The organism is Nonomuraea muscovyensis (genome assembly GCF_014207745.1).
Classification (GTDB): Bacteria; Actinomycetota; Actinomycetes; order Streptosporangiales; family Streptosporangiaceae; genus Nonomuraea; species Nonomuraea muscovyensis.
Window position 1 is genome coordinate 3,383,978 of record NZ_JACHJB010000001.1, and the last position, 57,485, is coordinate 3,441,462.

At 69.8% G+C, this 57,485-nt stretch carries 51 protein-coding genes, 1 tRNA gene and 1 pseudogene (1 of these 53 cut by a window edge); 35 read left to right on the forward strand and 18 right to left on the reverse strand.

Annotation, left to right across the window (positions count from 1 at the left end; translation table 11 throughout):
* Positions 1–405: the beginning of a polysaccharide deacetylase family protein gene (locus FHU36_RS16125; protein ID WP_185084472.1), read on the reverse strand. 1,386 nt of this gene lie to the left of the window's left edge; the window shows 405 of its 1,791 coding nt (coding positions 1–405); the start codon lies at positions 403–405; the stop codon falls past the left edge of the window.
* Between the two features lie 85 nt (positions 406–490).
* On the opposite strand from FHU36_RS16125, the gene FHU36_RS16130 reads away from it, so the two are divergent.
* From FHU36_RS16130 to FHU36_RS16150, 5 genes are all read left to right on the forward strand, one after another.
* Positions 491–862 (forward strand): NADH-quinone oxidoreductase subunit A, encoded by a 372-nt coding sequence (locus FHU36_RS16130; RefSeq protein ID WP_185084473.1) that lies wholly within the window; start codon positions 491–493, stop codon positions 860–862.
* Between the two features lie 91 nt (positions 863–953).
* Positions 954–1,502, forward strand: coding sequence for an NADH-quinone oxidoreductase subunit B (locus tag FHU36_RS16135; protein WP_185084474.1), 549 nt, complete (start codon positions 954–956; stop codon positions 1,500–1,502).
* On the forward strand, positions 1,499–2,080 hold the full coding sequence (locus FHU36_RS16140) for an NADH-quinone oxidoreductase subunit C (RefSeq protein WP_312891616.1): 582 nt from the start codon (positions 1,499–1,501) through the stop codon (positions 2,078–2,080). The genes FHU36_RS16135 and FHU36_RS16140 overlap by 4 nt, the downstream gene beginning before the upstream one ends.
* Positions 2,073–3,014 (forward strand): NADH-quinone oxidoreductase subunit NuoH, encoded by a 942-nt coding sequence (nuoH, locus tag FHU36_RS16145; protein WP_185084475.1) that lies wholly within the window; start codon positions 2,073–2,075, stop codon positions 3,012–3,014. Before FHU36_RS16140 ends, nuoH begins: the two co-directional genes overlap by 8 nt.
* A gap of 82 nt (positions 3,015–3,096) precedes the next feature.
* Entirely contained in the window at positions 3,097–4,062 is a 966-nt protein-coding gene (locus tag FHU36_RS16150; protein ID WP_185084476.1) for a hypothetical protein, read from the forward strand.
* A gap of 176 nt (positions 4,063–4,238) precedes the next feature.
* Here FHU36_RS16150 and tnpA read toward each other — a convergent pair whose 3' ends face one another.
* The gene (tnpA, locus tag FHU36_RS16155) at positions 4,239–4,655 is read right to left on the reverse strand and encodes an IS200/IS605 family transposase (RefSeq protein ID WP_185084477.1); all 417 of its coding nucleotides are present in this window, start codon (positions 4,653–4,655) and stop codon (positions 4,239–4,241) included.
* A 22-nt stretch (positions 4,656–4,677) separates the two neighbouring features.
* On the opposite strand from tnpA, the gene FHU36_RS16160 reads away from it, so the two are divergent.
* On the forward strand, positions 4,678–5,913 hold the full coding sequence (locus tag FHU36_RS16160; protein WP_185084478.1) for an RNA-guided endonuclease InsQ/TnpB family protein: 1,236 nt from the start codon (positions 4,678–4,680) through the stop codon (positions 5,911–5,913).
* A 186-nt stretch (positions 5,914–6,099) separates the two neighbouring features.
* On the opposite strand, the gene FHU36_RS16165 is transcribed toward FHU36_RS16160, so the two are convergent.
* Entirely contained in the window at positions 6,100–7,401 is a 1,302-nt protein-coding gene (locus FHU36_RS16165) for a serine/threonine-protein kinase (protein WP_185084479.1), read from the reverse strand.
* Between the two features lie 209 nt (positions 7,402–7,610).
* Here FHU36_RS16165 and FHU36_RS44440 point away from each other — a divergent pair, with 209 nt between their 5' ends.
* From FHU36_RS44440 to FHU36_RS16240, 15 genes and pseudogenes are all read left to right on the forward strand, one after another.
* Positions 7,611–9,134, forward strand: coding sequence for a 4Fe-4S binding protein (locus FHU36_RS44440; RefSeq protein ID WP_246502060.1), 1,524 nt, complete (start codon positions 7,611–7,613; stop codon positions 9,132–9,134).
* Positions 9,131–9,766 carry an NADH-quinone oxidoreductase subunit J family protein gene (locus FHU36_RS16175; protein ID WP_185084480.1) on the forward strand — a complete coding sequence of 212 codons (636 nt, stop codon included), beginning with the start codon at positions 9,131–9,133 and terminating at the stop codon, positions 9,764–9,766. Before FHU36_RS44440 ends, FHU36_RS16175 begins: the two co-directional genes overlap by 4 nt.
* A pseudogene (nuoK, locus tag FHU36_RS16180) lies at positions 9,766–10,047 on the forward strand (NADH-quinone oxidoreductase subunit NuoK); the annotation flags it as partial. The gene FHU36_RS16175 and the pseudogene nuoK, both read left to right, overlap by 1 nt.
* 275 nt (positions 10,048–10,322) lie before the next feature.
* Complete coding sequence (locus FHU36_RS16185; protein WP_185084481.1) at positions 10,323–12,296, forward strand: NADH-quinone oxidoreductase subunit 5 family protein; 1,974 nt, start codon at positions 10,323–10,325, stop codon at positions 12,294–12,296.
* On the forward strand, positions 12,296–13,996 hold the full coding sequence (locus FHU36_RS16190) for a complex I subunit 4 family protein (protein ID WP_185084860.1): 1,701 nt from the start codon (positions 12,296–12,298) through the stop codon (positions 13,994–13,996). The genes FHU36_RS16185 and FHU36_RS16190 overlap by 1 nt, the downstream gene beginning before the upstream one ends.
* Entirely contained in the window at positions 13,993–15,750 is a 1,758-nt protein-coding gene (locus tag FHU36_RS16195; protein WP_185084482.1) for an NADH-quinone oxidoreductase subunit N, read from the forward strand. The genes FHU36_RS16190 and FHU36_RS16195 overlap by 4 nt, the downstream gene beginning before the upstream one ends.
* A 608-nt stretch (positions 15,751–16,358) precedes the next feature.
* Positions 16,359–17,702 (forward strand): non-hydrolyzing UDP-N-acetylglucosamine 2-epimerase, encoded by a 1,344-nt coding sequence (wecB, locus tag FHU36_RS16200; protein ID WP_185084483.1) that lies wholly within the window; start codon positions 16,359–16,361, stop codon positions 17,700–17,702.
* Positions 17,699–19,567, forward strand: a complete 1,869-nt coding sequence (locus tag FHU36_RS16205; RefSeq protein WP_185084484.1) for a polysaccharide deacetylase family protein — start codon at positions 17,699–17,701, stop codon at positions 19,565–19,567. Before wecB ends, FHU36_RS16205 begins: the two co-directional genes overlap by 4 nt.
* A gap of 36 nt (positions 19,568–19,603) precedes the next feature.
* Positions 19,604–19,765: a hypothetical protein gene (locus FHU36_RS16210; protein ID WP_185084485.1), complete on the forward strand. Its 162-nt coding sequence runs from the start codon at positions 19,604–19,606 to the stop codon at positions 19,763–19,765.
* The gene (locus FHU36_RS16215) at positions 19,762–21,006 is read left to right on the forward strand and encodes a glycosyltransferase family 2 protein (RefSeq protein WP_185084486.1); all 1,245 of its coding nucleotides are present in this window, start codon (positions 19,762–19,764) and stop codon (positions 21,004–21,006) included. The genes FHU36_RS16210 and FHU36_RS16215 overlap by 4 nt, the downstream gene beginning before the upstream one ends.
* Positions 21,003–21,680 (forward strand): calcium-binding protein, encoded by a 678-nt coding sequence (locus tag FHU36_RS16220; RefSeq protein WP_185084487.1) that lies wholly within the window; start codon positions 21,003–21,005, stop codon positions 21,678–21,680. Before FHU36_RS16215 ends, FHU36_RS16220 begins: the two co-directional genes overlap by 4 nt.
* A gap of 91 nt (positions 21,681–21,771) precedes the next feature.
* Positions 21,772–22,473, forward strand: a complete 702-nt coding sequence (locus tag FHU36_RS16225) for a response regulator transcription factor (protein ID WP_221495910.1) — start codon at positions 21,772–21,774, stop codon at positions 22,471–22,473.
* Positions 22,474–22,478: 5 nt separating this feature from the next.
* The gene (locus FHU36_RS16230; RefSeq protein ID WP_185084488.1) at positions 22,479–23,948 is read left to right on the forward strand and encodes a hybrid sensor histidine kinase/response regulator; all 1,470 of its coding nucleotides are present in this window, start codon (positions 22,479–22,481) and stop codon (positions 23,946–23,948) included.
* A 107-nt stretch (positions 23,949–24,055) separates the two neighbouring features.
* Entirely contained in the window at positions 24,056–24,907 is an 852-nt protein-coding gene (gene htpX, locus FHU36_RS16235) for a zinc metalloprotease HtpX (protein WP_185084489.1), read from the forward strand.
* Positions 24,908–25,034: 127 nt separating this feature from the next.
* Entirely contained in the window at positions 25,035–25,622 is a 588-nt protein-coding gene (locus FHU36_RS16240; RefSeq protein WP_185084490.1) for an FMN-binding negative transcriptional regulator, read from the forward strand.
* Between the two features lie 21 nt (positions 25,623–25,643).
* On the opposite strand, the gene FHU36_RS16245 is transcribed toward FHU36_RS16240, so the two are convergent.
* On the reverse strand, positions 25,644–26,993 hold the full coding sequence (locus FHU36_RS16245; protein WP_185084491.1) for a M14 family zinc carboxypeptidase: 1,350 nt from the start codon (positions 26,991–26,993) through the stop codon (positions 25,644–25,646).
* A gap of 127 nt (positions 26,994–27,120) precedes the next feature.
* Between FHU36_RS16245 and FHU36_RS16250 the strand changes: the two genes are divergently transcribed.
* The 9 genes from FHU36_RS16250 (at position 27,121) to FHU36_RS16290 (ending at position 38,605) form a co-directional block, all read left to right on the forward strand.
* Positions 27,121–28,746 carry a PucR family transcriptional regulator gene (locus FHU36_RS16250; RefSeq protein WP_185084492.1) on the forward strand — a complete coding sequence of 542 codons (1,626 nt, stop codon included), beginning with the start codon at positions 27,121–27,123 and terminating at the stop codon, positions 28,744–28,746.
* Between the two features lie 77 nt (positions 28,747–28,823).
* The gene (locus FHU36_RS16255; RefSeq protein WP_185084493.1) at positions 28,824–30,272 is read left to right on the forward strand and encodes an amidohydrolase; all 1,449 of its coding nucleotides are present in this window, start codon (positions 28,824–28,826) and stop codon (positions 30,270–30,272) included.
* Between the two features lie 198 nt (positions 30,273–30,470).
* Positions 30,471–32,066, forward strand: a complete 1,596-nt coding sequence (locus FHU36_RS16260; RefSeq protein ID WP_185084494.1) for a peptide ABC transporter substrate-binding protein — start codon at positions 30,471–30,473, stop codon at positions 32,064–32,066.
* 7 nt (positions 32,067–32,073) lie between these two features.
* Complete coding sequence (locus FHU36_RS46335) at positions 32,074–33,009, forward strand: ABC transporter permease (RefSeq protein WP_312891618.1); 936 nt, start codon at positions 32,074–32,076, stop codon at positions 33,007–33,009.
* Positions 32,969–33,880, forward strand: a complete 912-nt coding sequence (locus FHU36_RS16270; protein ID WP_185084495.1) for an ABC transporter permease — start codon at positions 32,969–32,971, stop codon at positions 33,878–33,880. The genes FHU36_RS46335 and FHU36_RS16270 overlap by 41 nt, the downstream gene beginning before the upstream one ends.
* Entirely contained in the window at positions 33,880–34,878 is a 999-nt protein-coding gene (locus tag FHU36_RS16275) for an ABC transporter ATP-binding protein (protein WP_185084496.1), read from the forward strand. Before FHU36_RS16270 ends, FHU36_RS16275 begins: the two co-directional genes overlap by 1 nt.
* Entirely contained in the window at positions 34,875–35,855 is a 981-nt protein-coding gene (locus FHU36_RS16280; protein ID WP_185084497.1) for an ABC transporter ATP-binding protein, read from the forward strand. The genes FHU36_RS16275 and FHU36_RS16280 overlap by 4 nt, the downstream gene beginning before the upstream one ends.
* A gap of 8 nt (positions 35,856–35,863) precedes the next feature.
* The gene (locus FHU36_RS16285) at positions 35,864–37,426 is read left to right on the forward strand and encodes a hypothetical protein (protein WP_185084498.1); all 1,563 of its coding nucleotides are present in this window, start codon (positions 35,864–35,866) and stop codon (positions 37,424–37,426) included.
* A 189-nt stretch (positions 37,427–37,615) separates the two neighbouring features.
* Positions 37,616–38,605 carry a hypothetical protein gene (locus tag FHU36_RS16290; RefSeq protein WP_185084499.1) on the forward strand — a complete coding sequence of 330 codons (990 nt, stop codon included), beginning with the start codon at positions 37,616–37,618 and terminating at the stop codon, positions 38,603–38,605.
* A 183-nt stretch (positions 38,606–38,788) separates the two neighbouring features.
* Here the strand turns inward: FHU36_RS16290 and FHU36_RS16295 are convergent, their stop codons facing one another.
* The gene (locus FHU36_RS16295; protein WP_185084500.1) at positions 38,789–39,280 is read right to left on the reverse strand and encodes a YajQ family cyclic di-GMP-binding protein; all 492 of its coding nucleotides are present in this window, start codon (positions 39,278–39,280) and stop codon (positions 38,789–38,791) included.
* Between the two features lie 246 nt (positions 39,281–39,526).
* On the opposite strand from FHU36_RS16295, the gene FHU36_RS16300 reads away from it, so the two are divergent.
* Positions 39,527–39,611, forward strand: a tRNA-Tyr gene (locus tag FHU36_RS16300).
* Between the two features lie 236 nt (positions 39,612–39,847).
* On the opposite strand, the gene FHU36_RS16305 is transcribed toward FHU36_RS16300, so the two are convergent.
* From FHU36_RS16305 to FHU36_RS16350, 10 genes are all read right to left on the reverse strand, one after another.
* Positions 39,848–41,239: a tyrosine-type recombinase/integrase gene (locus tag FHU36_RS16305; RefSeq protein WP_185084501.1), complete on the reverse strand. Its 1,392-nt coding sequence runs from the start codon at positions 41,237–41,239 to the stop codon at positions 39,848–39,850.
* Positions 41,236–41,427, reverse strand: coding sequence for a helix-turn-helix transcriptional regulator (locus tag FHU36_RS16310; RefSeq protein ID WP_185084502.1), 192 nt, complete (start codon positions 41,425–41,427; stop codon positions 41,236–41,238). Before FHU36_RS16310 ends, FHU36_RS16305 begins: the two co-directional genes overlap by 4 nt.
* Positions 41,424–43,025 (reverse strand): replication initiator, encoded by a 1,602-nt coding sequence (locus FHU36_RS16315; protein WP_246502061.1) that lies wholly within the window; start codon positions 43,023–43,025, stop codon positions 41,424–41,426. The genes FHU36_RS16310 and FHU36_RS16315 overlap by 4 nt, the downstream gene beginning before the upstream one ends.
* Positions 43,018–43,218: a hypothetical protein gene (locus FHU36_RS16320; protein WP_185084503.1), complete on the reverse strand. Its 201-nt coding sequence runs from the start codon at positions 43,216–43,218 to the stop codon at positions 43,018–43,020. Before FHU36_RS16320 ends, FHU36_RS16315 begins: the two co-directional genes overlap by 8 nt.
* Positions 43,218–44,645, reverse strand: a complete 1,428-nt coding sequence (locus FHU36_RS16325) for an FtsK/SpoIIIE domain-containing protein (RefSeq protein ID WP_185084504.1) — start codon at positions 44,643–44,645, stop codon at positions 43,218–43,220. The genes FHU36_RS16320 and FHU36_RS16325 overlap by 1 nt, the downstream gene beginning before the upstream one ends.
* 86 nt (positions 44,646–44,731) lie before the next feature.
* A complete protein-coding gene (locus FHU36_RS16330; RefSeq protein WP_185084505.1) occupies positions 44,732–45,034 on the reverse strand; it encodes a hypothetical protein in 303 nt (100 codons plus the stop codon).
* Positions 45,031–45,441 (reverse strand): plasmid replication, integration and excision activator, encoded by a 411-nt coding sequence (locus FHU36_RS16335; protein ID WP_185084506.1) that lies wholly within the window; start codon positions 45,439–45,441, stop codon positions 45,031–45,033. The genes FHU36_RS16330 and FHU36_RS16335 overlap by 4 nt, the downstream gene beginning before the upstream one ends.
* 122 nt (positions 45,442–45,563) lie before the next feature.
* The gene (locus FHU36_RS16340) at positions 45,564–46,280 is read right to left on the reverse strand and encodes a GntR family transcriptional regulator (protein WP_185084507.1); all 717 of its coding nucleotides are present in this window, start codon (positions 46,278–46,280) and stop codon (positions 45,564–45,566) included.
* Between the two features lie 303 nt (positions 46,281–46,583).
* The gene (locus tag FHU36_RS16345) at positions 46,584–46,919 is read right to left on the reverse strand and encodes a hypothetical protein (protein WP_185084508.1); all 336 of its coding nucleotides are present in this window, start codon (positions 46,917–46,919) and stop codon (positions 46,584–46,586) included.
* Complete coding sequence (locus tag FHU36_RS16350; protein WP_246502062.1) at positions 46,916–47,335, reverse strand: hypothetical protein; 420 nt, start codon at positions 47,333–47,335, stop codon at positions 46,916–46,918. Before FHU36_RS16350 ends, FHU36_RS16345 begins: the two co-directional genes overlap by 4 nt.
* A 118-nt stretch (positions 47,336–47,453) precedes the next feature.
* On the opposite strand from FHU36_RS16350, the gene FHU36_RS16355 reads away from it, so the two are divergent.
* Entirely contained in the window at positions 47,454–48,677 is a 1,224-nt protein-coding gene (locus tag FHU36_RS16355) for an NsdA family TPR-like regulatory protein (RefSeq protein WP_185084509.1), read from the forward strand.
* On the opposite strand, the gene FHU36_RS16360 is transcribed toward FHU36_RS16355, so the two are convergent.
* Positions 48,655–49,137 carry an NUDIX hydrolase gene (locus tag FHU36_RS16360; protein WP_246502466.1) on the reverse strand — a complete coding sequence of 161 codons (483 nt, stop codon included), beginning with the start codon at positions 49,135–49,137 and terminating at the stop codon, positions 48,655–48,657. The genes FHU36_RS16355 and FHU36_RS16360 overlap by 23 nt on opposite strands.
* A gap of 309 nt (positions 49,138–49,446) precedes the next feature.
* Complete coding sequence (locus FHU36_RS16365; protein ID WP_185084511.1) at positions 49,447–49,833, reverse strand: hypothetical protein; 387 nt, start codon at positions 49,831–49,833, stop codon at positions 49,447–49,449.
* A gap of 435 nt (positions 49,834–50,268) precedes the next feature.
* Here FHU36_RS16365 and FHU36_RS16370 point away from each other — a divergent pair, with 435 nt between their 5' ends.
* From FHU36_RS16370 to FHU36_RS16380, 3 genes are all read left to right on the forward strand, one after another.
* Positions 50,269–51,645 carry an IS1380 family transposase gene (locus FHU36_RS16370; protein WP_185081983.1) on the forward strand — a complete coding sequence of 459 codons (1,377 nt, stop codon included), beginning with the start codon at positions 50,269–50,271 and terminating at the stop codon, positions 51,643–51,645.
* Between the two features lie 651 nt (positions 51,646–52,296).
* A complete protein-coding gene (locus FHU36_RS16375) occupies positions 52,297–53,421 on the forward strand; it encodes a DUF262 domain-containing protein (RefSeq protein WP_185084512.1) in 1,125 nt (374 codons plus the stop codon).
* A complete protein-coding gene (locus tag FHU36_RS16380) occupies positions 53,422–54,138 on the forward strand; it encodes an MAE_28990/MAE_18760 family HEPN-like nuclease (protein WP_185084513.1) in 717 nt (238 codons plus the stop codon).
* A gap of 2,868 nt (positions 54,139–57,006) precedes the next feature.
* Here FHU36_RS16380 and FHU36_RS16385 read toward each other — a convergent pair.
* The coding region (locus FHU36_RS16385) for a transposase (protein WP_221495913.1) at positions 57,007–57,485 on the reverse strand (479 nt) is incomplete at its 5' end.

Here is a 57,485-nt window from a genome sequence, read left to right on the forward strand (position 1 = left end):
TCCGGCATCCTGCGCGCCTCCGTCCCCGTCCCCGCCGTCCTCCTGCGTGTCGTCGCCCTTGGGGGACCCGTCCGCCTGCGACCTGCTCGCGGCCGCCGGGCGGGCGGCCTCGGTCGCGGCGTGGAAACCGAGGAGCTGGCGCTCCGCCTCCGTGCGCAGCGCCTCGTTCATGACCGGTGCGTCCTTCAGCCTGGGGTAGCTGATGTGCACGCGCCTGGGAGACTCCTCGCCCTCGGTCATTGTCATGGTGACCAGGCCGTCGACCGCGGAAGGGTCCACGTACCTGATCATCGTGGGGTTCGCCGGGACCACGACATCGGGCTTGGAGGAGGCCGGGAAGAGGCCGCAACCCGCGGCTGCGAAAGCCGACAGGGCCATTCCTCCGACGAATCGGGCTTTAGGCATGCATGTCAGGTTATGTGGCGGATCTTGTGTTTTACCCCGTTTTGGGATGATAGGTCCAGAGCTTTGACTGGGTTACGATCGGAACATGGACGGCTACTTCGGGTCCTACGTGCTCGTCGCCGCACTCCTCGCGATCGGCGTGGCCATCGTCGCCGGAGCCCTCCTGGCCAACCGCCTCCTGCGGCCGGCGAGGCCGACCGCCGAGAAGCTGACCAGCTACGAATGCGGTGTCGACCCGGTCGGCGACGGCTGGGCCCAGTCGCAGATCCGCTACTACGTCTTCACGTACCTGTACGTGGTCTTCGCCGTGGACGCCGTCTTCCTGTTCCCGTGGGCGACGGTGTTCGACACGCCCGGCTACGGGCTGACGACGCTCGTGGAGATGTTCGTCTTCCTCGGCTTCATCGCGCTCGGCATCGTGTACGCCTGGCGCAAGCGCGTCCTCACCTGGACGTAGCCCCCGCATCCGCGCGCCGCTCGGGCTTCGGCGTGCAGCCTCGCCCGCGCGGCCCCTACTCCTGACGGCCGTCAGGCGGGACAATGGAGACATGGCAGCGACGGATCTCCCGATGCCCACGGTGGGGCCGGTCTCCCGGCTGGCGCCCAAGCCGATGCGCTTCGTGCTCAACTGGGGGCGGCGCTACTCCCTGTGGGTGTTCAACTTCGGGCTGGCGTGCTGCGCCATCGAGTTCATCGCGACGTCGATGAGCCGGCACGACTTCATCAGGTTCGGGGTGATCCCGTTCGCCAACGGGCCGCGGCAGGCCGACCTCATGATCGTCTCGGGGACCGTGACCGACAAGATGGCCCCGGCCGTCAAGCGCCTCTACGAACAGATGCCCGACCCGAAGTACGTCATCTCGTTCGGCGCCTGCTCCAACACCGGCGGGCCGTACTGGGACTCCTACTGCGTGACCAACGGCGTCGACCAGATCATCCCTGTGGACGTCTACGTGCCCGGCTGCCCGCCGCGTCCCGAGGCGTTGCTGTACGGGATCATGAAGCTGCAGGAGAAGATCGCCGCCGAACGGCTCGCCGACCGCTTCACCCCGGCTTCCGCCCAGGTCGAGCCCGGGCCCCGCGGGGAGGAGGCGTGAGCCCGTCCGAGAGCCTGCCAGTGAGCCCGTCCGAGAGCCTGCCGGAGAGTCTGTCCGCGCGGTTCGGCGAACGGGCGCAGGTCTCGGAGTCGTTCGGCGAGATCACGCTCGACGTGGCCGCCGGCGACTGGATCGCGGTCCTGACCGGGCTGCGCGACTCCGGCTACGCGTTCTTCGACTGGCTGACCGGGGTCGACGACCCGCCCGAGGGCTTCTTCGTCGTCGCGAACGTCTACGACCCGCACGCCCGTCACCGGCTGCTGGTGCGCACCCACGTGCCACGAGCCGCCCCCCGCCTGCCGTCCGCCGTCGGCGTCTACCGCGGCGCCGACTGGCACGAACGCGAGACGTTCGAGATGTTCGGCGTGATCTTCGAGGACCACCCCAACCTGGTGCCGCTGCTGCTGCCCGACGGGTTCGAGGGCCACCCGCTGCGCAAGGACTTCATCCTCGCCGCGCGGGTCGCCAAGCAGTGGCCGGGCGCCAAGGAGCCCGGCGAGTCGGGCCACGGCGCGCCGAGCCGCCGCAAGACGCTTCCACCCGGAGTCCCGGCCGACTGGGGGGCACCCGATGCTTGACGTGGTGATCAGCTTCGCCGTCATCCTCGCCGTCTTCCTGGTGCTCCCGCTGATCGTCGGGCAGACCGAGCACAAGGTCATGGCCCACATGCAGTCGCGCCTCGGGCCGATGTACGCGGGCGGCTTCCACGGGTGGGCGCAACTGATCGCCGACGGGGTGAAGTTCGCGCAGAAGGAGGACGTCATCCCCGCCGCCGCCGACCGGCGCATCTTCATGATCGCTCCCGGGGTGGCGCTGGTGCCGTACCTCGTCGTCATGATCGTCATCCCGCTCGACCGGGACCTCGTCGCCGTGCACCTCGACGCGGGGTTGTTCTTCGTGCTCGCGGTGATGGGCGTCGGCGTGCTCGGCTCGATCATGGCCGGCTGGGCGTCGGCCAACAAGTACTCACTGCTCGGCGGCATGCGCTCGGCCGCCCAGCTCATGGCGTACGAGCTGCCGCTCGTGCTGGCCGCCTCCTCGGTGGCGATGGCCGCCGGCACGCTGTCGCTGCCCGGCATCGTCGAGGCGTGGCAGTGGTGGTGGCTGCCGTGGCAGGCGATCGGCGGGGTGGTGTTCTTCCTGGCCGGCCTCGCCGAGCTGCGCCGCCCGCCGTTCGACATGCCGATCGCCGAATCCGAGATCATCATGGGGCCGATGACCGAGTACACCGGGATGCGGTTCGCCCTGTTCATGCTGTCGGAGTACGTCGGCATCGTGGTGTTGTCGTTCCTCACCACCGTGCTGTTCCTCGGCGGCTGGCACGGCCCGCTGCTGCCGGGCTGGCTGTGGACGCTGGTCAAGGTGTTCGCGCTGGCGTTCGTGGTGATCTGGCTTCGGGTCAGCCTCCCGCGGCTGCGCGAGGACCAGTTGCAGAAGCTCGCCTGGGCCGGCCTCGTCCCCCTCGCCCTCGTCCAGCTCGCCCTCACCGGCGTGGTCAAGGTCCTCTTCTGACCGCTCCGGCGCCCTCCCGCCCACCTGTCCCGGAGGTGAGTGCATGACCGCCGGTGTCCAGCGGCCACGAGACGGTGAGTCCATGGCCGCTCGATTGGTCCCGTACGGGGGAGCGACGTGGCAGACGCGCTGCCCCGGAACCTCCCTGTCGTGGCACGAGGGGACGCTCACGGCCGCGGACGCGGTGACGGGCCAGTCGGTGTCGCTGACCCCGGCTGCGCTGTACCACTACTGCTACGGGCAGGAGGTCGTGGGAGTCGACGGCAAGCCGGAGCCGCGTCCGGTCACCGGCCTCGCCGCGCTGGACGCCGACGGCCTGGTGCTGCTCGACCTGCCAGGCGCCTGGCACGCCCCCTTCGTGCACCACTTCACCGTGGCGGCGGGGCTCCCGGTCGTGGACGCCCGTAGGGCGCCGTCCGGGCAGGTCCGGGCGGTTCTCGCCGGACGGGCACCGGGCTGGCGCCGCCTGTCGGGCCTGCCCCGGCCCTGGCTGTGGAGGTGGCGCCTGCCCATCGCCGTCGGCGCCGGTGTCGCAGGGCTCGCCCTGATGACCTATCTCGCCATGTCCGGGGCGTGGCTGGCCTGGCGCGGCATCGCGTCCCTGGGCCGGCTGGTCCTGGACCTGGTCGACGCCAAATGGCTGGCCATGGCCTTCAGCCCCCTGCTCCTGGTCGTCCGCCCGGTGGCGGCCCGCATGCACAGGTTGCGGACTCGGCGCGGCACGGTCCTCGGCCCGCCCGGCGGGCCGCATCTCCAGGTGCGACAAGGCTGGCTGCACGTCACCCGAGGCAAGCACACCATCGAGAAGTTCTTGCTGGCCAGGGCCGGTGGCTTGGCCGCCGGTCTCCTGGTCTACCGCTGTGAGGGGGGCGCCGGCCTGGTCGTCACGGACCGGTTCGGGCACCCGCTCCACCACCTGCCGGGTCCCTGGCCGCACGACGACGTCCACCGCTTCGCGACGCGCAACAAGCTGGAGCTGCGGGTGCGCTCGTTCTCGCGGGCGGAGTACGTCGCCCTGATCAGATCCTGCCGGGACGCCTCCCCGTGACGTGATCGCGCCGGAGGCCAGGAGCGGGAGCCGAGGAGGGTGGCCGGCCACGCGGCGTCCCGCTACCGGAATCGTCGGTAGTGCTCCGGCCTTCAGACCGGGGGTGAAGCCGACCGTCCCGCGTAGCGGGGCAGGGATAGCCGATTCGCCGCCAGGCGGACCGGCGTCCACCTGACTCACAGGGGCCGGTTCTGCTGCTCGATGTACTGGCGCAGGACACTGATCGGCGCTCCACCCACTGAACCGGCGAAGTAGGAGCCAGACCACAACGTGTTCGCCCGGTAGGAGTGGGCGGCCAGTTCGGGGAACTCTTGCCGCATCCGCCTGGAGGAGACGCCCTTGAGGCTGTTGACCAGCTTGGACAAGGCGATCTTGGGCGGGAAGTTGACCAGCAGGTGGACGTGGTTGTTCTCGCCGTTGAACTCGGCCAGGCCGGTTTCGAAGTCGGCGCTGACCGCTCTCATGATCTCTTCCAGGCGGGTCAGGTGGGTGTCGGTGAACACCCGATGCCGGAACTTCGTCATGAAAACCAAATGAGCGTGCAGGACGAAAACACAGTGTCTGCCGGTTCTGATATCGCCGTACTCGGCCATAAACCAACTGTAGGGTGATCGGGTGCAGTTGCGGTACTCCTACCGGATCGACCCGACCCCCGGCCAGCGGATCGACCTGGCCAAGGCATTCGGGTGCGCCCGCGTGGTGTTCAACGACGCGCTCGCGCTGCGCAATCACGCTCATGAGCAAGGACTGCCGTTCCTCACCGACGCCGACCTGTCCCGCGCTGTGATCACCGAGGCGAAGAAGACCCCGCGGCGGGCCTGGCTGGGCGAGGTGTCCGCCGTGGTACTCCAGCAGGCCCTGGCGGACTGCACCACCGCGTTCCGCAACTTCTTCGCCTCTGTCTCCGGCAGGCGCAAGGGGCCGAAACTCGCGCCGCCCCGCTTCCGGTCCCGCAAGGACAACCGGCAGGCGATCCAGTTCACCAAGAACGCCCGCTTCTCGATCACCGCGCAGGGCAGGCTGCGCTTGCCGAAGATCGGGGATGTGGCGGTGCGCTGGTCACGGGAACTGCCCGCCGAGCCGTCGTCGGTCACGGTCTTCAAGGACGCGGCCGGGCGATACTTCGCCTCGTTCGTGCTCCAGGTGACCCAGACGGCGTTGCCCGAGACCGGCGCCGAGACGGGCACTGAGACCAGCACTGAGACCGGCGCTGAGACGGGGATCGACCTGGGGCTGGGGCACTTCGCCGTCCTGGCCGACGGCACCAAGGTGTCCTCGCCGAGATTCCTGCGCCGTGCGGAGAAGAAGCTCAGGAAACTCCAGCGGGCGCTGTCGCGCAAGCAGAAAGGATCGAGCAACCGGGCCAGGGCCCGCCTGCGGGTTGCCCGCCAGCACGCCAGGGTCGCCGACGCGCGCCGCGAGTTCCACCACCAGACCTCCACGCGGATTATCCGCGACAACCAAGCGGTGTATGTGGAGGACCTGGCGGTCAAGGGACTGGCCCGCACCCGGTTGGCCAAGAGCGTCCACGATGCCGGGTGGTCGGCGTTCGTGGGCATGCTGGAGTACAAGGCGAAGCTGTATGGCAGGTACTTCGCCAAGGTCGGCCGGTTCTTCCCCTCCTCCAAGCTGTGTTCGGCGTGCGGTGTCGTCGCCGAGGCGATGCCGCTGTCGGTGCGGGAGTGGACCTGCCCGTGCGGGTTCACCCACGACCGGGATGTGAACGCCGCGATCAACATTCTCGCCGCCGGACGGGCGGAGAGACAAAACGCCTGTGGAGATCAGGTAAGACCCGGATCCGTCCGGGCACAGATCAGCGAAACAGGACGCCGGGGAAGTGCCGCCGCGTGAACGGGACGGCACAGGCCAGAATCTCCGGGCTTCAGCCCGGAGAGCGCGTCAAATGACGGCCCCGTCAGCGGACGCCCGCCAGTGCCACGGTCGTCAGTGGACGCCCGCCAGTGCCACGGTCGTCAGTGGACGCCTGCCGGTGTCATGGTCGTGGTCAGTGGACGCCCGCCGGCGCCACGGTCGTCTTCAGTGGACGATCGCCAGCATCACGTCCGAGGCCGAGGGGCGGTCCTCGGGCTGCTTGTGCAGGCAGGCCCCCACGACGCCCCGGAGGGCCGGCGGCAGGGGCGATAAGTCCGGGTGGACCGTCAGCACCCGGTTGAACACAGCCGGCACCGTGTCCTCACCGAACGCCGGGCGCCCCGTGGCCGCGAACACCATCGTCACCGCCCAGCTGAACACGTCGGACGGCGGTCCCACCGGAGCGCCCGACAACTGCTCGGGCGACATGTAGGGCGGGGTGCCCACCATCTTGCCCGAGGTCATCGTCATCTGGTCGAGGGCCCGTGCGATGCCGAAGTCGATCACCCTGGGCCCGTCGTTGCCGATCAGGACGTTGCTCGGCTTGAAGTCGCGATGGACGATCCCCGCCTTGTGGATGGCCGCCAGCGCGCCGGAGGTGGACAGCGCCAGCCGCGTCAGGCCGTCCTCGTCGCGCGGACCGTGCCGGCGGACGAGCTGCTCCAGCGAGGGGCCGTCGACGTACTCGCTCACGATGTAGGCGTGCTGGCCCGTGATGTTGACGTCGAGCAGTCGCGCGGTGGAGAACGTGGCAACCCTGCGCGCGGCGTCCACCTCCCTCGCGAACCGGGCGCGCGCCGTCTCGTCCACCAGGTCGTGCAGGACCTTGACCGCGACCTGCGCCCCGCTGGGAGCCGCCGCGAGGTAGACGGCTCCCTGGCCGCCGCGCCCGAGGGAGCGGAGCACCCGGTAGGGACCGATCCATTCGGGTTCGCCAGGGCGAGGCCGCGACTGCGACGTCGGGTGGGTCGGCCGCTGGTGCGGGTCGGGATGGCGGTAGGACGGGTTGGTGTGCCGGCCGTGGAGGAGGCTCGCGTGGGGGTGCGGCCCCTGAGGCCCGGCCTGAATTCCGGTCCGGGCTCCGGCGTGCGGCCCGGCGGGGAAAGTGCCACCGGCGACCGCGTGGCCGAGCCTGCTGAGACGGGCCCTGGCCATCGCGGGGACGAGGATGCCCGAGTGGATCACGCCACCCAGCCAGCCGACCACCAGCGCCAGCGAGATCAGCGTCGACATCGGCTCCGGGATGTCCTCGAACTGGTCGTAGCTGACGGCCACGATGACGAACGAGCCGATGCACACCGTGTAGACGGCCGCACCGACCACCTGCCACACGCTGCGCAGCCAGTAGGCCGCGAACCCGATCGTGAACGGCGTCGCCAGCCCGCACGTAAACAGCGGCAGGACCGCCCACCCCACGGCGGCGGCCCACGCGAGCCCGCTGGGGCGGCCTGGACGGCTGTTCGACATGCCGGAAGGCTATCGCCCTGTAGCGGCGCATATCGGGCTGTGGACCAATGTTGTGGATAACCCCCCTCCAGCCTGTGGATAGCTGTGGAAAAACTGGGGATAACGGGTCTGGCTCATTCACCTGTGCCGCCAAGTGCGCAATGATGATGACCATGGCGCGGATACCGGGAGTGGGGTTGGCGAAGGGGCTCTCCGTCACCCTCCGCCACATGCTGCGCAAATCCGTGACGCAGCAGTATCCCGAGGTCAAGCCTGACCTCCCGCCCCGCAGCCGCGGCGTGATCGCCCTGGTCGAGGAAAACTGCACCTCCTGCATGCTGTGCGCCCGGGAGTGCCCCGACTGGTGCATCTACATCGATTCCCACAAGGAGACGCTGCCCGCTCCCGAAGGCGGCCGTCCCCGCCAGCGCAACGTCCTCGACCGGTTCGCCATCGACTTCGCCCTGTGCATGTACTGCGGCATCTGCATCGAGGTGTGCCCGTTCGACGCGCTGTTCTGGTCGCCGGAGTTCGAGTACGCCGAGGGTGACATCCGCGACCTCCTGCACGAGAAGGACCGGCTGACCGCCTGGAGCGCCACGGTCCCGCCGCCGCCGGCCCACGACCCCGGCGCCGAACCCCCCAAGGAGCTCGCGGCCGCTCCCCGCCGCCCGGCCCGTCCCGACACGGGCGAGCCCGCCGCCCGCACCTCCTCCACCGGCACGTCGCCGGACCGCCCTTCCGGTACGACCGCCGAGCGTCCCCGCCCCGCCGCCTCGACCACCACGGCAGGCGAGCCGTCGTCACCGGGGGCCACCGAGGCGCGGCGACCCGCCGGCCCCGCGGGAGACCGGCCGCCGGCCGGCGAGCAGCAGCCGCCGGGCACGACGCCCCAGCCGACCAGCGGCGACGCGGCCTCCGGGCCGTCGTCGGCCTCGGACGCCTCCGTCTCCGGAGCCCCGGCCGCACCGGGCGACTTGGGCGACTCAGGCGACTCGGGTGCTGGAGGGCGGACCTCCCCCCGTCCGGGCGCTCAGGACCAGGGGCGCGCGCCCGGCGCGCGGGCCCCGCGCGAGGGGCGCATGGCCAACGTACGCGGCATCCGTCCGCCCGGCGCCCTCCCGACGCCCCCGTCGGCGAACGAGGCGACCACGCCGTCCAAGCGCCTTTCGGAGGGAGAGCCCACGACTGAGGATGCGGGCAGGTCGGCGGAGGCGGCCGGCGGCTCCGAGCCGGACAGGCCGGCGGGAGATCCCGCGATCCCGGACTCCGGCGACCCCGCGAAGAAGCACCCGATTTCGGAGACCGGCGACGCCGGGCGGCGCCTGATCCCGGAGACCGGCGAGTCGGCGGGAACGTCCGTGGTTTCGGACCGGGCGCCTGCTGGGAGGACGTCAACGTCCACGGAGACCGGGGAGACGTCCTCGTCCGGCGAACCTGCCAGGGGCGCTGGCGAGTCCTCGGCAGGACACAGGGCTTCCACAGGAGAAGCACCGTCAGACGAGCCGATCGAAGCGGCCGAGCCGGCCGAGGCGGCCCCCGGGTCGCCCGCGGCTGACGAGGGTTCATCCACAGGCCGCGCGTCCTCCGAAGAGTTTTCCACAGCCCAGGGCGAGCCGCGCCCGGCTCCCGACCCGGAGGGGCAGACTGCTGCCCCGAGCCCGCGCAGGCGGCGGATGCCCGATCCCCGATCCATCCGCCCGCCCGGGCGGCTCACCCCTGACGAGACGAGGGAGTCCGAGGAGGAGTCGTGACCGAGGTGGTGCCCTCCTACCTGTCACCCACCGGCCAGGAGATCGTCTTCTTGCTGCTGGGCGCGGTGGCGGTCGGATCGGCGCTGCTCGTCGTCACGACCCGGCAGCTCGTCCACGCGGCCCTGTGGCTGGTGCTCTGCTTCGGCGCGCTGGCCGGGTGCTACCTGGTGCTGACCGCGGAGTTCGTCGCCTGGGTGCAGGTGCTCATCTACGTGGGCGCGGTGGTCGTCCTGCTGCTGTTCGGCATCATGCTCACGCGGGCGCCGATCGGCCGCACCGCCGACCTCGACAGCGGCAACCGCGTCGTCGCGGCGCTGGTGGCCGTGGCGACGGCCGCCCTCCTGGTCACGGTCGTGGTCGACGCGTTCCGCACGGCCTACATGCCGCTCGTCCCGGGCCAGGGGGCGGCGAAGGAGTTGGGAGCCAGCGTGTTCAGCACGTGGGTGCTGCCGTTCGAGGCGCTGTCCGTGCTCCTGCTGGCCGCCCTGATCGGCGCCATCGTCCTGTCCCGTACGGACATCCCCGGAGGCCCGGCGAGCGAGGGCAGGGCCGGACCCCCCGAGGACGGCTCGCCGTCCGCCGGCACCGCGCGCCGGGACGGGGAGTCGTCTGACCAGGACGGGGGGCATTAGTGCACGTCGTCTATCCGGCGGTCGTCTCCGCTCTTCTCTTCTCCATCGGGGTGTACGGTGTGCTCGCGCGCCGCAACACGATCCTCGTGCTCATGTCGGTCGAGTTGATGCTCAACGCCGTCAACCTCAACCTGGTGGCGTTCGACGTGTGGTTGCGCGACCGGCTGCACAGCGGCCAGGTGCTGACGCTGTTCGTCATCGTGATCGCGGCGGCCGAGGTGGGCGTGGGGCTCGCCATCGTGCTCGCCCTCTACCGCAACCGCCGGACCGTCGACCTCGACCACCTCCGCGACCTGGCCGAACCACCCAAGCCGTCCTCCGCCGCAGACCCTCACACCTCCGCCACCACCACCGGCACGCCCCTCGGGTGGTCGGCGTCCCCTGCCGGATCAGTGGCGGGCACGCCTCCCGCCGGGTCCGGTGAGGCCGCGTCGTCCGTCGGGTCCGGCGATGCCCCGCCTTCCGTCGGGTCTGGTGAGGCCGCCCCTGCCGCTGGGCCCGGCGATGCCGCACCTCCTGCCGGCACCGAGCAGGCAGCCAAGAGAGGGGGCGAAGGGTGACGACCTTCCCGCTGCTGGCCGTGCTCCTGCCCTTCCTCGCCGCCTTCGCGGGCCTGCTCCTGTCTCGCCGGCCGCGCCTGGCGCCGGGCGGGCGGCCCGGTGGGTCGCGTCCACCAGGTGCCGAAGCGGTGGAGAGCCGTGGGAGCACCGAAGTCGACGGGGCCGGGGAGAGGCGGCGGGCGCATGGGCGGGCCGCGTGGATCGCGGTTGTTCCGACGGCTGTCTCCGCTGTGCTGGCCCTGTGGCTGGCCTGGGGGCCCGGGTTCGCGTACCTCGAAGGGGCCGAGCCGGGTGGGCCGGTCGGCCGCGACTACGGGGCGATCGTCACCGGGGGCATCCCCATCTCGTTGACGCTCCAGGCCGACGACCTGTCCGCCGTCCTGGGCGTACTGGTGACGCTCGTGGCGCTGGCCGTCCAGGTCTACTCCGTCGGCTATCTCCACGACGACCCGCGCTACCCGTCCTACAGCGCCTTCGTCAGCCTGTTCACCAGCGCGATGCTGCTCGTCGTCTACTCCGGCGACCTCCTCGTCCTCTACGTGGGCTGGGAGATCATGGGGCTGTGCTCCTACCTGCTCATCGGGCACTGGTGGGAGGACCGGGGCAACTCCCGGGCCGCGGTCAAGGCGTTCCTGGTCACGCGGCTGGGCGACGTGGGGTTCCTGTTCGGGATCTTCGTGCTGGGGTTCGCCGCGGGGAGCTTCCGGATCGCCGACGTGCTCGCCGCGGTGCCCCAGATGTCCACGGGCGCCCTGGTGGCCGCCACGATGCTGCTGCTGGCCGGAGTCGCGGGCAAGAGCGCCCAGGTGCCGCTGCACACCTGGCTGCCCGACGCCATGGCCGGTCCGACGCCGATCAGCGCGCTCATCCACGCCGCCACCATGGTCGCCGCCGGGATCTTCATCGTGGCCAGGCTCTTCCCGGCGTTCCAGGCGTCGGGGCCGACGCTGGACGTGCTCGCCGTGGCCGCGGCGCTCGGCATGCTCGGCGCCGCTCTGGCGGCCCTGGCCCAGGACGACCTGAAACGGGTGCTCGCCTACTCCACCATCAGCCAGCTCGCGTACATGGCCGGAGGGCTGGCGGCCGGGTCCGACCGGGCCGCGATCTTCCACCTGGTCACGCACGGTGCGTTCAAGGCGCTGCTGTTCCTGTGCGCGGGCGTGGTGATCCACCATGTGGGCACCAACTTCATGAGCCGGATGGGTGGTCTGCGGCGGCAACTGCCGGTGACGTTCGTCGCGATGACCGTGGGGTTCGCGGCGCTGATGGGCATCCCGCCGGCCGGCGGTTTCTTCAGCAAGGACGCGGTGCTGCTCGCCATGGAGCAGGCGTGGGCGGGCGGCGGCCTGACGGACGCGGCCGCGCTGCTGCTGTACGGTTGCGCGCTCGCCACCGTCGCCGTCACCGGGGCGTACTCCGCTCGCGCCTGGCTGCGTACCTTCTTCGGCCCGGCCCGAGCCGTCGCCGCCCTGCCCGAGCCGCAGCCCGGCACGGCGCACGTCGTGGACGTGCGCGAGGCGCCGCGCAGCATGCTGGTGCCCGTCGCGCTGCTGACGGTTCCCGCGCTGCTGCTCGGCTTCGCCGGCGGAGTGCACCTCGACGTGGCGGTGGCCGCCGTCAGCGTCGCGCTCGCGCTGCTCGGGGCCGCCGTCGTCTACGCGTTCTGGCGCGGCGACCCGGCTGCCGACCCGGCGCGGCTGCTCGGGCCGCTGCGGATGCCGTGCGAGCGGGCGTTCTACGTAGACGACCTCTACGCGGCCGTGTTCGCGCGGCCGGTGATGGCGCTGGCCCGGCTCGTCGTCCGGACCGATGACGTGGTGGTGGACGGGGCCGTGCGAGGCTCGGGTGGCGCGGCCCGCGGCCTGTCCGGGATACTGCGGCTCGCGCAGAACGGCAACGTTCAGCTCTACGTGAGCGGGGCGCTCGCCGGAATCCTGCTGATCGCGGTGGGGGCGGTGGTGTTCACATGATGGGCTGGCTGCCCGCCGCGCTGCTCGCGGTGCCGCTGCTCGGCGCCCTGGCACTCGTCGCCGCGCCCGGTGCGTCGCGACCTGTCCTGTGCTGGTACGGCACGGCCGTGTCCGGGGTCGTGCTGCTGCTGGCCGCCGTCCTGGTGGCGGCGTTCGACTACGGGCAGGCGGCGCGCCCGCAGTTCACCGTCGACCAGCCGTGGATCCCCGGCCTGGGACTCCGGTTCCACCTCGGCGTGGACGGGATCTCCCTGCCCCTGATCGCGTTGACCGCGCTGCTGACGTTCCTGTGCTTCGCCTACCTGGGCTGGGGCGACGGGCGCGGTCCCGGCCAGTTGCTCGGGGCGCGGGAGGGGGGCGCCCGGCCGAGGGCGCTGGTGTTCACGCTGCTGGTGCTCGAAATCGGCATGATCGGCACCTTCCTCGCACTCGACCTGCTGCTGTTCTTCGTGTTCTTCGAGATCGTGCTGATCCCGATGTACTTCCTGATCGCCGTCTGGGGAGGCAAGGGTCGGCGGGGCGCGGCGATCAAGTTCATCCTCTACACGCTGCTCGGCTCCGTCGTCATGCTGCTCGGCCTGCTGCTCATCTGGGCGCACACCGGGACACTCGACATCGTCGCCCTCGGCCGGGCCCACGGCGCCGGCATGTCGCGGGCCGTTCAGATCGTCGCGTTCGCGGCGGTCGGTCTCGGGCTGGCGGTCAAGACCCCCATGTGGCCGTTGCACACGTGGCTCCCCGACGCGCACACCGAGGCGCCGACCGTCGGCTCCGTCCTGCTCGCCGGCGTCCTGCTGAAGATGGGCACGTACGGCTTCGCCAGGATCGCCATCCCCATCCTGCCCGAGGGGGCGGTGGCGGCGGCGCCCTGGCTGGGGGCGCTGGCCGTGGTCGGGATCGTCTACGGCGCCCTGGCGTGCCTGGCCCAGCGCGACCTGAAGCGCATGATCGCCTACTCGTCGGTCGGGCACATGGGGTTCGTGCTGCTGGGGTTCGCCACGCTGACGACGGTGGGCGTCAACGGGGCCCTGTTCGCCAACATCGCCCACGGGCTGATCACCGGGCTGCTGTTCTTCGTGGCCGGGGCGGTCAAGGACCGGTACGGCACGGCCGACATGCCGTCGCTCGGCGGTGGCATGCTCGCCACGGTGCCCCGGCTGGGGTCGATCCTGACGTTCGCCGCCATCGCGTCGCTGGGGCTGCCGGGGCTGGCCGGGTTCTGGGGAGAGATGCTGGCGTTGCTCGGGGCGTTCCAGCCGGGTGGTGGGTTGCCCCGGGGCCTCTTCCTGACGTTCATGGCGATCGGTGGGCTGGGGGCGGTGCTGACGGCGGCGTACTTCCTGGTCATGCTGTCGCGCGTCACGCACGGCCGTCCCGCGCGGGTCCCCCTCGTGCCGGCGGGCACCGGGGCGGCCGGGCCCGGCCCGGTGGCGCTGGACGAACGCCCGGTTCGGCCGGAACGGGAGGGGGAGCCGGTTCTGCCGGAACAGGAAGGGGAACCGGTTCTGCCGGAACAGGAGGGCGAGCCGGTCCGGGTCGGAGCGGACGTGGGTGGGGCGGGCGTGCGGGACGTGCGAGGTTTTGAACTCGTCGCGTGGGTGCCGTTGATCGTGCTGATCCTGCTGTTCGGGCTCTGGCCCACGCTGCTGCTGTCGCTCACCACCCCGGCCGTGCAGCTGCTGCTGGGAGGGCTGAGGTGATCCAGCAGATCGACTACTTCGCGATCGCGGCGCCGCTGACGCTCGCGGTCGTGGCCGGGCTCGTGCTGCTGCTCGACGCCTTCCTGCCGGCCCGTCCACGGCTACGGACCGGGCTGGGGCTGGTTACGCTCGGCGGGATCCTGGTCTCCCTCGGGTTCGTGGTGGCGCAGGCGGTTCGAGGCGGCCGCCCGCCGGCCACGTTCTGCGTGCCCGAGGCCCTGACCGGGGCGGCGGGTGCTCCAGGCACGACCGGCACGGGCGGTGGCGCGGGACGCGCGGCGGAGGGCGGCGCACGCCTGGAAGGGGTGTCCGGCCAGGCCGACAGCGGGCTGTGCTCGTTCGTCGTGGACCGGTTCACGCTGGTCTTCGCCGGGCTGGTGCTGGTGGCGGCGGTCGTGGTCGTGCTGATGTCGATGACCGAGCTGGCCGGGGGCGGAATCCCGGTCGGGGAGTGGTACTTCCTGCTGCTCTGCACCCTCGTCGGCGCCGTGACGCTGCCGGCCGCCCGCGACCTGGTCATGCTCGTGGTGGCGCTGGAGCTGGTGTCGCTTCCGGTCTTCGCCCTGACCGCGCTGAAACGCTACGACGGGCGCGCCTCGGAGGCCGCGGTCAAGCTGTTCGTCGTCTCGGTGGTGTCGACGGCGGTCATGCTGTTCGGGGTGTCCCTGCTGTACGGGGTCGGGGGGACGGTGTTCCTGTCGCGCCTCGGTGACGTGCTCGGCGGCGCGGCCCTGGCGCCTGGGCTGGCGGACGCGGGTCAGGGGCTGCCCGCGGTGGTCACGGTCGGTGTCGTGCTGGTGTTGGCGGGGTTCGCGTTCAAGATCGCGGCGGTGCCGTTCCACTCGTGGGCGCCGGACGTCTACCAGGGTGCTCCCCTCCCGGTGGCCGCGCTGCTGTCGGTGATCTCGAAGGCGGCGGGGTTCGCGGGGCTGATCCTGCTGCTGGTCACCGCGCTGGCGGGTCAGGTCTCCACCTGGGGGCCGGTGATCGCGGTCGTCGCGGCGCTCACCATGACGGTGGGCAACCTGCTGGCGATGCGTCAACGCTCCGCCGTGCGGCTGCTCGCGTGGTCCTCGGTCGCCCAGTCCGGCTACATTCTCGCCCCGATCGCCGTGACGTCGCAGGCTTCGCCGGGCGGGGCGGCATGGGGACCGACCGCCGCGCCGTCCCAGGAGGCGGTGGGTGCGGCGGCGCAGGGCCCGGTGGCGGTGGCGTCCGAGGCTCTGGCGGCTGGGGAGGCCCTGGGGCATGGCGGGGCGGGAACCGATGCGCTGGCGTCGGGGGCGGTGGGGGCCTCGGTGGCCTACCTCGTCATCTACGCCGCGATGAACCTGGGGGCGTTCGCCGTGGTCATGCTCGTGTCGAGGACGGCCGTGCGCAACGAGCTCGACGACTATCGGGGGCTCGCGCTGCGGAGTCCGGCGGCGGGGCTGGCGTTGGCGTTCTGCCTGATCTGCCTGGCGGGGCTGCCGCCGGGTCTGGCCGGGTTGTTCGCCAAGGTGGTGGTCTTCCGAGAGATCGTGAGCGGCGGAGCGGGCTGGCTGGCCGTGGTCATGGCGGTCAACACGGTGATCGGCCTCTACTACTACGTGGTGTGGACGGCCCGGCTCTTCGCTCCGGGGCCCGCCGTGGTGGTGCGCCGACCGTCCGCCGCGACCTGGGTGGCTGTGGGGCTGGCGGTGATGGTGGCGGTGGCGTTCTCGCTCGCGCCTCAGCTGGTGTTCGACCTGACGGCCCTGTCGGCTTCCCGCTGACCGTTTCCCGGCGCCGGCGTTCTCGTGAGGCATGGTCGTGGGCAGCGTGTTCAGGAACGCGAGTCCGGTCGCAGTGCCGCTCAGCACGGCAGCATCCGAAGTTTCGGCCGAACGTGGGCACCGGCGCTGCTCCGTGCCGAGCGGCTCGGGCGCGTTCCGGGCTGCCTTGAGGGTCAGAACCCCGCACGGTCGACGGCCAGGACCCAGGACTCCGCCCAGGTATGAAGACCCCGGGCCGGGGGTCAGCGATCCAGAACTCCGCCCCAAGCTGAGGACCCCGGGTAGACGGTTGGGGTGGTGTGGTCGGTGGTGGGGGTCTGGTCTTGACGGTTGGGGTGGTGTGGTCGGTGGTGGGGGTCTGGTCTTGACGGTCGGGGTGGTGTGGTCGGAGGTCAGGGCCTGCTCTTGACGGCAAGGATGCCGTGGTCGGCGGTGAGGGCCTCCGCTTTGACGGCCAGAGTCCCTCGGCCGGTGGTGGGGGCATGCGCCGGTGGTCCGCAAGGGCGAATGCTGAGGTAGTGCTGAGGGCGCGTTGAGGATTGCTGAACATTCGATGCGAAATGTCGTTTTATGTGGTCTTCTGCAGTGCCGGGCGTGCGGGGGTAGGCATGCGTCGCGTCATGGTGGTCTACGGCACCCGGCCGGAGGCGATCAAGGTCGCGCCTCTGGTGACCGGGCTCATGGACGCGGCGCGATTCGAGCCGGTCGTGGTCGTCACCGGGCAGCATCGGGAACTGCTCGACCAGGTTCATGAGACATTCGGCGTCAAGCCCGACGTCGACCTGGAACTCATGCGGCCGGGGCAGACGCTCGCCGAGCTGACGAGCCGAGCGGTCTCCGGGCTGGACGCGCTGATGACCGAGCGCCGTCCCGACGCGGTGGTCGTGCAGGGGGACACGACAACCACCCTGGCCGGCGCGCTGGCGGGTTTCTATCACCGGGTACCGATCGTGCACCTGGAAGCCGGGTTGCGCAGCGGTGACCTGTACTCGCCGTTCCCCGAGGAGGCGAACCGCAGCCTCACCAGCCGGATCGCCACCCTGCACCTGGCGCCGACCGCCGGCAGCGCGTGCAACCTGCTGCGCGAGGGCGTGCCCGCCGAGTCGATCGTCGTCACCGGCAACACGGTGATCGACGCCCTGCTGCGGAGCAACCAGGTTTGGCACGGCTACCGGAACCCGCAGCTGGCCCCGCTGGAGCGGGACAGCCGGCGCGTGGTGGTCGTCACCGCGCACCGCAGGGAGTCCTGGGGACGCCGGATGGAGGGCATCGGGCGAGCGCTGTCCCGGTTGGCGACTGGGGAGCGGGACGTGCACATCGTGTTCCCGATGCACCCCAACCCGGTCCTGCGGCGAACGCTGCTCCCGCTGCTCGGCCCTCATCCGAACATCACGGTCACCGAGCCGCTGCACTACGGCGACTTCGCCCGGCTGCTGCGCCGCTCGTACCTCGTCCTGACCGACAGCGGCGGGATCCAGGAGGAGGCGCCGAGCCTGGGCAAGCCGGTGCTCGTGATGCGCGACACCACGGAACGGCCCGAGGCGGTGAGCGCCGGAGCGGCGCGGTTGGTGGGGACCGAGGAGGGCGGCATCGTGGCAGCGGTGAGTGGCCTGCTGCGGTCGCCTGAGGTGTACCGCCGGATGGCACGGGCTCGTAACCCTTACGGCGACGGGCGGGCCACCGAGCGAGTGCTGGCGGCGCTTGCCCACCTGTTCGGTTTCGGGCCCCGCCCGGCACCCTTCCGCCTGCTTCCCGGTGAGGACGAGGTGTCGCCTGGTGAGGACGAGGTGTCGCCCGGGAAGGACGTCCTGCTGCCCGAGCAGGGTCGCCTGCTCCGCCGGCCGGACTGGCGGGTCGCGGACGGGCGGGTCGCGGTCGCGCGTGTTGAGGTCCTCGGTGGGGAGGCCGGTGGGGAGGCCGGTGGGCGGTCACCGGGAGGCACGAGGCCGTGAGCGGCGACAGGCGGGTGAGCGGGCTCAGGCAGCACGCCGGCCTGAGATGGCTGGTCGCCCTGCTGCTGAGCGCTCTCGTCGTGTCGGGGGCGAGTCTGGGGATCTTCTCCCGCAAGGAGCCTGCGACGCTGCCCGCGCCGCGCTCGTGGCCGGAGTGCGGTACGAGCGGCCCCAGGACGCCCACCGGGCACACGACGGGCCTGCAGACGGCGTACGCCGACGCGGGCGCCGACACCGGCGATCGCGCGGACACGGGCGATGGCGCGGACACGGGCGATCGTGCGGACACGGGCGATCGTGCGGACACGGACGCGGGCGATGACGCGGGCGACGGCACAGCCGGTGCGGCCGGCGCGGCTCGCACCACGACGCTGGTCGTCGTCGACGACGCGGACGGTCCGGCCGCGTTCCAGGTCCACGCGAGCCGCGCCGCCAACCTGGTGTCGCACTTCGGGCCGGTACGGGTGGTGCGGACCAGCGCCTACCAGGCCGGCATGCTGGGCCGCCACCGAGCCCTGGTGTACCTGGGCACGTCGGCCGCGCAGCGGCTCCCCGAAGGGCTGCGCCGCGACGTGCTCGCCGCCCCACGCCCCGTCCTGTGGATGGGCGGCAACATCGGCACCCTGACCACCGCGGACGACTTCGCGAACCGGTACGGCTGGCGATGGGACGGCGACGGCCTGGCCCCTCGCCAGGTCCTGGGGCAGCAACCCGCGGACCAGGCCCGGGCGGCAGGGGGACAGGGACTGCACGGCGTCACCGGGGTCCGCTACAAAGGGGCGCTGCTGAGCCGCACCTCCACCCAGGGCCCCGTCGCCACGTTCACCACCCTCGACCCACGGCGAGCCCGGGTCCTGGCCACGGCGGTCACGGACGACGGCCGCAGCCGCCCGTGGGCCGTCAGGTCCGCGAACCTCACCTACCTCACCGAGGTCGCGCTGAACTCCGACACCGACGACGACCGCTTCCTGGCCACGGCCGATCTGCTGTTCGACCTGCTCGCCCCGGGCACGCCGACCCGTCACCGGGCGCTGGTCCGGCTGGAGGACATCGGACCGCAGGCCGACCCCGACGCCGTCCGCGCGGCGGGTGACGCGCTGTCCAGCCTGGGCGTCCCGTTCAGCTTCGGGGTCATCCCCGTCTACCGCGGCCCGCTGCCGGACGGGCCCGAGCGCGCGACGGTGCGCCTGCGGGACCGGCCGGAGCTGGTCAGGGCGCTGGTTCACCTGCTGGACCGCGGCGGCACGATGATCCTGCACGGCTACACCCACCAGTCGGACGGTCCGCCCAACCCCACGAACGGGGAGACCGGGCACGACTTCGAGTTCTTCCGCACCCACTTCGACGCGCAGCGGCGGCTCGTCTACGACGGGCCCATCCACGGTGACTCGGCCGCCTGGATGCAACGCCGCCTCGACGAGGCGACAGCCGAGATCCGGGCGGCCCACCTGCCCGTGCCTCGCGTCTTCGAGACGCCCCACTACGCCGCCTCGCCCACCGACTACCGCGTCATCGCGCGCGAGTTCGACGCCCGCTACGACCGCGGGTCCTACTTCACCCCCGGCTGGCAGGGCCGCTCGCCCGTCTCGCCGTACATGGACGAGCAGTTCGCCCCGTACGTGATCCGCGACGTCTACGGCAGCGTCGTGATCCCGGAGACCCTCGGCATGGTGGAACTGCGACCGTCCCTGCCCGACGAGGGCACCGCCGAGGCGATCCTGGCGCACGCCCGCTCCCAGTTCGTGGTGCGCGACAACGTCGCGAGCTTCTTCTACCACCCGTTCCTCGGCACCGAGCAACTGGAGGACATCGTGAACCGGATGCGGTCGATGGGCTACCGCTTCGTGGCCCCCTGCGAGCTGTGAGAGGGCCGTGACACGCCGAAGGGAGAGGCAGGCATCATGACTCCGGCCACCACCTCATTCGTCACGCAGGCCGTGGACGCCGGCGGCCTGGCATTCGGCGTGGCCCGGCTCGCGCTGGCCGTCGCGGGCCTGCTGTGGGTGCTGTACGTCGTCACCGTCGTCGCGCTGGTGCTCGCCGTCCACTGGAGGAGCCGATGACCACCGTCCTGATCGGGTGTGCGGTGTCGGCCGTGCTGCTGGTCTTCACCTACACGCTGGGGATGTACCTGGAGTCGGCGGGCGCCGCGGACCACCCCGGTGGCAGCGGCGACGGCTTCACCGTCGTCCACGTGGTGCCCTGCCTGAACGAGGCGCGGGTCATCGCCGCCACGCTGCGTCACCTGCCCGAGGGGCTGGTCGTGGTCGTCGACGACGGCTCCGACGACGGCACGGCCGAGGTGGTCCGGCGGCTCGCCGACCCGCGCGTCCGCCTGCTCAGGCGCGAGCCGCCGGACGCCCGGCAGGGCAAGGGGCAGGCGCTCAACCACGCCCTGCGCCACCTGCTGGCCGACCTGCCCGGCGCGCGCCGCACCGCCGACCGCGTCCTGGTCTGCCTCATGGACGCCGACGGGCGGCTCGACCCGGGCAGCCTGGAGGCGGTGCTGCCGTACTTCGCGGATCCCCGGGTCGGCGGCGTCCAGATGGGGGTGCGCATCGGCAACCGGAAGCAGAGCCTCCTCACGCGGATGCAGGACATGGAGTTCGTCGTCTACACGCGGATGTTCCAGCGCACCCGCAGCCGTATCGGGTCGGCGGGGCTCGGCGGGAACGGCCAGGTCATGCGGCTCAAGGCGCTGCTGGACCTCGGTGACCACCCGTGGTCGCGGAGCCTGACCGAGGACCTCGACCTGGGTGTGCGGATGGTGCTGGCCGGCTGGCGCACCGCCTGCGTGCCCGACGCGACCGTGCGCCAGCAGGGGCTCGTCGGCCTGCGCGCCCTGGTGCGGCAGCGCTCACGCTGGTTCCAGGGGCACCTGCAGGCGCTGCGGCTCGTGCCGTCGGTGACCGGCCGGGCGTCCGGCCGGGTCGCGGTCGACCTGCTGAACGTCCTCCTCAGCCCGTTGCTGATCTTCGTGGGCTCGTTCATGACGCTTTCCCTGGCCGCGTCGCTGGTGGGGGTGACCTTCTCGGCCACGGCCCGCGCGCAGCTCTTCCAGCCGGTGCCGATCGTGTCGTGGTACGTGCTGACGTTCGGCGCGGCCTTCCTGCTCGGGCCGCTCTACGCGCGCGTCAGCGGTGACATGGGCCGGCTGCGCGGGCTCGGCTACGGACACCTGTTCATCGTCTTCAACCTGGTGTGGCTCGTCGCGGCCTGGCGGGGGCTGTGGCGCGCGATGCGCGGCCGGCGGGCCTGGCTGAAGACCGAACGGCTCGCCGACCCGTCGCCGGGACCGGCATGACCGCGTTCCTGCCCCGGGCGCTGGCCGCCGTCGCGCTGATCGCCCTTCCGGCCGCGCCGGACCGGCCCGCCCGGTGCGCCCCCTGGGCGGAGGGCACGGTCAGGGCGGGGCTGTTCCTCGAGTACGACGGGTACGGCAGAGCGTGCACGTACCAGGACGGCGGCCGGTGGGTGTGGCGGCTGTCGCCGAGACCGGCACGCGCCCCGGCCGAGACGCACGCGGCGCTGGCCCTGAGCACCGGCGATTACGCGGACGTCCGGCTCCGCGTCCGGGCCAGGACCGTGCATCAGCTGCGGCGTCCCACGCCGAACCCGTGGGAGGTCGCCTGGGTCGTGTGGCACTACACCGACGACAACCACTTCTACTACCTCGTCCCCAAGCCGAACGGCTGGGAGCTCGGCAAGGTCACCCCCGGATATCCGGGCAACCAGCGCTACCTCGCCACGGGCGAGGAGCCCTTCGAGGTCGGCACGTGGCACACGATCGAGATCCGCCAGGTGGGCGACACGATGACGGCGGACGTGGACGGCCGCCGGCTGGTCCGCTTCCGCGACCAGGAGCGGCCCTACCACCGGGGCCGCGCCGGCCTCTACAACGAGGACGCGACGACGGACTTCACGGATCTGGGCGTCGCACCGGCCGCCGAGCGGTTTCGCGGCACCGTGCGGCGGTAGGTGACGCCTGGAACGGGGAGGGGATCGCCAGGGTCACGGGTCGCGCGACCACGCCACCGCTGGTGATCGGTCGCTGACTAGAGGTGATGGCGTGGTGGATCGGCCGGGGGCGCTGGTCATCGAGGACACCGGCGAGGTGCGCCGGCTGCTGTGCGAGGTCCTGCGGATGGCGGGGTTCGACGTCACGGAGGCGGCCACCGGCGCCGAGGGGCTCGACCTGATCGCCGAGAGACACCCCGACCTGGTGACGCTCGACCTCATGCTGCCGGACATGGACGGGATCGAGGTGTGCCGGCGGCTGCGCGGCATGACCAGCGCGTACGTGATCATGCTGTCGGGTCGCACGGAGGAGGCCGACCGTCTCGTCGGCCTGGAGGTGGGGGCCGACGACTACATGACCAAGCCGTTCTCACCCCGTGAGCTCCGAGCCCGGGTCGCGGCGATGTTCCGGCGGCCCCGCCGCGGCGACCTGCGGGGGAGCGGCGACCGGCCGCGCATCCTCACGTCCGGCGACCTCGTCGTGGACGAGGAGAGCCATGAGGTGCGTCTGGCGGGCCGGCCGGTGCCGCTCACCCGGATCGAGTTCGACCTGCTCCTGCTGCTCGCCTCCAACCCGAGGCGGGTGTGGACGCGCGAGACGCTGACCCGGATGGTCTGGCACACCGACTGGCCCGGCAACGACCATGTCATCGACGTCCACGTCGCCAACCTGCGGCGCAAACTGGGCGACGACGCCCGCTCCGGTCGCTGGGTGCGCACGGTGCACGGCGTCGGCTACCGGTTCGGAGGCTGACGGCCATGATCGTCCCGATTCACATCCTGCTGTGCGAGGCGGACGACGACGACGCGCTGCGGATCGTCGCCCGCCTGCTGCGCGACGGGGTGGAGGCGACCCACGAGCGGGTGGAGGACGCCGAGGCGGCGGCCGCGGCGTTGCGGCGCCGCCCGCCGGACATCGTCTTCTCCGACTACCGGATGCCGGCCCTCACCGCGCACGACGTGGTCCGGCTGCTCCACGAGGCCGCGCTCGACGTCCCGTTCATCCTGGTCTCCGGGCAGATCGGCGACGAGCGCGCGGCGGCGCTCATGCGGGCCGGTGCCCGGGACTTCGTCCGCAAGGACCGGCTTTCCCGGCTCGCCCCCGTCGTGCGGCGGGAGCTGCACGAGGCGGAGTGCAGGCACCAGCGCGAGCAGGCGCAGGCCGCGCTGCGGGAGAGCGAGCAGCGGCTACGGCTGTACGCCGCGAACGCTCCCGACGTCATCTTCCGCTGCCGCATGTCCCCCCGGGCGTGGGTGGAGTACGTGAGCCCCGCCACGGCCGCGATCCTCGGCCACCCGCCGGAGGAACTGCTCGGCGACCCCGGCAACCTGCTCGGCCTGGTCCACCCCGCCGACCGCGACCGGCTCGAACGGTCGTGGCGCTCGCCCGGCGGCGAGCCGCTCCTGGTGCGCTGGCTCGGGCCGGACGGCACGACGGTGTGGACCGTCCAGCGGGTGACGGGCATCCGCGACGACGGCGGCCGGCTGCTCGCCGTCGAGGGCATCCTGCGCGACGTCACCGCCCAGGTGCACGTCCGGCGCGAACGCGATCGCCTCGAACGGCGGCTGCGCGAGGCCGAACGGCTGGAGTCCCTCGGCCGGCTGGCCGGCGGCCTCGCGCACGACGTCAACAATCTCCTCGGCGTGATCGCGGGGAACGCCGAGCTGGCCCTCGACACGCTGCCCGAGGACACCCCCGGCCGCGCCGGCGTCGAACGGATCCAGCAGGCTGCCGAGCGCGGCGGAGCCCTGGCCCGGCGGCTGCTGGCTCCGGCCGCCGCGGACCCGCCGGGGTCGGCCGACCCGAACGCGGTCGTCGAGGGGACGGCCGAGTTGCTGCGCCCCACCCTGGCCGGCGGTGTCGAGCTCGTCACCCGGCTGGCTCCCGGTCTGCCCGCCGTCGCCATCGGCCGCGCCGGGCTGGAGCAGGTCCTCATCAACGTGCTGGTCAACGCGCTGGCCGCGATGCCCGGCGGCGGCCGGCTGACCGTCGAGACGGGACGGGGCGACGGCGAGGTCCGGCTCACCGTCTCCGACACCGGACACGGCATGCCCGCCGAGGTGGCCGAGCGCGCCTTCGAGCCGTTCTTCACCACCAGGGAGCACGGCACCGGCCTGGGCCTGTGCACCGCCCGCGGCGCGGTCGAGCGGGCGGGCGGCCGGGCCACGCTCACCTCACGGCCGGGCTCCGGCACCACCGTGCACATCCACCTCCCCGAGGCCCGCTGACCTGCGGCGTTCGTCGCTCAGGGGCAGCGGTCGCACACTCCGGGGAACGATGGACCGGGGAGTAGTCGTTGGACGTGGTGACCCCGCTTCACGAAAGGGGGTGCACCATGCACCACAACGGTCTGCGCACCGCCGTTCTGCTGGGCGGCATGTCGGCGTTGATCCTCGCGGCGGGCGCGTGGCTGGGCGGTGGCACCGGCCTGCGGATCGCGCTGGTGCTCGCCGTGCTGGGCAACGGCGCCGCCTACTTCTTCTCCGACCGGATCGCGTTGTCGGCCATGCGGGCGCGGCCGGTGAGCGAGGTCGAGCACCCCGTCCTCTACAAGATCGTGCGCGAGCTGTCCACGCAGGCCAGGCAGCCGATGCCCCGGCTCTACGTGTCGCCGACCGCACAGCCCAACGCGTTCGCCACCGGCCGCGGTCCGCGCAAGGCCGCCGTCTGCGTCACCTACGGGCTGACCAGGCTGCTCGACGAGCGGGAGTTGCGCGGCGTGATCGGCCACGAGCTGTCGCACGTCTACAACCGCGACATCCTCATCTCCTCCGTGGCGGGCGCGCTCGCCACGATGATCACCTGGCTCAGCTACGTGGCGGTGTTCTTCGGCGGCTCCGACGACGACGAGGGGCCCGGCTTCCTCGGCGCGCTGCTCATGATGGTGCTCGGGCCGGTCGCGGCCGGCGTGATCCAGATGGCCATCTCCCGGGCCCGCGAGTACCAGGCCGACGAGTCGGGGGCCCGGCTGACCGGCGACCCCCTCGCGCTGGCCTCGGCCCTGCGCAAGATCGAGATGGGTGCCCGGCAACTGCCCCTCCCGGAGAACAGCCGGCTCACCTCCGCCTCCCACATGATGATCGCCAACCCGTTCAGCGGCTCGGGCTTCGGCCGGCTGTTCTCGACGCACCCGCCCACCTCCGAGCGGGTGGCGCGCCTGGAGCGGATGGCCGGCTACCGCCGCTGAGTGCGCCGCGACGGGTTTGTCGGGACGCCTTTGTCAGGACGGCTTTGTCGGGACGGGCAAAGCGGGCCGCCGACCTTGATGGCGTGCCACTAGACGCGGCGGGCCCGGCAGCGGTTGCATCTCGTCCATGCTCGAACAACCGATGTACGCGCTGGACGACCCGGCCGCGCTGCGCGCCCTCGTCGCGGCCCACGGCTGGGCCCTGCTCGTGAGCGACGGCGGCCCCGTCGTCTCGCATTTGCCGATCATCCCCGACCCGGCCGACCCCGGGGCCGCCGTCCTCGGGCACCTGGCCCGCGAGGACGCCGAGCTGCACGGCCTCGGCGAGCGGCCCGTGGTGATCGTCGTGCAGGGGCCGCACGGCTACGTCTCGCCCACCTGGTACGAGGCCGGCCCGTACGTGCCGACCTGGAACTTCGTCACCGTCCACCTGCACGGAACGCCGGAGCTCCTCGGGCCGGAGGAGACCTGGCAGGTGCTCTCCGGCACCGTGGACCACTTCGAGGCCGGCCGGCCCGAGCCGTTCCGGATGGGCGAGGTCGAGGAGTACGCCCGCCGGCTCGCCCCCGCGGTGACCGGGTTCAGGCTGGTGCCCACCCGGGTGGTGGGCAAGGCCAAGCTCAGCCAGGACAAGCCGGCCGAGATCGTGGAACGGGTGATCGGCGCCCTGGACGCCGAGAACCCGCCGCTCGCCCGCGCGATGCGGGGTGGGTGAGGCCCGCGCCCGCGCGGGGACTCACGCGTGCGCGGCGCCCGCCAGGATGCCGCCGTACTGGATGGCCACCAGGTGGCGGATCGGGATCGTCTCCTCCGGAGCGCCCGACTCCGCCTCCGCGCACCACGTGGCGTACGTCTCCGCCAGCGCCCGCGCCCGCGCCCGGATCACCGGCGTGCCGTTGCCGACGGCCAATTCGCCCTCCAGCGCCCGCAGCAGCATCCCGCCGAACCGCAGCCGCATGCTGTGCAGCAGGTCGCGGCTGGAGGACACCTCGGCCACCGTGGCCGGCCGCTCGTTCTCCGGGGCGCCGGCGCGGCCGGAGTCGGTGGCCGCCATCCCGGCGAGCATCGGCACGAAGCTCCGGCTGGCCCGCAGGAACGGCGACCCGGTCACCAGGTCGCCCGCCACGGCCGTCAGCGTCTCGTCCAGCACCTCGAACGTGGCCCGCAGGTCGGCGGCCTGGCCGAGCACCAGGTCCCGGTAGGGCCGGTCGGCCGGCGACGTGTCGCCCGCCGAGGCGGTGGTCCAGTAGGGCACCTCCGCGGTCAGGCCGAGCGTGCCGTACCTGGCGATGTAGGAGTCGCTGGCGGCGCCGCCGATGTGCTCGGTGGGGTCCTGGCCGAGAGCCTCCAGGTAGTCGTAGGCGTCCTGCATCCGGGGCGCCAGGTAGACGGCCTGGTCCAGTTGCCGGACGGACGGGTGCTCCGGCTCGCCCGCGTGCAACGGCACGCCGTACCTGCCGGGCAGGGCCTTGAGCACGGCCTGCAGCTCGGGCTCGGGCCGGTTCAGGTAGTAGAAGACGCCGCCCGTCTCGCCGTTGTGCAGGGTGGTCATGAACGCCGGCCTGGTGTCGTCGATCAGCCGCATCAGCGCCAGCGTCTCCGGCAGCACCCGGTCGAAGTAGGCCCGCTTGTAGGCGAACGGGAACGTCCACTCGACCTGCTCGTCGCCTGCCGGCCGGTAGAAGTGCCTGGCGTAGTGGGTCTTGGTGAACGGCCCGGCGAACCAGCCCTCGTTCAGCCGGGTGCCGTCGGGATCGAGGCAGCCCACGACGTGCCAGGTGCGGCCGGTGGCACGGCGCAACCCCGCGTCCTCGCACAGCCGGGTGGCCAGGTGGGAGACGGTCAGGCCGCCGATGGGCTCGTTGGGGTGCGGCCCGGCCGCGACGATCGCGTGGCGCGGCCCGTCGCCCACGGTGAGGCAGAGCAGCGGGTCGCCGAGCCGGGAGGTGCCGATGCGGCGCAGTGACGCCACGCCGGGATGGTCGGCCGCCAGCCGGGTGAGGGTGGCGTACACCTCGTCCACGGTGGCGAACCTGTCGAAGTCGGGGACGGTGTCGAGTTCTGAGATGAGGGTCGCGTCGAGCACATCCCAGTGTCACCCCCTGCCGGGGACGGGGGCATCGTCGCCGCTGCCAACCTCACCGTCCGCGGCTTGTGGTGGCCGTCAAGCAGCAGGCTGGTTGAATGAGACTTCCGTCCCGGAGGTCATAGATATGTCGGTTTCCCCGCGCCCGCCCGACGCCTCGATGACGCGGCCGTACCGGCCACCGCTCGCCCAGGTGCTCCAGACGTTGGGAAGCCACGTGCTGTCGGCCGCGCACCTGCCCGGCGACGGGTCGCTCACCGTGGGCGAGCCCGTGGTGCACGACCCCGACGACCCGCTGGAGGAGCGCCCCGGCTGCGTGCTGCTCGCCGTCGGCTCGGGCGCCGACGCCCGCGACCTGGTACGCCAGGCGGCCGCGCTGTCGTACCACGCGGTGGTCGTCAAGGACCGGGGGACCGACCTCGGCCCGGCCGTCGAGGCGGCGGGGCAGGCACGGATCGCGCTGCTCATCGCCCCCCAGCAGATCCCGTGGCGGCAGCTCGACGCGCTGCTGACCGCCGCGATCTCCGGCCCCGGCGCCGTCACCACGGCCTACGCCTCGGCCGGCGCCGGAGACCTGTTCGCCTTCGCCAACGCCGTCGCCGCGACCATCGGCGGGGCCACCTGCATCGAGGACCCGCAGGGCAACGTGCTCGCCTACTCCAACGTCCCGGGCCAGGAGATCGACGAGATCCGCCGGACCGGCATCCTCGGCCGCAGGACGCCGCAGCGGCCGACCAACCGCACCGAGTACAGCCGCGTCTTCCGCGCCGACGGTCCCGTGCGGTTCGACAGCCTGGGGCCGGGCCACACGCCGCGCCTGGCCACGGCGGTCCGGGCGGGCGCCCAGCTCCTCGGGTTCATCTGGGTGCTCGACGGCACCCCGCCCGTGGTGCCCGGCGCGATGCGGCTGCTGGACGAGGCGGGGCGGGTGGCCGCCCTGCATCTGCTGCGCGCCCGCGACCCGGCCGACCAGGAGCGCCGGCACCGTTCGGAGACGTTGCGCGCCCTGCTCGACGGCACCACCTCCGCCTCGGCGGCCGGCGCCCGGCTGGGTCTGCCGCCCGGCTCGCGGGTGGCCGTCGCCGCCTTCGCGCCGGCCGACCCGGCGCCGGAGCCGGACACGGTGATGGCCGGCGTGCTCGACCTGGTCGGCCTCTGCTGCGAGACCTGGCATCCGCAGGCCGTCTGCACGACCGGCTGGGGCCGCGTCTACGCCCTGCTGCCGGTCCCGCCCGGCACCCCGCCGTCGCGGCTGGCCCGCGCGGCGGGCGACGCCGTCACCGCCGTGCGCAAGTCCGCCCGGCTCAGCCTGTACGCGGGCGTCGGCCCCGTCGTCGCCGGGCTCGGCGAGGCGGCGGCCTCGCGGCGGCTGGCCGAGCGGGTCGTCCGCGTGCTCGCCGACGCGGGAGGCGAGCCGGTCGCGCTGGTCTCCGACGAGCGGGTACGCGCCCGCGTCGCCCTGCTCGACCTGGTGGAGCGGGGCGACGCCGTCGAGCAGGTCCTGGAGCCGGTACGGCGGATGCTCGACCACGACCGGGCGCACTCCACCACGCACGGCGTCACCCTGCTGGCCTACCTCGACGCCTTCGGCGAGGCGGCCAAGGCGGCGGCGGAGCTGTCGGTGCACGAGAACACGCTGCGTTACCGCGTGCGCCGCCTGCAGGAGCTGTTCGACGTGGACCTGGCCGATCCCGCCGAGCGGCTGGTGATCTGGCTGCAACTGCGCCTGCTGCACCTGCGGGGAGAGCTGTAGCGGACCACAATCGGCGGGGGCCGGGATGTCCGCTCTCGACGATGAGCCGCCGGGCGCTGCCCGCCTAGCGTCATCGCATGCCCTCACTGCTGCTGCGCAACGCGCGGATCGGCCCGGGAGGCCCGCTCCGCCATGTCCTGATCGCCGACGGCCGGGTCGCCGCGGTCACCGAAGAACGGCCGCCCGCCGACGAGCCCGCCGGCGAGACGGTCGACGTGCAGGGTGGCACGCTGCTGCCCGGCCTGTGGGACGCGCACGTGCACGCCGTCCAGTGGGCGCAGGCCCGGCGCCGGGTGGATCTGAGCGCCGCCCGCTCGGCCCGCGAGGCCGTCGACCTGGTCGCCTCGCACACCGGGTTCACCATCGGCTACGGATTCCGCGACGCTCTGTGGCCGGACGTCCCGCACAAGGAGCTGCTGCACGCGGCGGCCCCCGGCCGGCCGATCGTCATGGTCAGCAACGACCTGCACACCGCCTGGTTCAGCCCCGCCGCGCTGGCCGCCATCGGGATGGGCGAGCATCCCACCGGCGTGCTGCGCGAGCGCGCGTGCTACACCGCGATGGCCGAGCTGCCCGCGCCGCCCCAGGGGGAGCTCGACCGCTGGGTCGCCGAGGCGACCACCGCGGCGGCCTCCCGCGGCGTGGTGGGCCTGATCGACTTCGAGTTCGCCGACAACGTCGCCGACTGGAGCCGCCGGGTCCGCGAGCAGCGGGTGGACGTGCGGGTCGCCTGCTCGATCCCCAAGGACCACCTGGAGCTGGCCATCGGCCGCGGCCTGCGCACCGGCGAGCCGGTCGCGGGCTCCGGCGGGCTGCTGGAGGTGGGGCCGGTGAAGATGTTCGTGGACGGCTCGCTCAACACCCGCACCGCCTACTGCGACGACCCGTACCCGGGCACCGACGGCCGCGGCCTGCTGGAGACCCCGCCCGACGACCTGTACGACACGATGAGCCTGGCCGCCGTGCACGGCATCCATCCCGCCGTGCACGCCATCGGCGACCTGGCCGCGAGCATCGCGCTGGACGCGTTCGAGCGGGTCGGCTGCCCGGGCCGGATCGAGCACGCCCAGCTCGTCCGGGCCGCCGACTTCGCGAGGTTCGCCCGGCCCGGCCTGGTCGCCGGTGTGCAGCCCGCGCACGCCCCCGACGACCGCGAGGTGGCCGACCGGCACTGGCCGGGCCGCACGCACCGCGCGTTCGCCTACGCCGACCTGCTCGCCGCGGGCGCCGTCCTGGAGATCGGCTCCGACGCGCCGGTGGCGCCGCTCGACCCGTGGGACGGCATGGCCTCGGCCATCACCAGGACCGACGACGACCGGCCCGCCTGGCATCCCGAGCAGGCGATCCCGCTGGCGGCCGTGCTCGCCTCGGCCGCCCGTGGCCGGCGTGGCATCCGGCCGGGCGACGTCGCCGACCTCGTGGTCACCGCCACCGACCCGGCCGGGCGGGCCCCCGCCGACCTGCGCGGCACCGAGGTGCTCGGCACGCTCCTCGGCGGCCGGTGGACGTACCGGCAACAGCTCTGAAACACCCGGTTCATCCCGAAGGCACCCGCTGTCCGCCCACACAAAGGCATGGCGCCCGGTTGAACCTTCCCGACAATGAACCCCCTGCCCGTGCTGTGGCACGCTCGAAAACCAGCGCGGGCGACCCCGGCGCGATTCCCGGCAGCTGCCACCCCCACCCCCCTTCCGTGTCGAGCATCCTTTGGAGGTGCCACGCACATGTCCGTGAGAAGACCGCGCTGGGCCGGGGCCGTCGTCGCGACCGCACTGGCCGTCACCACGGCGGCCTGTTCCGCCGGGGCCGGCAAGGCCGCCGCCCCGGCGGGGGAGAAGTCCTTCGCCGTCGGCGTGACCACGTACTTCCTGTCCCACTTCACGCCCGGCAAGTCGGTCGGCAGCAACATCGACTACGCCCTGTTCACCCCGCTGACCACCGTGGACGCCTCGTCGGGCAAGGCCGTCAACGCCCTGGCCGACTCGATCGAGACGGCCGACAACGTCACCTGGACGATCAGGATCAAGCAGGGGTGGACGTTCCACAACGGCGAGCAGGTCACCGCGCAGTCGTTCGCCGACTCGTGGAACGCCACCGCCTACGGCCCCAACGCCATGACGAACAACTACCTGTTCACCGGCTTCAAGGGCTACACCGACCTCAACCCGGCCAAGGGCGAGCCGTCGGCGAAGACGCTGTCGGGCGTCGAGGTCGTGGACCCCGCCACACTCAGGGTCACGCTCACCAAGCCGCTCTCGCTGTTGCCGTACATGCTGGCCCAGACGCCGTTCTCGCCCATGCCGAAGGCGGCCTTCACCGACCTCGACGCGTTCGACCGCAAGCCCATCGGTAACGGGCCTTACCAGATCGACGGCCAGGGCCTGTCGGCCGGCACCACCAAGGTCACGCTGCGCAGGTTCGACGCCTACCAGGGACAGCAGGGCGACGCCGCCACGATCGAGGCCAAGTCCTACCAGGACGAGGCCGCCGCCTACCGCGACCTGCAGGCCGGCAACGTCGACGTCACCCTGGTCACCGGCAACAACCTCACCGACGCCGCCGCCCGGTTCAAGGACCGGCTCGTCCAGGTGCCCTTCCCCGCCGTCATGTACCTCGGCTTCCCGCTGTGGGACGAACGCTTCTCCGACGTCCGCGTCCGGCAGGCCTTCTCCCACGCCGTGGACCGCGACACGATCGTCAAGTCGCTGCTGCGCGGCTTCGGCCAGCCCGCCAAGGGCCTCGCCGGTGCGGGCGTCCCCGGCGGCGGCGCCGCCGACTGCACCGCCTGCACCTACGACCCCGCCAAGGCCAAGGCGCTGCTCGCCGAGGCGGGCGGCTGGAAGGGCCCGCTCAAGCTCTGGACGTTCCAGGACCCGCTCAACACCGTGCTCCTGGAGGCGATCGGCAACCAACTGCGCGCCAACCTCGGCATCGACGCCGTCACCACCCAGGCCCAGCCCGTCGACCAGCTCTACCCCAACCTCGGGGCCAAGAAGATCGACGGCCCGGTCCTGCTGTACATGGGCGCCGGCTACCCCCACCTTTACGCGCTGACCGACCAGCTCTTCACCAAGGGCAACGCCACCAACGTGACCGGCTACGACGACCCCGACTTCGTGAAGCTGCTCGACAGGGCCGCGAGCGCGCCCCAGGAGGAGGCGCTCGGCCTGACCCGGCAGGCCGCCAAGGTCGCGCTCGACGGGCTGCCGCTCACACCCCTGTTCCAGCCGGTCGGCGGGCTCGCCCACACGGCCAGGATCAGCGGTGTCCGGCCGGAGTTCCTCGGCGGCGTGGTGCTCGCCTCCGTCAAGGTCGGCTGAGGCACCCGTGGGCAGGTACGCCCTCCGCAGGCTGTTCATGGCGGTGCCGGTGCTGCTCGGCACCACCTTCATCATCTACCTGGCGGTCTACGCCCTGCCCGGCGATCCGATCCAGGCGCTGGCCGGCCCCAACCGGGTGCTGACGCCGTCGGTCGAGCAGGCCCTGCGCGAGCAGCACAACCTGGACGAGCCGCTGCTCGTCCAGTACGGCCTCTACCTCGCGGGCCTGCTGACCGGCGACATGGGCATGAGCCTCACCGGCCGGCCCGTGTCGGAGGTGGTCGCGGCCGGCTGGCCCGTCACCTTCCAGCTCGGCGTGACCGCCTGGCTGTTCATGGCCGCCATCGGCGTGCTGCTCGGCACGTTCGCCGGCATGCGGCGCGGCAAGCTCGCCGACGCCGCCGTGCTCGGCGGCACCACCGTCATCATGGGTGTCCCGTTCTTCGTGGTCGCCTACGTCGCGCAGATCGTGCTCGGCGTCAACCTCGGCTGGCTGCCCGTCTCCGGCACCGAGGCCGGCTGGCCGCTCGCGTACGTGCTGCCCGGACTCGTCCTCGCCCTGTACGGCCTGCCGCAGGTGGCCCGGCTGACCCGCACCAGCGTCCTCGACAACCTCGGTGCCGACCACGTCGGCACCGCCACCGCCAAGGGCCTGACCAGGCGGGCCGTCATGGTCCGCCACGTGCTGCGCAACTCCCTCATCCCCGTCGTGTCGCTGCTCGGCGTGAGCCTCGGCTACCTGCTCAGCGGCACCGTCCTCATCGAGGGCATCTTCAACCTGCCCGGCCTCGGCTACCAGATCTTCACGGCGATCCCGCAGCACGACGGGCCGGTCGTCGTGGGCGTCGGAACCCTGCTCGTCCTCGTCTTCCTGCTGGTGAACCTCATGGTGGATCTGCTCTATGGCATCCTCGACCCTCGTATCCGGCTCGACCTCGACTGAGCCCGGCCCGGCCGCCCGCCGCTCGGGCCTGTGGCCGGAGCTGCGCCGCCGCCCGGCGTTCGCCGTCTCGTCCGTGATGGCGCTGCTCGTGTGCGCCATGGCGGCGGTGCCGCAGGCGTTCGCCGGCTGGTTCGGCGGGGGCGACCCGCGCCGCTGCGACCTGGCAGGCAGCGGCCTGCCGCCCGCCCCCGGGCACCCGTTCGGCTTCGACATCCAGGGCTGCGACCTCTACACCCACGTCGTGTACGGCGCGCGTTCCTCGGTGCTCATCGCCGTGCTCACCACCGCCGGCATGCTGCTGCTCGCCGTCGTGCTGGGCCTGCTGGCCGGCTACTTCAGGGGCTGGGTGGACATGCTGATCAGCCGGGTCATGGACGTGTTCTTCGGCTTCCCGGCACTCGTCGGCATGATCGTCATCCTGCAGACGCTGAGCACGCACAACGAGGTGACCGTCTCGGCCGTGCTGATCCTGTTCGGCTGGCCGGCGCTGGCCCGCGTCATGCGCGGCTCCGTCCTCGCCACGGCCGGCAGCGAGTACATCGCCGCCGCCCGAGGCGTGGGCGCGAGCACCCCGCGCATCCTGCTGCGGCACGTGCTGCCCAACTCCTTCGGCCCGGTCGCCGTGCTGACCGGGCTCAACGTGGGCGGCGTGATCGCCTCGGAGTCGGCGCTGACGTTCCTCGGCGTGGGCCTGCAGACCCCGGCCATCTCGTGGGGCGTCCAGCTCAACACCGCCCAGCAGTACTTCACGACCTCCCCGCACCTGCTGATCTTCCCGTCGATCTTCCTGACGGTGACCGTGCTCAGCTTCGTCCTCCTCGGCGACGCGCTGCGCGACGCCTTCGACCCCCGGCTGCGGCAGGTGATGTGATGACGCTCCTCGCGACCCTTCCCGGCCACGACCCCGCCGCCCCGGCCCTCGCCGTCTCCGGCCTGCACGTACGCCTCGGCCGCACCGGCATCGTGCACGGCGTCGACTACGCCGTCGAACCCGGCCGCACCCTCGCCGTCCTCGGCGAGTCCGGCAGCGGCAAGAGCGTCACCGCCCGCGCGGTCATGGGCCTGATCCGGCCGCCCACCGGCGCCGTCACGGCCGGGTCCGTCCGCCTGCGCGGCGTCGACCTGCTCACCCTCCCCGAGGAGACGAGGCGGCGGCTGCGCGCCACCACGATCGCCATGGTCTTCCAGGACGCCCTGTCGGCGCTCAACCCGGTCCTCAGCGTCGGCTACCAGATCGCCGAGCTGTTCCGCGCCCACCTCGGACTGTCGCGCAAGGAGGCGCACCGGCGGGCCGTCGAGGTGCTCGACCTCGTCCGCATCCCGGCCGCCGCACGGCGGGCCCGCGACTACCCCCACCAGTTCTCCGGCGGCATGCGCCAGCGCGTCGGCATCGGCCTGGCCATCGCGCTGAACCCCCAGGTCATCATCGCCGACGAGCCGACCACCGCCCTCGACGTGACCGTCCAGGCGCAGATCCTCCGGCTGCTCGGCGAGATCCAGCGCGAGCACGGCACCGCCCTCGTGCTCATCACCCACGACATGGGCGTCGTCGCCGACGTCGCCGACCGGGTCGCCGTCATGTACGCCGGGCGGGTCGTCGAGCAGGGCGGCGCGGCCGAGCTGTACGCCCGGCCCGCCCACCCGTACACCGAGGCGCTGCTCGGCGCCATCCCCCGGCCGCAGCTTCGCGGGCAGCGGCTCGCCGTCATCCCCGGCGCGCCGCCCGACCCGGCCGACCCCGACCCCGGCTGCCGGTTCAGGCCCCGCTGCGGATACGGCACCGACGCCTGCGACCAGGCGCCGGCCGCCCTCCAGATCGCCGCCGGCCGGCTCGCCGCCTGCCACGAATGGGAGCGGGTGACCGCGTGAGCGAGACCGTGCTGGAGGTGCGTGACCTGGTCAAGCACTTCCCCGTCAGGCAGGGCGTGCCCCGCAGGACCGTGGGGGTGCTCAAGGCCGTCGACGGTGTCAGCCTGGAACTGCGCGCGGGTGAGACGCTCGGCGTCGTCGGCGAGTCCGGCTGCGGCAAGTCCACCCTGGCCAGGATGCTGACCGCGCACGAACGGCCCACCTCCGGCGAGGTCACCGTGCTCGGCCGGTCGCTGCTGGACCTGCGCGGCCGCGAGCTGCGCCGGGCCAGACGGCACATCCAGCTCGTCTTCCAGGACCCGTACACCTCACTCGACCCGCGCATGACCGTGGCCGAGGCCGTCCGCGAGCCGTACGACGTCAACCCCGACCTCGCCCCGCGCCGCGACCGCGACCGGCTGGCCCGCGACCTGCTGGAGGTCGTCGGCCTCAGCCCCGGCCACGGCGACCGTTACCCGCACCAGCTCTCCGGCGGCCAGCGGCAGCGCGTCGGCATCGCCCGCGCCCTCGCCCTGCGCCCCCGCGTCCTGGTGTGCGACGAGCCCGTGTCGGCGCTCGACGTGTCGGTCCAGGCCCAGATCGTGAACCTGCTGGAGCGGCTGCGCGAGGAGTTCGGGCTGGCGTACGTCTTCATCGCGCACGACCTGGGCGTCGTGCAGCACCTCGCCGACCGGGTGGCGGTCATGTACCTGGGCAAGGTCGTCGAGACCGGGCCGGAGGCCGACGTGTACGGCTCCGCCGCCCACCCCTACACCCAGGCACTGCTGTCGGCGGCGCCCGTGCCCGACCCGGCGCTGCGCGGCACCCGCCAGGAGATCGTCCTGGACGGCGAGCCGCCGAGCCCCGTGGACCCGCCCGCCGGCTGCTCCTTCCACCCCCGCTGCTGGAAGGCCGTGGCGAGCTGCGCCGAGCGGCCCCCCGCCCTGGAGCCCGTGGCTCACCCGCGCCACGTGGCGGCCTGCCACCTCCGGACATAATCATCCTCATGGCCCGATCTCCACGCCTCAGCGAGGCCGAGCGCAAGCTCTGGAACGCCTTTCCCACCGGTGAGACCGTGGATCTCGGCCCCGCCCCCACCGGCCCCGTGTCCAGCGGGCCTGTCCCCACCGGGCCCGTGTCCAGCGGGCCCGTCCCCACCGGGCCCGTCTCCGGCGAGCCCGGCGCACCCGCGGGCCACAACGCGCCCGAGGACGGTGACACCTGGGGCCCCGAGCGGACCGTCCGCGCCGGCGTGATCACATCCCTGCTGCTGGGCGCCCGCGAGGCCGCCCCCGGCTCCGTCGCCGCCGTCCGGTTACGCGGCGCCAGGATCACCGGCTCCCTGGCCATCATCGGCGGCACCGTGGACCACGACCTCGACCTCAAGGGCTGTCACCTCGACGAGCCCGTCCTGTTCACCGGCACCACCACCCGCTCCGTACGCCTGACCGACTGCACGCTGCCCGGGCTCAGCGGTGGCGGCATGCGCGTCGCCGGCCACCTCAGCCTGTCGGGCTCCACCGTCACCGGCACCGTCCGCCTCGCCCGCGCCCAGTTCGAGAGCGGGCTGTGGCTGGCCGGCACCCGCATCACCGCCGACGACGCCTGGGCCCTGTCCGCCGGCTCCATGGTGGTGGAGAGCGGCGCGACCCTGCGCAACGCCGACATCACCGGCGGCGTCCGCCTGGCCGGCAGCCGCGTGAACGGCGACCTCAACCTCGAAGGGGCCACCCTGCGCAATCCCGGCGGGCGCGCGCTCAGCGGTGACGACATGGTGGTCGAGGGCACCGTGCACTGCACCCGCGGCTTCACGGCACTGGGCTGCGTCCGGCTGCGCGGCGCGCGGATCAACGGCACGTTCTCCTTCAACGGCACCCTACGCAGCCCCGACACCCCGTACGCGCTGCACGCCAGCCACATGGAGGTTCGCGAGTTCTACCTCAAGCCCACCGAACCCATCGACGGCGTCGTCAGCCTCGCCTACTCCCGCATCGGCACCCTGCAGGACGACCCCGGCACCTGGCCCGACAAACTCCGCCTCAACGGCCTCACCTACGACCGGCTGCGCGGCAGCGGCGTCGCCCGGCGCATCGACTGGGCCGGTCGCGACCCGGAGGGCTTCCGGCCCCAGCCGTACGAGCAGCTCGCCGCCTGGTACCTGCGCGACGGCAACGACGCGCTCGCCCGCCGCGCCCAGCTCGCCAAACTCCGCGCCCGCCGCCGCACCCACGGCCGTGGCCTGCGGGTGTGGGGCCGGCTCCTCGACGTCACCGTCGGGTACGGGTACCGGCCCTGGCTGGCCGGGGTGTGGTTCGCCGTGCTGCTGCTGACCGGCACCGTCGCCTTCGCCCTGAACCCCCCGCGTCCCCTCAAACCCGACGAGGCCCCCGTCTTCGACGCCTTCGCCTACAGCTTCGACCTGCTGCTGCCGCTGCCGGCCTTCGGACAACGCGAGTTGTTCGACCCGGCGGGGTGGACGCAGGGCCTGGCGTACGGGCTGGTGGTGGCCGGCTGGATCCTCGCCACGGCCCTCATCGCCGGCGCCACCCGCGTCCTGCGCCCCCAGTGACCTGCCACGATGCCGCGCCTGCCACGATGCCGCGCCTGCCGTGATGCCGCGCCTGCCGTGATGCGACGCCCGCCGCGCCCGCCGCGCCCGCCGCGCCCGCTGCGTCCGCCGCGGCAGGTCTCAGGCCCGTTCCCGGCTCGGAGGACGTCCGCCTTGCGTGGCCGCGGCGGTTCGCGCTATGCAACATCGATGCTCTTGGTGAATGTGGTGCGGGCCGGCGTCGTCCTCGAGAACGCCTCCCACATGCGAATCGGCCAGGCATGGGACGACCCCTCGCTGGACGCGGCGCTGCCCGGCGTCCGGGCCGGGCGGCTCGACCAGGGGCTCGAACTCATCAGAGCCGCCCGAGGCGACAACGAACTGCGAGCGCTTCGGGTCCAGGAACTCGCGCTCGCCGCCAGGTCGCACACCGACGCGCTGGCGCGGTTACCGGAGAACGACCCCGACGCCCTGCTCTGGCTCGGCGCGGCCCGCGTCAAGCACGCCTGGGACATCCGCGGCGCCTCTCTCGCGCGATACGTGGATGACGACCGATTCACGCGTTTCCACGAGGCCCTGGAAGCGGCCGAACCCCCGCTGCGCCGGGCGGCCGAGGCGCTGCCGGAGGATCCCGTGCCCTGGGCCCAGCCCCAGTGGCACGCGGTCGGCCGCCAAGCGGGCCGACCGGCACTGGACCGCATCTGGAGAGAACTCCACACCCGAGACCCGGCGCTCTACGCCGGGCACCACGGCCGCGCCCAGGCGCTCTGCGCGAAGTGGTACGGATCGGATGACGAACTCCTGACCTTCGCGCATGACACCGTGGAAGCGTCCCGGCCAGGCGACCCGGTCACCGCCATCCTGCCCCTGGCCCACTTCGAGATCGCCTGGCAGGAGGCCGACTACTCCGGCCACGACAACGAAGAGACCCTCCGGGCCCGCTTCCGGCGCCCGGACGTGTCCGGCGAGCTGATCGAGGCGGCGGACAAATGGCGGGTCGGCTCCCTGCCGCACCCCTTCGCCCCCGAGGCCATGCACCTGTTCGGAGCCGCCTTCTCCTACAGCGGGCACCACAGCCGTGCACAGACGTTGCTGACGGGCGCGGGCAGACGCGTACCGGAGATCCTGCCGTGGGCCGCCGCCTCCATCACCCCCGGCCGCCGCTACGCGAGGGCCCGCCGCGAACTCGGCATCACCTGACCCCACCGCACCAGCCGTCACCGTCCCGCACGAGGGCGCGGCCGCCGGGGCACGCGCACCCGACGACCGAACCCGAGGTCCCCTGTACCCTGTAACGCTCCGTGAGCGCCGGAACGGGCGACACGAAACCCTCCCGAACCGCTGCCGAACCTCGCGCGGGCGCCGACCGGCTCGTCGCACCCGTCAGCGGTAGTTCACGAACTGCAGCGCGATGTCCAGATCCTTGCCCTTGAGCAGCGAGATGACCTCCTGCAGGTCGTCCTTCTTCTTGGAGCTGACCCGGAGTTCCTCGCCCTGGATCTGCGCCTTGATACCCTTCGGCCCCTCGTCGCGGATCAGCTTGGAGATCTTCTTCGCGTGCTCCTGGTCGATGCCCTCCTTCAGGGAGACCAGCATGCGGTACTCCTTGCCCGACAGCTTGGGCTCGCCCGCGTCGAGGACCTTCAGGGACAGGCCCCGCTTGACCACCTTCTCCTTGAACACGTCCAGCGCGGCCGAAGCCCGCTCCTCGCTGTTCGCCTTGATCTCGATATTGTCCTGACCGGACCAGGCGATGCTCGCCCCCGTGCCCTTGAAGTCGAACCGGTGCCCGATCTCCTTGACGGTCTGGTTCAGCGCGTTGTCGACCTCCTGCCGGTCGATCTTGCTGACGATGTCGAAAGATGAATCGGCCAAAACGCACATCCTCTCAGCTGCCAACGCATGTCATCCGGCCCCCCGTCCAGGTCTCGCCGACCGCCCGGCGCATCCCCCGAACACGGACCCAGCGAACGAGCCTAGCCAGCATCGAGTCCCCGCGCAGCGCACCGGCCCGCCCCCGGCCCGCCGCGGCCGAGAAAGATCCCTCCAGGACAAACCGGTGTCACGCGCACCCCGGAAGTCCGCTATTCTTCTGTCTGTCGCCACGAGAGCGGATGACACGGCAGGTTGCCCGAGTGGCCAAAGGGAGCGGTCTGTAAAACCGTCGGCTCAGCCTACGCAAGTTCGAACCTTGCACCTGCCACCAGCAGTAAGAGCAGCTCAGAGGCCCTACGGGGCCTCTTCTGCGTTTTAGGACTGTGCAGCCGTAGGCAGCCCTGAGCGGCCGTTTGTCGCTGGTCCCGGAATATATCCGGAATGGATCATGGGGCGTTTCCCCTGGTAGACGTGCATGATCCGGAACGGCCACAGCTACTACGCGGCCACGAAGAAGGGCCCCGGAGGTGATCCGGAGCCCTGTGCTTCTTCTCAGATGGGGTCATCTCAGGCGACGAGCGCGTCTTCGATCCGCTGATTGACGATCTCCTCCTGGCCGTCGACGCACTTGGCGTAGACGCGGAGCAGGACGTCGACGCCGTGTCCGGCGCGGTTGGCCACCTCGGGGGCTGGGACGCCGCCGTTGAGCCAGAGCGAGACGGCCGCGTGCCGTAGGTCGTAGGGCCGCCGAGCCAGGGAAGAGGCGACCTGGGCAGGAGTGAGAGCCAGCGTGCGAGCCTCCTGCCAGACCTCGGTGTAGGCCGTCGAGGCGACGACGCCGCCGCGTTCGCTGCGAAAGAGCCGGCCGTCCTCGCCGACGCCGAAGTCCGCGATGTGCTGCCGAAGGATCTTGACCAGCTCGGGCGGGATCGGGACCACTCGGACGTCGTTCGCACCGCGGTGCTTGAGCCCGCGTTCCTCGTGTGCGTCCCCGGTGTCGGTCCACTGCCTGTTGACCTCGGGGCGGGACACATCGAGCGTGAGGCGGCCCCAGCCCTTGGCGGGGAGGTGGCAGTCATCGCGGCGCAGGCTTATTGCTTCGGCCGGGCGCAGGGCAGCGAAGTACATGCAGGCGAACATGGCCATGAGGCGTTGCCCGCGTCCCCGTCGTCCGTTGCCGCGTTTGCCGACGTAGGTCACCGCGGTCAGGAGCTCTCGGGCCTGGCGGGGGTTCACGACCACGCGAGGGTCGACGGTCTCGGTCGTCTTCGGAGGCGACCACTTCACCCGGTGGAGCGGGTTGGACGGCAGTTCCTCCAGTTCCACCGCGTACTCCAGGACGTGATGCAGAACGGCCCGCTTGCGCTTGATTGTGTTCGCGCCGGCCTTCGAGCCGTCGAGGCACAGCGTCAGAGCGTCGAGCGCGGGGCGGAGCACCTTCGTCTCGTTCAGATCTTGCACGCTGAGCGAGGCCGACTCCAACCAGCGGAGGGCCTTGGTCATGTCCAGTGGCACCGGTGGGCGCCGGTCCTCGGGGAGCAAGGCGTACTTGCGGAGGGCGCGACGGAGCGTCTGAGCGTCGGGCCTGCCCGGCATGTCCTTCGTCAGAGCCGGAAGCACCGTGGCGAGAGCGTCGGACATGCTGTCTCGGCTCTTGGAGGCCGCGTGGGGCCACTTCATGTCGATGTAGGCCCTGACGAAGTCGAAGACCGTGCGTGCCTCCTTGGCTTTGAGCATGGACACGGGAAGGCCGGTCTCGATGTCGAACGGCTCACCGTTCTTGGCCGCCTGTCTGAGGTCGGAGAGCCAGTTCTTGGCCTGTGCGGACTTCTCGTAGGTCTTGGACTTCTCGCGGCCGGCCACCGTCCAGCGGACCGTGTAGGAGATCGTCTTGCCAGACTTCACCGCCGACTTGTTGGGGCGAATCTCCCAGAACTTGACCTTGTAGGAAGTGTTCATGCTGCGCTCCTGAGGGATTCGAGCCAGGCTTCCAGGTCGCTTCGGTAGATGCGCAGTTCGCCGTTGGGCAGGCGGATGCCCTGCGGGGCCTTGCCGATCTCACGCCAGCGGTAGAAGGTGCGGCGGGAGACGCCGCCGAGTTCGTCGAGGACCTGGGCAACGGTGAGGAGTTCGTCTCGCCTCCTCATGCCGCCACCGCCTCGGTTACCGAAGGATCTTGGCCGTCTGCCTGAGCTTGGAGTCGGGCCATGTGGGTTCGCCAGCGTTGGCGTTCGGCGACCGATCGCAGGAGGCGTACGGCGAGTGGTGACACGTTGGCGTCGCCGGCCGGGACGGGCTTCCAGATGTAGCGGTGCGGGTCGGCCGGCTCGTTGGGCTGGCCGAGGGCTTCCAGAACCCAGGTGCGGCGGTCCTGCTTGTGTTCGGCGAGGGTCTTGTTGCTCCACTTGCGGGAGAGCAGGACGCGGCGCCCGGCGTAGCCGAGGTGGTCAGGCTTGTGAGCCTTGCTCCGGCACCGGCCGGGAGCCATTCCCGGCTTGGCGTCCTTGGGCTGGACGCCGTACCGGAGCCAGTTGGGACAGCGCGGCGAGCAGGGTTCGTAGTGCAGCGCCTCGACCATGCGGGCCGCGTGCTCGCGCTGAGCCTGATTGCCCGCGTTGAGGCTTTCGCCGAGGCTCTTGGTCAGATACTTGGACAGGTAGCGAATGCACTGGTCGGCGTCCGGGGTGCCGGCGAGTACGCCCTTGACGTCCATCTGGTCGCCGAAGCGGAGCACATGCAGCGGTTCGGCGTCCTCGTCGGCGTCGAGCTGGTCGAGGGCCTGCTCCCAGGTGGACAGTACCTCGCCGGTGGTCGGGTCGAGGTAGCCCGTGCCGTCCTTCCAGACAGGGAGGTGGTCACCGTCGAAGACGACCTTGTCGGCTGGTGGCCACCACACCTGGTGGTAGGTGGCCGCCGCGATCTGCTTGACCTCCGCGCGCGGGAGAGTGCCGCGGATGGCCATGTGCAGGTGCGGGGCGAGCCGCTTCTGTGGTTCGACGGTGGCGAAGTACTGCACGTCGTAGCCCGCGACGCGGCGGAGGTTCTGCACGAAGCGGTCCACGAGCTTGGAGAAGTGGAGCGCGTCGCGAGCGGCTCGCGCGTAGTCGTAGGTCTCGGGATCGACCGGGACGCCATCGCGCACCTTGCCGTAGGACGGGAGGGTCAGGGTGACGAAGAGCGAGGGGCGATAGACCTTGCCGTCCGAGCTGGTGAAGGTCCGCCCGAGTGTGGTCGGCGACATCCTCCGCTTGGGAAGGTTCGGGGCGTCCTGCCGTCGCCTCGTCGAACGCGTGCGCTTGGAGACCGTCCGGCCGAAGACGTTGCCGCGCATGCCCGCCTGGTTGATCTCGGCATCTACGCCCTCGATGGCGGCGTCCCAGTCGGCGGTGTCTTCGCCGAGGGCGTCGGCCTGGTCGCGGCGGGCCTGGAGGTCGGCGCGGAACTCGACCAGCCACCGCTGTTCGTCGGTCGGGTCGTCCGGAGTGATGGCCGGCTCTTGGTCGAGGTGCCAGCCTTCGCGGCACTGTGCCATGCGGAGCTGCCGGTTGCGCTTGGCACAGGACGGGCACTTGGCGTCGAGGGTGGCGCCGCATGGGACGTCCACGACTTCCCAGCGTCCGGTGTCGATGTCCAGGCGCTTGAGCGGAACGGGCCGGATGCACACGCCGTACTGCTTTGCGACCTCCACGGCCACGTCACGGGCCAGTGGCATGGCCTGCCGAACGGCACGTGGCAGTTCAGCCATGGACACCTCCCTCGTCTTCGGCCATGTCGGCGCAGAGCCGGAACAAGCCGTTGTACGGGTGCTTGAGCGTGCGGGGGTGGAGCAGCGCGAAGACACGCAGCCGAGGCAGATCGCGGAAGGTGAGCAGGACCATGAGGGGACGGCCGGAGACGAGTTCGAGTTCTTCGGCCGTGCCGTGGAAGCAGACCTTCATCAGGCAGTGTCCTTTCCGGCGGCGGAGGTGGCGGCCATGTCGCGAATGTCGGTGTCGGAGACGTATGCGGCGCGGACCCGGACTGGGTCGGGCGAGGTCTCCAGCCGGACGTAGCCGATGCCGGCGCCGAGTTCGGGGACGGGTGAGATGTGGTCGGCCAGGGCGCCACGGTCGCGTGCGCCGTCGCCGAGGACCATGTCCACCTGCTCGGACTCGTCGAGGCGGAGGGCGATCTTGTCGGGGAAGAGGTTGCGGATGTTCATGACCTCCTTGCGCGGGTCCTGGAGCGCAGCCATGACGCCGATGCCGACCGCTCGGCCCTGGGTGGTGAGCGTGGCCAGCGCAGCCGAGATGCGCTGCTTGAGCTGGCGGTCGGCCTGGTAGGCGGTCAGGAACGCCACTTCGTCGACGACCACCAGGACGAACGGGTCCTCCACGGTGGGGGTGTGGGAGCGCAGAACGCCGGCGAACCGGGCGGCGCGTTCCTGCATTACGGTGACGGCCTGGTCGAGCAGGTCGGCGCACTCCTCCGGAGTGGCCGCGTACCGCTCACCGAACAGGGCGCGCCCGTATGACAGCTCCATGAGCTTGGGATCGAGCGCCCAGATCTCGACCAGCCCCGCCCGCACGGCCGGGAGGAGCCCGCGGATCGTGGACCAGATGATCGAGCCCTTGCCGGCCCCGGTGGCGCCCGCGACCAGGACGTGAGTGCCGTGCACCTTGAGCAGCCAGGGCAGCCCGTCCTCCTGCTTGCCGATCTCGACCGGCCCCACGGTCGCGACGTCGGGCAGTGGCAGAGCATTGAGCGGCACGGCCAGCGGGTCGGTACGCGGGAAGGTGAGCAGGAGCCGCCCGCCCTGGGTGACTGCCACGCGGCAGGAGGCCGCGCCGAAGCCCTGCGCGAGGTGGTCGAGACGATCGGCCCAGTCCTTGACAGACTGCCCTTTGAGCATGCGCACGGTGACCAGGTCCGCCCACGCGGTGCAGGTGACCTTGCCGAGCCGGGGAAGGTAGTCACGGCCCCACAGATGCCGGCCGAGCCTTGAGACGACCATGACGCCTTGCCAGTGCCGTCGGTAAATCCAGACCAGTCGCCACCAGGCCAGCAGCCGCAGGCCGAGCAGGCGGACGAAGCTGCACCGGTCGGTGAAGGCCCAGGCGAGCACCCCCGTGGGCACCGGGACGAGGAGGAGCAGCGCGGTGCGCCAGCCGTACGCCAGCATGAGCGCGACGGGCGTGAGTGTGACGAGCACGGCGACGGGATGCCGCCACAGCAGCCGTACGCATCCGGCGAGGACGCGCCAGGCGAAGATGATCAGGGTCAGGATGGCGGGAGTCTGGACGACGGCCGGGCGGAAGACGATGGCCGTGTCGGGCGTGGTGGTGACGAGGTTGCGCGCCTCGTCGCCAGGCAGCCGCTTGAACATAAGCTTGGAACCTCTCGTGATGTGGAGTCAGGGGAGAACCGAGGGGCCGCCGGAAGTTGCCGCTTCCAGCGGCCCCGCCTTACGTGTCAGGCCGCCGTCTGGTCGGTGGCCTGCTGCTGGGTGTGCAGGTGCTCGCAGTCGGCGAGGTACTGGGCAGCGGCGGCGTAGATGTCGCGGGCCAGGGACAGGTCAGCGTCGGTGATCGGCCCGTCGCCGGTGGTGGAGACGGAGACGTTCGCCTCCGGCGTGCTGAGCGACAGGTACGGGCGGCGCTCGTCGATCACGCTGGTGTGGACGCGCACCGCGCCGGTGTGGAAGGACACAGTGAGGCGCGGGTCGTCTCCACGCGGCATCGACAGCGTGACGTAGGTGTACGGTCCGAGGCTCACGCCGCCGCCTCCTTGCCGGCGGGAGCCTGCTTGGCGCGGGGCGGGCGCATCCCCGTGGCGCGGATGGAGTAGGCCAGCCGACCGGCCTGGGAGACGTACGGCGTGACGGTCATCCCGACGAACTCGACGGGCGTGATGGGCACGCCGGCCACGCTCGGCGGGGCGATGGGTTCGGTCGAGGACAGGAGCTTGACCGCGACCGTCTTCTGGGACGCCTTCACGGTCGGGTCGCCGTCCATGACCGGGACCTGCCAGACCGGCTCACCGGTCGTCTTGTCCTTGGCGTAGACGGTCCTGCCGTTGGTCGAGGCGTCGAAGTCCTTGACCTGCTCGACGTTCCCGACGAGGTAGCAGCCGTGCGGGAAGACCTGCTCGAAGCTGATCGGGATGGGTCCCTGGATTGCCATGTGGTTCCTCTCTGCTGCGGCGGAGAGCCCTTCGTTCGCTCATCCACTTGTCCGTATGAGTTGAGAGTAAGCAACGGCCACTTGTCCGCACAAGTGGCCGAGCCGGAATGGATTGGTAAGAGTTAGCTCACCTTGTAGACATCCTCAAGTTCGTGCAGGGTCCCAGGGAGGGCCAGACTCATGGCGAGCAGCACCGTTCCCGCAGGATCGTGCACGGTTGCCAGCACGCCGAGCACCGGACCGGACGAGCCGAGCAACTCGGCCTCTTCCTTGGTCGGCTTACGGGCGGAGACGCGCTCGGTGATGTGGTCGAACCGCAGGTGCTTGACCGCTTGGAGGTGCCGGCGGATGCCACTCCGTAGTGGTTCCGGCTTGTCCAGGTCGGAGCCCACCGCGATCTCCAGCGGAATCCACACCGTCTCCACCGCCGACGGGACATCCCCCTGACGGGCCACCCGCTTACGCACGATCACCGGCGTCCGTTCAGCCACACCGAGAAGCCGCGCCACATGCCGGGGAGCCGGAACGCGCGTCACCTCCACGAGACTGTCAGCGCTCTCACCCTGCTCCGTCGTGGTCAGGCCCGGACGGACGCGGTCGGCCCCGCTCTCAGGACGGCCCTTCACGAACGAGCCGCGACCGTGCTCCCGCTCGATCCAGCCCTGCATGGCCAAGGTCTGGAGAGCCCGCACCACCGTGGTACGGCCCACGCCGAGTTCCCGCACCAACTGCGTCTCAGATGGCAGCATGTCACCGGGGGAGTACTCACCCGACTCGATACGCTCCTGAATCGCCCGCATGACCTGGGCGTATTTCGGTGGGGCGAAGTCCATGCTCATCTTGGCCGTCCGTTCACTCTTGCGCTCGTCCGCACAAGTACAGTACTGGCTAAGACATGGCCTGTCAGGGTCCTTGCAAGGCAGTCTTCTGTGCCATCTTCGCGGCCTGCTCCCACCGCCGCGCGCATTCCCGGCAGGACGCCGTGCCGGTCGGGACGAACGGCACATGCCAACCGTCGATCATCACCGGGCGAACCGACGCCCCGCACCACGCCGTCGTGCCCTCCGTCCGTACTGCATGCTGCACCAGCACGGAGTTCCGCCGGACGCCCTCCACCCCACACCCCCAATAGGCCGTTTCGCTCATGGCTCGACCTCGCGCAGGAAATCAGCCAGCGGCCCAGTCGCCGAATGCGCGGCCCGCAGGTCCGCATAGCGCATGGCGACGCGATGAGCAGCCCGCACCGGGTCAATGGCGGGATGCCAGGCATAGATTACGCGCCGACGTCCGGCATTCCACCCCGTTCGCCACCAGAAATGCTGACCGTCGCACCACACCACCAGACCGACCCAGACCGATACGAGCGCGAGCCCGTACCCGTCATGAACGTCGGCAGCGACCCCTTTCCCCGCCAACGCTTGTCGGAGAAGTTCGGCCGAATGACCCGGATCAATCGTGATCAATTTCGCCGCGTTCATTCGGCTACCCGCTCGAACCGCACCGAGCCCGCCGGGTCGAGGTAGGCCCGGAAGATCTCGTGCCGACTCTCACCGTCCGGCACAGCCCCGAGTCCGTAGACAGTGTGCGTGATCCGCCCCAGCACCGCAGTGCCTCCGGACATGCTGCGCATCGCCTTGCGCAGCTCGTCCATCGCGGTCGCCTGGAACGGGCTCGTCCCGCACGGCCCCAGCTCGTCACTACGGCCGGACTGAACCCGGACCTCCCACTCGAACACCTCACCGCCGGCGGCGTCGCGCTCGGCCCCGTCGCAGTAGAGGCACTCGACGGTAGAGGAGGAGACGACGCCCAGCTTCGACGCCGCCACATGTCCGCGCCGGGTGACGATCTTCCATCCGCGCCCGTCGCATTCTTCGCACCTGACCGGAGTTGTCATGCGGCAGAGCATGAATGGACCAACCGTTTATACATATCCCACGGCGATATACCACGGAGGCATATAGAGTCCCCGGCACGGCAATGCACCATCTCGGAGTCGAATCCCGGAGGACCGCATGCGCGCGAGTGCTTTCGAGCCGATCAAGCTACCGCCATCGGTTTGGGAACGCGACGACATGCGAGAAAGCCTGAAAAACCGCGACATCACCGGACTATTCCGGCTCGTCGCAAAATACGGCGGCGCCAGTCAGGTTCGCATCGCGACAGCGACCGAAATCGCCCAGCCACGCGTCAACAAGATCTTCAAAGGAACGGCCGGCCCCATCGAAGAACTGGCCGTCTTCGAGCGCATCGCCACCGGACTCGGTCTACCCGACCACGCCCGCATGCTCCTCGGCCTGGCCCCGCTCGACACCGCTTCGCCCACGGGCGACCTCGACGACGAGCACCAGGAGCAGACCGACGAACTCACCGCCCGGCTGGAGGCCGCCGCCACCATCGACGACACCATGGTCATGATCCTGCGGACGGACACCAACAACCTCCGCCTCCAGGACCGCCGACTCGGAAGCGTCGCCATCGCCGACAAGATGCGCGCCCAGATGGCCCAGATCGAACGAGCCCACCGCCACGCGATACGTCCGCGCATCCGTGCCCAGCTCGCCCACCTACTTGCCGAAACAGCGTCACTCGCCGGCTGGCAGGCCATCAACACTGTCGCCCTGAACGACGCCTGGAACCACTACGAGCGCGCCAAGGCCGCCGCCCGCGAAGCCGACGACCCCGCCGTGCTCGCCTATGTCTCAGGTGAACAGGCGTACGTCCTCATGGATCTGGGCCGCCCAGCCGAAGCCGCCGAGCTGCTCCAGTACATCCACACCACCCACCGCGACCGTGTTCCAGCCCGTCTGCGAACATGGCTCGCCGCAGCGGAAGGGGAAGCCGCGGCCATCCTGGGTGACGAAGCGGCTTGCCGTCGCGCACTCGACCAGGCCGCCGCCGTGTTGCCGGAAGGCGACAGCGACCCAGATATGCCGTACCTGTCGATCAACATCCACCACTTCGCCCGCTGGCGCGGAAGCTGCCTACTCCGCTTCGGCGACCCTGGAACCGTCGAGGACCTCCGCTCAGCACTTGCCGGAATGGACGGTACCTACAACCGTGCCGAAGCTGGCGTGCGCTGCGACCTCGGTCACGCGCTCCTCGCGGCCGGGGAACCCGACGCGGCCCAGCCGCACATCCACCGCGCCAAGCAGTTGGCCACCATGACCGGCGCCCGCCGCCAGCGACGCCGCATCGACGAGCTATCGAGAGCGGTCAACCGCGCCCTTGGCCGTTGAGACGCTGCTGAGCCTGAAGCAGCCCGATCAACGTCCCGGACGTCCAGATGTCGCCGCGGGCAATCATGTCGGGGATCTCGGCCATCGGAACCCACTCGAGGCGATCGGCCTCAACCTCCCCCTCCGGCTTGCCGACCAGCTCGGCCCCGCGCATCAGGAACAGGATGTGCTCGGAGTCGACCATGCCGGCCATTGGCTGATAGCTCACCAGGTGTTCGACCTGCTTGGGCCGATACCCGGTCTCTTCCTCGACTTCCCGGGCGGCCGTGGCCATTGGGTCCTCTCCGGCCTCGACCAGCCCACCGGGGAGCTCCCAGCCCCACCGGTCGAACACGAACCGATGCCGCCACATCAGCAGGACCCGGTCCTGCTCGTCGACGACGACGGCGATAGCGGCACGGTCGAGGTGCACCACGTGATGCTCGAACCGCTCCCCGCCGGGGATCTCCACATCGGCCATGCCGAGCCGAATCCATCGGTTGTCATAGATCAGTCGCTCCCCGTGAACCACCCAGCGCGTCAGCTCAGCGTCATCAGCCACACCGCGAAGCTACCGGCCCACGTCGCTGTCGTACACGCACTTCCAGGTGACAGCCGTGATCGTTGCCGAATAGTCCCTATGAAGATCAAGCGGCGGCGCTGCGCGCCGCCCTGCGGCCCGCGCACGCCCGCACGCTGCGCGTGCGGCCTGGGGGCCGTTCTCGCGCGCGACGCGCGCGGGCCGCAGAACTCCGTAGAGCACCCAGGTCTACACACCATCGGGCAACGCTCACGCGTTACGCTCGGACCACTCGGCCACGGTCTGCATCGGCCCCAACAGCCTTTCCGCGATCTGGGTCTTTGTCTCGCGGTCCAAGCTCTCAGGCAGCCGATCAAAAGTGGCTGGCAAGACATCCAGCAGCGAGAAAACTTGCTGACCGTCCCGCAGAGCCAGCAACAGCATGCAGCGCCAATGCGGCGAGTGCTTCGGCCGATGGTTCAGGCGATGAACAAACGCTGGCCACAAGTAGTGAGTCGCTTTCGGATCAGCATGCTCGGCCAGCCATCCGGCTTCGTGCTGACGATTAAGGCCGCACACCCTCGCCTCGTCATCAAGATGAATGAGCTCCGCTGTAGTGACGGCCTTGACGGTGCGCGGGATCTCCGAGGATGCCATGCCACAAGTATCCGTAGATCAGCTTCGCAGGAATGCTTCCGGCGGGGGCGCTCCGGCTCCGGGATGACCACCACGCCGTCTACGAGGACCGTAGACGGCTGAGGTGGAAGCCTGCTCATCCCGCCCACCATCGACCCGGGACAAGCCGAGCAGTCCAGGGCCACGGGGCCAAGGTCGTTCCTCCGGATGGGGGCTCCACCTTGTCCCCGTGGCCCTGGCCCGCTTCCCCAACGGGCGGGTCGACGGCAGACGGGATGAGCAGGCGGGCAGGGTGCGCGCGTCGCGCGAGAATCCCTAGGTCGTGGGCCATTAGCCTCGGGCTTTCACGAAGGATTTGAGCCAGACTGATCGTTTACATGAGAAAAGTGCCTTTGAGCTGGGAGGATAGGGCTTGTCGAAGGTCCTGTCCGCGCCAGAGCAAGAGGCACTTTTCACGTGCAGACTATCGCGTCCAACCGCAAGATCAGTGTGTCCGCCGACGCCAACGGTCTCCTGTCTCATGCCGGCGGCCTCCTCCTCACCCGGACGCTGGCCATCACCGGCCTGGATCGGGCGCTGTCGCACGAACTGGAGCGGTGGCGCCCTTCACGCGCCGTACACGACCCAGGCAAAGTCATCGCTGATCTCGCCCTCACTCTCGCCCTGGGCGGAGACTGCCTCGCCGACATCGCCCTGCTGCGCTGCCAGCCCCAGCTGTTCGGCCCCGTCGCCTCCGACCCGACCATCTCACGCCTGATCGACCGGCTCGCCGCCGATCCGGTCCGCGCGCTCAAGGCCATCCGTGCCGCCCGCGCCACCGCACGCCAACGCGCCTGGCACCTGGCCGGCGACCACGCCCCCGGAGCCGATGGCCAGCCAGTCATCGTCGATCTCGACGCCACCATCGTGATCTCTCACTCCGACAAGCAGCACGCGGCACCCACCTGGAAGAAAAGCTATGGATTCCACCCGATGACCGCCTTCGCCGACCACGGCCCCAGCGGGGGTGGAGAACCGCTGGCCCTGTTGCTGCGGCCTGGCAACGCCGGCTCCAACACCGCCGCCGACCACATCGAGGCCACCCGGCTCGCCCTGGCCCAACTCCCCAAGCACCTGCGGCGCAACGTGCTCATCCGCACCGACTCCGGCGGCGGCACCCGAGAGTTCCTCACCTGGCTCACCCGACCCGGACGCTGGCTGAAGTACTCCATTGGCTTCACCCTCACCGACGACATCGCGCAGGCGATCGGCAAACTCCCGGCCACCGCCTGGACCCCGGCATACGACGCTGACCGCCGGCCACGCCCAGGCGCCTGGGTCGCCGAGCTCACCGGCCTGCTGAAGCTGACCGGCTGGCCCAAGGGCATGCGGGTCATCGTCCGCAAGGAACGCCCGCACCCTGGGGCCCAGCTGCGCTTCACCGATCTGGACGGACACCGCTTCACCTGTTTCGTCACCGGCACCCCCGGCGGCCAGCTCGCCGACCTCGAACTACGCCACCGCCGCCGCGCCCGCGCCGAAGACCGCATCCGCGCCGCCAAGGACACCGGCCTGCGCAACCTGCCGCTGCACGACTTCACCCAGAACCAGATCTGGTGCGAGATCGTCGCCCTGGCCTGTGAACTGCTCGCCTGGGCGCAGATGCTGGCCCTGTACGGCACCGATGCCCGCCGCTACGAGCCCAAACGCCTGCGGTTGCGTCTGTTCGCGGTCGCCGGACGCCTGGCGCGTGGTGGCCGGCGCCTACGCCTGCGCATCGCCATGCGATGGCCCTGGGCCGACACACTCCTGACCGCCCTGGCACGACTCCAAGCCCTGCCAGCGCCGACCTGACCAGCACCAAACCATCCCAGCGAACTAGGAAGGAATCCTCGGGCCCGTGGAACCCCGCCTACCCGGCGCGACAGCCGGGCAGCCACGCTGACCACAGCGAGCCAGTCGAGCTCCAGCCGAAGACCTCAGCCAACCAACTCAAGGTCGGGAAAGATCGAGGTTAGCGGGCCATTAACCAGGGCGACGAGGGGTCAACCACGGTCACTCACGACCAAGCCAGCAACCGCTGCGACCAGGAACGCCCTGCTACGCGTACCGTGATCGATGCAGTTCCCAAGCTGACAGCGCGTTTCGATAATCCCAACCTGCCCAACGGAGGCCAGCCAGAGCTTGGAACTGAATCCTGGGCCTTGATCTCCCGGACACGCCTCTACTCCCCGAACTGATGATCGGCAAGCGTGACGCTCCCGTAGCAGTCAGAAGTGCCTCATTCGTCACGAATTTCGCAATCATGCACATTCATCCCCGATGCTGGAGGAGTTGCCTGCGACTCTTGGCCATGCTGGGGCTGCGAACGGGTAAGACGACCCGTCGCGCAGGCTACGTTGCCCTCTGGACAGGGGGCGCTCGAGTGCTATACGTATCGAACATATAGCTGTAACCCGCAGAGCACGCTACTCTGGCACAGAGAGCGAAACTAAGGAGCTATAAGTGGCGGAAGAGAACACATTGTTCGATGACGAATCCTCAGAAGAAGTGACGCAAGATCAAGAGGAGCCGCTGAATCTCGAACATCGAGAGCGTCGACTGGTTACGCAGCCGTACGACCTCTCTCTAAGCACTCTAGTCGACGACATCAAGAAGGAGCGTCTACTACTCAATATCGAGTATCAGCGCCAGTACGTATGGGACAGAGCAAAGGCGAGCAGGCTAATCGAAAGCCTCCTGCTCAACATACCTGTTCCCGTTTGCTACTTTGCGGAAAACGAAGATGGCGCCTATGAGGTTATTGATGGATTGCAGAGAATTACAACCATCAGCGACTACCTCGAAGGGAAATTTGAACTTAAGGGGATACCAGTCCTTTCGGAGCTGGAAGGGAAATTCTTTTCTGATCTGACGTTGCGTGACCAGCGACGGCTCAGCGGACGAACCATCCGCTGCATTGTGATAACTGAGGATTCCGATCCGGATATTAAGTTCGATGTGTTTGAGCGTCTGAATACCGGGTCGGCACGTCTAGGTGCACAAGAGCTCAGGAACTGTATCTACAGAGGCGAGCTAAATGACTTTTTGAGGCGCACGGCCGAAGTTCCATACTTTACAGGAATCCTTAGTGGCATCCGGAACAGGAGAATGGAGTTCGAAGAGCTCGTCTTGCGGTTCTTCTCACTCTACAAGTCCATTGCGGATTATCGGCCTCCGCTTCGTCAATTGCTAAATGGATATATGCGAAACAATCGCATAGCAATCCCAGGGCGGGCCGACATGGATGTCTTCGCCGACGTCTGTCGGACAGTTGCTGAAGTCTTCGGTGACTCCGCCTTCAGGCTCCCCGCGCCTAATGGGAGGCCAGCTCCAGGAATGAACAAGGCGTTGTTCGATGCGATTATGATCCCCTTCGCGCACGCAGACCGTGAAGCGATCCGTGCTGCGCCTGAAGCCGTTCGTGAAGTCCGTCATCAACTGCTTCAGGACGAAGCATTTCTTTTTGCTATCGGCCGCGCCACGGCTGACCGATCCCGCATGCACTACCGCGTTTCTAAGTTCTCTGAGGGCCTTGCTGCCCGAGGGATTTCGATTACCCTGCATGAAACACTTAAGAGTGAGCAATAAATGTCGATCAAGCTTGCGGCATATGGCGACTTCATCAATAGCATCACAGAACTACATCATCTTTTGGCGGTGCGCCCCGTCTCTCCACTTGTTCGGCGAACCGACGAGGCTGTTCAACTAGAAAATGCGGTGCATCGCGCCTGCCTTGTTCTGCTGGTGGCCCACTTCGAAGGCTTCGCAAAGGCAGCATTGAGAGAATATGTTGATGAAATCTGTGTTGTTCGTCCGCCCGCGCGCAAACTGCCTCCGGCGTTCTTGGAGCTCTTTACGCGAGACAGAATTCAGGAGATCGCTTCACTACCTCATGGAGTTGAACGAGTACATAGAACTAGAAAGCTATTCACAGCATTCTCAATTTTGTGGGATGAAGAGCGCTCCATTGATCCGCAGGTCATTTCAGCTAAGATCCTGGCGCGTCAAATGACAAGCTTGAAGCCTGACGTACTACGAGAGGCATTTGCGCTGATTGGTATCGACGATATTATCGACACCACAACATCTCACCTGTTTGCGGCCGGACTCTCTGTTCGAGTTGACATCAAACTTGAGGAGATTGTCAACAAGAGAAATTCAATTGCGCATGGGGATTATTCAGTCAAGCCAACCTCGACAGAACTAGAGGATTATCTTGAGTTCTTTATGGCTGTCGGCAAAGCCTTCTCCTATTCTGTGGAGAAAGCGATTGCGGATACATGTACCTTAAGGTCGGTTGTTTAACGCATCGATACAAAGATCGAGTGCATCACGGCCACCGTAGGCCTCTCGGGCTATCTTATCTCGAACACGAAGACGGATCTGGCTCCATTCGATCACAGCTGCCTGCTTCTCGTCAGCGAGTGTGACGAGTTGGCGATCAAGCTTCGACGCTTGATTGCGTCGATCAGCGTTCGGTAATGAGCCCGCTCCCTATCATCCGATGCCTCGAGCCCGCCTCACTCCCGGCGTTCTCTACCCGACGCAACCCCGCCATTTACACGGCTTTCCATGCCGCCCACCGTCGCATACACGAGAGCACGCACCGCAATCACCTCGACTGCAACCCGAATGGCCACTTTCCGTGGCCCTGTCTGCCCTCACCGGCTGGGCGAAGCCAGACGAGATGATCACCAAGTCGATGTCTCGCTCCCTGGGTTTAGACCGTTCTGGGTTGCAGTACCACGTACCAGCCCGTTCAGCCTGGGCCACCGCATCGGTCCAGATGGAACTGATCGGGACGGCCATGATTCGAGCTGCTAATGCGGTTTGGTCGCAAAGCGCGCCGTACGGGGAAGCCCTGGCCCACCGAACGATGTGGTTGGCGTGCCCGTTGCCTGCCCGATGAGGCGGGGAAGTGGGGGCAATGGTGGGGAGTCACGGGAAATGCCACCCGCATGCTGGGCTGCGTCTTCCCTGATAGAGCAAGATCGGCGTGCGTCTTTGTAAGCAGGATGCCAGCTCGAATCGGGATTACGCTCCCAGAGCTCCGTTGCTGGATAAGCTACAGCGACGATTGCTGCCTAGCTACGGCTTGCCTGTGCTAGAAGAATACTCGGATGCCACCTCATTAAGGAGCATATCAATGTTGTCCCTGAGTGATGCTGGGCGTGTATAAGTCCCCGTGAGTCCAGAGTCAACCGAGTTCAGTCGCCTCCGCAGGGTCTCTACTTCCCTGGCGCTGGATGCGTGCTGAGGCGGAATATTCTTGCGACAGAAGTATATCGCTGCTCTCTTGTTAGCCTGCATGAACTGTGTGATCTCATGAACCGTGCCAGATACCGCGTTTTTGGTTCGCGTGCCAATGCTTGTCCAAAACAGGCCAACGAGGACATCGCATGGCGTAAGCAGCTTTTTGTCGATCAAGTCTTGAGCCGACTGGCGTGTGTCCGGAACTCCATGCGTTTCCCATCCAATCGGAAGGAATACGATGCCTCGACGATCCGCGTGCACGACATTCCAGTGCAATATGGAGTCCTTTACTGTGGTCCTATCTCTTCTGACATCCATCGGCGAAGCAATGAAAATCCGTAGGACGTTTGCCTGGAACATAAATATTCTCTTTCTGTAGTCCACTTGAGGGGCAGCTGGCGTCTGACACGTCTATATTGGCAGCAGCGCAGCATATATGCCTGTCTAGCGTATAGTTTTACTAACCTAGAATGATATCTTTAAAATTTTCCCTATGGCTTGAACTGCCATATGAATCACCGATATATCCCTTTGTTGTGCGCACTTTTATCCCCGGTAAAATCTGCCCATCCACTTACTGATCTTAGGTGCCAAATTGATAAAGCGATGCTGGCATGCGCTTGTCCAGCCGCCCTGAGGCGGAACACTGGAACTGCCAGCTAAGTCGCGAGACATAGCGACCCCCATAGGCCCCTCACGGTCACGCCGGCGCACTCAGCTCTAGAGGTGGTGCCGGATGACGCCTACTACAGCCTGTGACAGGGGTCTCAGGCTACGAGATGATCTCGATAGCCGAACGTTGCCAGTGGCTTGGGTGGGCCGATTCGATGGGGGAAGGGCGTGCGTGCGCACGCTGCTACTGATGATTAGCTTCCCTGCGGATACCTATGTCACGATAGGGCGCGAGGAAGATGCCGGAGTCGGGGATCACCTCAATCTCCTCACGCGTGAAGCGATCGACTGACATGCTTCGGATGCGCTCGTCCGGTGCTGGCTCAAGACCGTACTCGGCACACTTGCTCATACTGGGTGCGTGACATCCTATGGGGGAACCTCGCCCTCAACTCGTCGCGCAGATTCAGTCGTACTCTACGGCGCTCGGCCTTGATGCCGAGCCACGATATTGGGGGCCATTCGCTGCTCGATCGCGGTCGCGAAATCGTGCAAAGGTGGGCCGTGTCGGCCGTCGCTGAACTCCGGACTGTCACATACCTCGCTGGGCAAAGGAGTCAGCTCAAGGGCTAGGCAAGCATGTTCGTACTCTTCGCGGGTTGCCCGGATCAAAGACCTAACGCCGGCAGCCGCGCATGCCCGGTCCTCGGTCGCATCGACTGCCTGCCAGAATTGCTGGTCTCGCGGATCGCTCGGTGTGGCAAGGCCGGCAAGAGGTATGGCACCACGATACCGATGATGGGGGAGAGTCGCAGACACATGATCCGGAATATGTGCGGAATGATCAACGGTGCGGGACGACCGAGCGGTAACGCTGGCGCACGTCAGACGCCCCACGACTCGTGCAACTGTCATGCCCTGTAAAACCGTCGGCTCAGCCTACGCAAGTTCGAACCTTGCACCTGCCACACCAGCAGAAAGAGGCCCCTCACCAGCGGAAACGCGGTGAGGGGCCTCTCTCGTTGTGTCCGGCTGTCCATGGTCATCGACGGCGGGCTACGGCCATCCACGGCTAATACGCGGCTAAGTTTTGAGAGTGCTGTGGCGTCCCAGATCTTGGGGTGTGGCACAGTTCGAGACCATCCCCGCGTGCGCGGGGAGCACGGCGCATGGAATGACCGGCTGGATCGGCAGCGGGGACCATCCCCGCGTGCGCGGGGAGCACCCTCCCGATTCGGCCGGTGAAGGTGCGGCCACAGCTATTCGCGCGATCTCTTAAGTGGTCCGGCTCGTAAGTCATTCGAGGGTTCACGTGGTTGCTGGTAGTGCGGCAGGCTGGTGGCCGCAGCCGGTGGGTTGCTGGAAGTGGGGCTCCTTCTGTTCGTGTCGCTCGATCCGGGCCATCAGGTCCTCGAGGTCGGCCGGGGTGAACTTCCATTTGAAGGGCCGGGCGGTCTCGTTGTAACGGCGCTCGAAGGCGATCAGCCGGTCTTCGACCTGGTCAAGGCCGGTGAAGTCGTTGGGTGTGACCACCTTGCGCTGCACGATGGAGAAGAAGATCTCGATCTGGTTGAGCCAGGACGCGTGCACGGGAGTGTGGACCATCACCGCGTTGGGGAACCGGGCGGTGAGCCGGTCGGCGGCTGCCTTGCCACGATGAGAGCAGCCGTTGTCCACGACCCAGAACACCCGCCGGGCCGAGGCAGACGGCTCTTGCGTCATGACCTGCTCGACCAGATCCATGAACGGGACGATGCCCGTCTTGGGCGAGCAGCGCCCGAACACAC

Bases quoted from the DNA above. Each gene is read 5' to 3' on its own strand.
- FHU36_RS16130 (WP_185084473.1), top strand. From the start codon at position 491: ATGGACGGCTACTTCGGGTCCTACGTGCTCGTCGCCGCACTCCTCGCG.
- FHU36_RS16135 (WP_185084474.1), top strand. From the start codon at position 954: ATGGCAGCGACGGATCTCCCGATGCCCACGGTGGGGCCGGTCTCCCGG.
- nuoH (WP_185084475.1), top strand. From the start codon at position 2,073: ATGCTTGACGTGGTGATCAGCTTCGCCGTCATCCTCGCCGTCTTCCTG.
- FHU36_RS16150 (WP_185084476.1), top strand. From the start codon at position 3,097: ATGGCCGCTCGATTGGTCCCGTACGGGGGAGCGACGTGGCAGACGCGC.
- tnpA (WP_185084477.1), bottom strand. From the start codon at position 4,655: ATGGCCGAGTACGGCGATATCAGAACCGGCAGACACTGTGTTTTCGTC.
- FHU36_RS16165 (WP_185084479.1), bottom strand. From the start codon at position 7,401: ATGTCGAACAGCCGTCCAGGCCGCCCCAGCGGGCTCGCGTGGGCCGCC.
- FHU36_RS44440 (WP_246502060.1), top strand. From the start codon at position 7,611: ATGCTGCGCAAATCCGTGACGCAGCAGTATCCCGAGGTCAAGCCTGAC.
- FHU36_RS16190 (WP_185084860.1), top strand. From the start codon at position 12,296: ATGGGCTGGCTGCCCGCCGCGCTGCTCGCGGTGCCGCTGCTCGGCGCC.
- wecB (WP_185084483.1), top strand. From the start codon at position 16,359: ATGCGTCGCGTCATGGTGGTCTACGGCACCCGGCCGGAGGCGATCAAG.
- FHU36_RS16210 (WP_185084485.1), top strand. From the start codon at position 19,604: ATGACTCCGGCCACCACCTCATTCGTCACGCAGGCCGTGGACGCCGGC.
- FHU36_RS16215 (WP_185084486.1), top strand. From the start codon at position 19,762: ATGACCACCGTCCTGATCGGGTGTGCGGTGTCGGCCGTGCTGCTGGTC.
- FHU36_RS16220 (WP_185084487.1), top strand. From the start codon at position 21,003: ATGACCGCGTTCCTGCCCCGGGCGCTGGCCGCCGTCGCGCTGATCGCC.
- FHU36_RS16230 (WP_185084488.1), top strand. From the start codon at position 22,479: ATGATCGTCCCGATTCACATCCTGCTGTGCGAGGCGGACGACGACGAC.
- htpX (WP_185084489.1), top strand. From the start codon at position 24,056: ATGCACCACAACGGTCTGCGCACCGCCGTTCTGCTGGGCGGCATGTCG.
- FHU36_RS16240 (WP_185084490.1), top strand. From the start codon at position 25,035: ATGCTCGAACAACCGATGTACGCGCTGGACGACCCGGCCGCGCTGCGC.
- FHU36_RS16250 (WP_185084492.1), top strand. From the start codon at position 27,121: ATGTCGGTTTCCCCGCGCCCGCCCGACGCCTCGATGACGCGGCCGTAC.
- FHU36_RS16255 (WP_185084493.1), top strand. From the start codon at position 28,824: ATGCCCTCACTGCTGCTGCGCAACGCGCGGATCGGCCCGGGAGGCCCG.
- FHU36_RS16260 (WP_185084494.1), top strand. From the start codon at position 30,471: ATGTCCGTGAGAAGACCGCGCTGGGCCGGGGCCGTCGTCGCGACCGCA.
- FHU36_RS16270 (WP_185084495.1), top strand. From the start codon at position 32,969: ATGGCATCCTCGACCCTCGTATCCGGCTCGACCTCGACTGAGCCCGGC.
- FHU36_RS16275 (WP_185084496.1), top strand. From the start codon at position 33,880: ATGACGCTCCTCGCGACCCTTCCCGGCCACGACCCCGCCGCCCCGGCC.
- FHU36_RS16285 (WP_185084498.1), top strand. From the start codon at position 35,864: ATGGCCCGATCTCCACGCCTCAGCGAGGCCGAGCGCAAGCTCTGGAAC.
- FHU36_RS16290 (WP_185084499.1), top strand. From the start codon at position 37,616: ATGCTCTTGGTGAATGTGGTGCGGGCCGGCGTCGTCCTCGAGAACGCC.
- FHU36_RS16305 (WP_185084501.1), bottom strand. From the start codon at position 41,239: ATGAACACTTCCTACAAGGTCAAGTTCTGGGAGATTCGCCCCAACAAG.
- FHU36_RS16310 (WP_185084502.1), bottom strand. From the start codon at position 41,427: ATGAGGAGGCGAGACGAACTCCTCACCGTTGCCCAGGTCCTCGACGAA.
- FHU36_RS16315 (WP_246502061.1), bottom strand. From the start codon at position 43,025: ATGGCTGAACTGCCACGTGCCGTTCGGCAGGCCATGCCACTGGCCCGT.
- FHU36_RS16320 (WP_185084503.1), bottom strand. From the start codon at position 43,218: ATGAAGGTCTGCTTCCACGGCACGGCCGAAGAACTCGAACTCGTCTCC.
- FHU36_RS16325 (WP_185084504.1), bottom strand. From the start codon at position 44,645: ATGTTCAAGCGGCTGCCTGGCGACGAGGCGCGCAACCTCGTCACCACC.
- FHU36_RS16335 (WP_185084506.1), bottom strand. From the start codon at position 45,441: ATGGCAATCCAGGGACCCATCCCGATCAGCTTCGAGCAGGTCTTCCCG.
- FHU36_RS16340 (WP_185084507.1), bottom strand. From the start codon at position 46,280: ATGAGCATGGACTTCGCCCCACCGAAATACGCCCAGGTCATGCGGGCG.
- FHU36_RS16345 (WP_185084508.1), bottom strand. From the start codon at position 46,919: ATGAACGCGGCGAAATTGATCACGATTGATCCGGGTCATTCGGCCGAA.
- FHU36_RS16350 (WP_246502062.1), bottom strand. From the start codon at position 47,335: ATGACAACTCCGGTCAGGTGCGAAGAATGCGACGGGCGCGGATGGAAG.
- FHU36_RS16355 (WP_185084509.1), top strand. From the start codon at position 47,454: ATGCGCGCGAGTGCTTTCGAGCCGATCAAGCTACCGCCATCGGTTTGG.
- FHU36_RS16360 (WP_246502466.1), bottom strand. From the start codon at position 49,137: ATGGCCGATGTGGAGATCCCCGGCGGGGAGCGGTTCGAGCATCACGTG.
- FHU36_RS16365 (WP_185084511.1), bottom strand. From the start codon at position 49,833: ATGGCATCCTCGGAGATCCCGCGCACCGTCAAGGCCGTCACTACAGCG.
- FHU36_RS16380 (WP_185084513.1), top strand. From the start codon at position 53,422: ATGTCGATCAAGCTTGCGGCATATGGCGACTTCATCAATAGCATCACA.